General features: G+C 70.3%; 55 protein-coding genes (2 of these 55 running past the window's edge). 21 read left to right on the top strand and 34 right to left on the bottom strand.

The window, feature by feature from the left end; translation table 11 throughout:
* Positions 1-474, bottom strand: the 5' portion of a protein-coding gene (locus tag ABD401_RS03640) for a hypothetical protein (protein WP_344601695.1). It extends 372 nt beyond the left edge of the window; the window shows 474 of its 846 coding nt (coding positions 1-474); the start codon lies at positions 472-474; the stop codon falls past the left edge of the window.
* Between the two features lie 111 nt (positions 475-585).
* Here ABD401_RS03640 and ABD401_RS03635 point away from each other — a divergent pair, with 111 nt between their 5' ends.
* A complete protein-coding gene (locus ABD401_RS03635; protein WP_344601693.1) occupies positions 586-1,341 on the top strand; it encodes an SDR family NAD(P)-dependent oxidoreductase in 756 nt (251 codons plus the stop codon).
* Positions 1,342-1,351: 10 nt separating this feature from the next.
* On the top strand, positions 1,352-2,758 hold the full coding sequence (locus ABD401_RS03630) for an MmgE/PrpD family protein (protein ID WP_344601691.1): 1,407 nt from the start codon (positions 1,352-1,354) through the stop codon (positions 2,756-2,758).
* Positions 2,759-2,777: 19 nt separating this feature from the next.
* Here the strand turns inward: ABD401_RS03630 and ABD401_RS03625 are convergent, their stop codons facing one another.
* Genes ABD401_RS03625 through ABD401_RS03610 form a run of 4 tightly spaced genes read right to left on the bottom strand, consistent with a single transcriptional unit; the run spans position 2,778 to position 6,287 of the window.
* A complete protein-coding gene (locus ABD401_RS03625; protein ID WP_344601688.1) occupies positions 2,778-3,473 on the bottom strand; it encodes an ABC transporter ATP-binding protein in 696 nt (231 codons plus the stop codon).
* Between the two features lie 30 nt (positions 3,474-3,503).
* The gene (locus ABD401_RS03620) at positions 3,504-4,334 is read right to left on the bottom strand and encodes an ABC transporter ATP-binding protein (protein WP_344601686.1); all 831 of its coding nucleotides are present in this window, start codon (positions 4,332-4,334) and stop codon (positions 3,504-3,506) included.
* The gene (locus tag ABD401_RS03615) at positions 4,331-5,422 is read right to left on the bottom strand and encodes a Zn-dependent alcohol dehydrogenase (RefSeq protein ID WP_344601684.1); all 1,092 of its coding nucleotides are present in this window, start codon (positions 5,420-5,422) and stop codon (positions 4,331-4,333) included. The genes ABD401_RS03620 and ABD401_RS03615 overlap by 4 nt, the downstream gene beginning before the upstream one ends.
* A 43-nt stretch (positions 5,423-5,465) precedes the next feature.
* The gene (locus tag ABD401_RS03610) at positions 5,466-6,287 is read right to left on the bottom strand and encodes a metal-dependent hydrolase (protein WP_344602309.1); all 822 of its coding nucleotides are present in this window, start codon (positions 6,285-6,287) and stop codon (positions 5,466-5,468) included.
* A gap of 236 nt (positions 6,288-6,523) precedes the next feature.
* Here ABD401_RS03610 and ABD401_RS03605 point away from each other — a divergent pair, with 236 nt between their 5' ends.
* The 3 genes from ABD401_RS03605 to ABD401_RS03595 all read left to right on the top strand — a co-directional run bounded on the left by ABD401_RS03605 (position 6,524) and on the right by ABD401_RS03595 (position 9,059).
* On the top strand, positions 6,524-7,606 hold the full coding sequence (locus ABD401_RS03605; RefSeq protein WP_344601682.1) for a cytochrome P450: 1,083 nt from the start codon (positions 6,524-6,526) through the stop codon (positions 7,604-7,606).
* A gap of 27 nt (positions 7,607-7,633) precedes the next feature.
* Positions 7,634-8,464 carry a hypothetical protein gene (locus ABD401_RS03600; protein ID WP_344601680.1) on the top strand — a complete coding sequence of 277 codons (831 nt, stop codon included), beginning with the start codon at positions 7,634-7,636 and terminating at the stop codon, positions 8,462-8,464.
* Positions 8,465-8,567: 103 nt separating this feature from the next.
* Complete coding sequence (locus tag ABD401_RS03595; protein ID WP_344601678.1) at positions 8,568-9,059, top strand: hypothetical protein; 492 nt, start codon at positions 8,568-8,570, stop codon at positions 9,057-9,059.
* On the opposite strand, the gene ABD401_RS03590 is transcribed toward ABD401_RS03595, so the two are convergent.
* The 3 genes from ABD401_RS03590 to ABD401_RS03580 form a co-directional block, all read right to left on the bottom strand.
* Positions 9,056-11,581: a CaiB/BaiF CoA-transferase family protein gene (locus ABD401_RS03590; RefSeq protein ID WP_344602307.1), complete on the bottom strand. Its 2,526-nt coding sequence runs from the start codon at positions 11,579-11,581 to the stop codon at positions 9,056-9,058. The two genes, ABD401_RS03595 and ABD401_RS03590, sit on opposite strands and share 4 nt — an antisense overlap.
* Positions 11,582-11,686: 105 nt before the next feature.
* Positions 11,687-12,520: an SMP-30/gluconolactonase/LRE family protein gene (locus tag ABD401_RS03585; protein WP_344601676.1), complete on the bottom strand. Its 834-nt coding sequence runs from the start codon at positions 12,518-12,520 to the stop codon at positions 11,687-11,689.
* Positions 12,517-13,755, bottom strand: a complete 1,239-nt coding sequence (locus ABD401_RS03580; protein ID WP_344601674.1) for an acetyl-CoA hydrolase/transferase family protein — start codon at positions 13,753-13,755, stop codon at positions 12,517-12,519. Before ABD401_RS03580 ends, ABD401_RS03585 begins: the two co-directional genes overlap by 4 nt.
* A 68-nt stretch (positions 13,756-13,823) precedes the next feature.
* On the opposite strand from ABD401_RS03580, the gene ABD401_RS03575 reads away from it, so the two are divergent.
* On the top strand, positions 13,824-15,329 hold the full coding sequence (locus ABD401_RS03575) for a class I adenylate-forming enzyme family protein (protein ID WP_344601672.1): 1,506 nt from the start codon (positions 13,824-13,826) through the stop codon (positions 15,327-15,329).
* Here ABD401_RS03575 and ABD401_RS03570 read toward each other — a convergent pair.
* The 8 genes from ABD401_RS03570 to ABD401_RS03535 form a co-directional block, all read right to left on the bottom strand.
* On the bottom strand, positions 15,313-16,233 hold the full coding sequence (locus ABD401_RS03570) for an SDR family NAD(P)-dependent oxidoreductase (protein WP_344601670.1): 921 nt from the start codon (positions 16,231-16,233) through the stop codon (positions 15,313-15,315). The genes ABD401_RS03575 and ABD401_RS03570 overlap by 17 nt on opposite strands.
* A gap of 11 nt (positions 16,234-16,244) precedes the next feature.
* Complete coding sequence (locus ABD401_RS03565; protein ID WP_344601668.1) at positions 16,245-16,565, bottom strand: 2Fe-2S iron-sulfur cluster-binding protein; 321 nt, start codon at positions 16,563-16,565, stop codon at positions 16,245-16,247.
* Complete coding sequence (locus ABD401_RS03560; protein WP_344601666.1) at positions 16,566-17,906, bottom strand: cytochrome P450; 1,341 nt, start codon at positions 17,904-17,906, stop codon at positions 16,566-16,568. It abuts the gene before it with no gap.
* Between the two features lies 1 nt (position 17,907).
* Positions 17,908-18,219 (bottom strand): non-heme iron oxygenase ferredoxin subunit, encoded by a 312-nt coding sequence (locus tag ABD401_RS03555; protein WP_019873820.1) that lies wholly within the window; start codon positions 18,217-18,219, stop codon positions 17,908-17,910.
* Positions 18,219-19,685, bottom strand: coding sequence for an aldehyde dehydrogenase family protein (locus tag ABD401_RS03550; protein ID WP_344601662.1), 1,467 nt, complete (start codon positions 19,683-19,685; stop codon positions 18,219-18,221). Before ABD401_RS03550 ends, ABD401_RS03555 begins: the two co-directional genes overlap by 1 nt.
* Before the next feature lie 82 nt (positions 19,686-19,767).
* Positions 19,768-20,694 carry a TIGR03619 family F420-dependent LLM class oxidoreductase gene (locus tag ABD401_RS03545; protein WP_344601660.1) on the bottom strand — a complete coding sequence of 309 codons (927 nt, stop codon included), beginning with the start codon at positions 20,692-20,694 and terminating at the stop codon, positions 19,768-19,770.
* Positions 20,691-21,113, bottom strand: coding sequence for a Zn-ribbon domain-containing OB-fold protein (locus ABD401_RS03540; protein WP_344601658.1), 423 nt, complete (start codon positions 21,111-21,113; stop codon positions 20,691-20,693). The genes ABD401_RS03545 and ABD401_RS03540 overlap by 4 nt, the downstream gene beginning before the upstream one ends.
* A complete protein-coding gene (locus ABD401_RS03535; protein WP_344601656.1) occupies positions 21,110-22,255 on the bottom strand; it encodes a thiolase C-terminal domain-containing protein in 1,146 nt (381 codons plus the stop codon). Before ABD401_RS03535 ends, ABD401_RS03540 begins: the two co-directional genes overlap by 4 nt.
* Positions 22,256-22,362: 107 nt before the next feature.
* Between ABD401_RS03535 and ABD401_RS03530 the strand changes: the two genes are divergently transcribed.
* Complete coding sequence (locus ABD401_RS03530) at positions 22,363-23,745, top strand: MmgE/PrpD family protein (RefSeq protein WP_344601654.1); 1,383 nt, start codon at positions 22,363-22,365, stop codon at positions 23,743-23,745.
* A gap of 26 nt (positions 23,746-23,771) precedes the next feature.
* Here the strand turns inward: ABD401_RS03530 and ABD401_RS03525 are convergent, their stop codons facing one another.
* Positions 23,772-24,398, bottom strand: coding sequence for an enoyl-CoA hydratase/isomerase family protein (locus tag ABD401_RS03525; protein ID WP_344601652.1), 627 nt, complete (start codon positions 24,396-24,398; stop codon positions 23,772-23,774).
* Complete coding sequence (locus ABD401_RS03520) at positions 24,382-25,536, bottom strand: LLM class flavin-dependent oxidoreductase (RefSeq protein WP_344601650.1); 1,155 nt, start codon at positions 25,534-25,536, stop codon at positions 24,382-24,384. Before ABD401_RS03520 ends, ABD401_RS03525 begins: the two co-directional genes overlap by 17 nt.
* 139 nt (positions 25,537-25,675) lie before the next feature.
* Between ABD401_RS03520 and ABD401_RS03515 the strand changes: the two genes are divergently transcribed.
* Together ABD401_RS03515 and ABD401_RS03510 are read left to right on the top strand one after the other, a co-directional pair.
* Positions 25,676-26,503: an amidohydrolase family protein gene (locus tag ABD401_RS03515; protein ID WP_344601648.1), complete on the top strand. Its 828-nt coding sequence runs from the start codon at positions 25,676-25,678 to the stop codon at positions 26,501-26,503.
* Between the two features lie 30 nt (positions 26,504-26,533).
* Complete coding sequence (locus tag ABD401_RS03510) at positions 26,534-27,211, top strand: TetR/AcrR family transcriptional regulator (protein WP_033384918.1); 678 nt, start codon at positions 26,534-26,536, stop codon at positions 27,209-27,211.
* Here ABD401_RS03510 and ABD401_RS03505 read toward each other — a convergent pair whose 3' ends face one another.
* The 9 genes from ABD401_RS03505 to ABD401_RS03465 form a co-directional block, all read right to left on the bottom strand.
* Positions 27,212-28,732 carry an ABC transporter substrate-binding protein gene (locus ABD401_RS03505; protein ID WP_344601643.1) on the bottom strand — a complete coding sequence of 507 codons (1,521 nt, stop codon included), beginning with the start codon at positions 28,730-28,732 and terminating at the stop codon, positions 27,212-27,214.
* The gene (locus ABD401_RS03500; RefSeq protein WP_019873833.1) at positions 28,719-30,659 is read right to left on the bottom strand and encodes a branched-chain amino acid ABC transporter permease; all 1,941 of its coding nucleotides are present in this window, start codon (positions 30,657-30,659) and stop codon (positions 28,719-28,721) included. The genes ABD401_RS03505 and ABD401_RS03500 overlap by 14 nt, the downstream gene beginning before the upstream one ends.
* A complete protein-coding gene (locus ABD401_RS03495) occupies positions 30,656-31,099 on the bottom strand; it encodes a hypothetical protein (protein WP_344601639.1) in 444 nt (147 codons plus the stop codon). The genes ABD401_RS03500 and ABD401_RS03495 overlap by 4 nt, the downstream gene beginning before the upstream one ends.
* A complete protein-coding gene (locus tag ABD401_RS03490) occupies positions 31,096-31,524 on the bottom strand; it encodes a hypothetical protein (RefSeq protein WP_344601637.1) in 429 nt (142 codons plus the stop codon). The genes ABD401_RS03495 and ABD401_RS03490 overlap by 4 nt, the downstream gene beginning before the upstream one ends.
* Positions 31,521-32,912, bottom strand: a complete 1,392-nt coding sequence (locus ABD401_RS03485; protein WP_344601635.1) for a hypothetical protein — start codon at positions 32,910-32,912, stop codon at positions 31,521-31,523. The genes ABD401_RS03490 and ABD401_RS03485 overlap by 4 nt, the downstream gene beginning before the upstream one ends.
* A 62-nt stretch (positions 32,913-32,974) precedes the next feature.
* Positions 32,975-34,459, bottom strand: a complete 1,485-nt coding sequence (locus ABD401_RS03480) for an aldehyde dehydrogenase family protein (RefSeq protein ID WP_344601633.1) — start codon at positions 34,457-34,459, stop codon at positions 32,975-32,977.
* A gap of 165 nt (positions 34,460-34,624) precedes the next feature.
* Positions 34,625-35,437 carry an SDR family NAD(P)-dependent oxidoreductase gene (locus ABD401_RS03475; RefSeq protein ID WP_344601631.1) on the bottom strand — a complete coding sequence of 271 codons (813 nt, stop codon included), beginning with the start codon at positions 35,435-35,437 and terminating at the stop codon, positions 34,625-34,627.
* Positions 35,434-36,972 (bottom strand): AMP-binding protein, encoded by a 1,539-nt coding sequence (locus ABD401_RS03470; protein ID WP_344601628.1) that lies wholly within the window; start codon positions 36,970-36,972, stop codon positions 35,434-35,436. Before ABD401_RS03470 ends, ABD401_RS03475 begins: the two co-directional genes overlap by 4 nt.
* 32 nt (positions 36,973-37,004) lie before the next feature.
* Positions 37,005-38,333, bottom strand: coding sequence for an amidohydrolase family protein (locus ABD401_RS03465; protein WP_344601626.1), 1,329 nt, complete (start codon positions 38,331-38,333; stop codon positions 37,005-37,007).
* Between the two features lie 139 nt (positions 38,334-38,472).
* Here ABD401_RS03465 and ABD401_RS03460 point away from each other — a divergent pair, with 139 nt between their 5' ends.
* Positions 38,473-39,690, top strand: coding sequence for an amidohydrolase family protein (locus tag ABD401_RS03460; RefSeq protein WP_344601624.1), 1,218 nt, complete (start codon positions 38,473-38,475; stop codon positions 39,688-39,690).
* 76 nt (positions 39,691-39,766) lie between these two features.
* Here the strand turns inward: ABD401_RS03460 and ABD401_RS03455 are convergent, their stop codons facing one another.
* On the bottom strand, positions 39,767-40,690 hold the full coding sequence (locus ABD401_RS03455; protein ID WP_344602305.1) for an alpha/beta fold hydrolase: 924 nt from the start codon (positions 40,688-40,690) through the stop codon (positions 39,767-39,769).
* Positions 40,691-40,887: 197 nt separating this feature from the next.
* Here ABD401_RS03455 and ABD401_RS03450 point away from each other — a divergent pair, with 197 nt between their 5' ends.
* Together ABD401_RS03450 and ABD401_RS03445 are read left to right on the top strand one after the other, a co-directional pair.
* Positions 40,888-41,682 carry an SDR family oxidoreductase gene (locus ABD401_RS03450; protein ID WP_344601622.1) on the top strand — a complete coding sequence of 265 codons (795 nt, stop codon included), beginning with the start codon at positions 40,888-40,890 and terminating at the stop codon, positions 41,680-41,682.
* 33 nt (positions 41,683-41,715) lie between these two features.
* Entirely contained in the window at positions 41,716-42,282 is a 567-nt protein-coding gene (locus tag ABD401_RS03445) for a hypothetical protein (RefSeq protein ID WP_344601620.1), read from the top strand.
* Between the two features lie 20 nt (positions 42,283-42,302).
* Here the strand turns inward: ABD401_RS03445 and ABD401_RS03440 are convergent, their stop codons facing one another.
* Complete coding sequence (locus tag ABD401_RS03440; RefSeq protein ID WP_344602303.1) at positions 42,303-42,959, bottom strand: peroxiredoxin; 657 nt, start codon at positions 42,957-42,959, stop codon at positions 42,303-42,305.
* A 173-nt stretch (positions 42,960-43,132) separates the two neighbouring features.
* On the opposite strand from ABD401_RS03440, the gene ABD401_RS03435 reads away from it, so the two are divergent.
* Positions 43,133-46,825, top strand: coding sequence for a SpoIIE family protein phosphatase (locus ABD401_RS03435; RefSeq protein WP_344601618.1), 3,693 nt, complete (start codon positions 43,133-43,135; stop codon positions 46,823-46,825).
* A gap of 36 nt (positions 46,826-46,861) precedes the next feature.
* On the opposite strand, the gene ABD401_RS03430 is transcribed toward ABD401_RS03435, so the two are convergent.
* The 3 genes from ABD401_RS03430 to ABD401_RS03420 all read right to left on the bottom strand — a co-directional run bounded on the left by ABD401_RS03430 (position 46,862) and on the right by ABD401_RS03420 (position 49,327).
* On the bottom strand, positions 46,862-47,074 hold the full coding sequence (locus ABD401_RS03430; protein WP_344601616.1) for a hypervirulence associated TUDOR domain-containing protein: 213 nt from the start codon (positions 47,072-47,074) through the stop codon (positions 46,862-46,864).
* 10 nt (positions 47,075-47,084) lie between these two features.
* Entirely contained in the window at positions 47,085-48,533 is a 1,449-nt protein-coding gene (locus ABD401_RS03425; RefSeq protein ID WP_344601614.1) for a GAF domain-containing protein, read from the bottom strand.
* A 158-nt stretch (positions 48,534-48,691) separates the two neighbouring features.
* Positions 48,692-49,327 (bottom strand): TetR/AcrR family transcriptional regulator, encoded by a 636-nt coding sequence (locus ABD401_RS03420; protein ID WP_344601612.1) that lies wholly within the window; start codon positions 49,325-49,327, stop codon positions 48,692-48,694.
* Positions 49,328-49,401: 74 nt separating this feature from the next.
* Between ABD401_RS03420 and ABD401_RS03415 the strand changes: the two genes are divergently transcribed.
* Genes ABD401_RS03415 through ABD401_RS03400 form a run of 4 tightly spaced genes read left to right on the top strand, consistent with a single transcriptional unit; the run spans position 49,402 to position 52,450 of the window.
* On the top strand, positions 49,402-50,172 hold the full coding sequence (locus tag ABD401_RS03415) for a hypothetical protein (RefSeq protein ID WP_344601610.1): 771 nt from the start codon (positions 49,402-49,404) through the stop codon (positions 50,170-50,172).
* Entirely contained in the window at positions 50,169-51,332 is a 1,164-nt protein-coding gene (locus ABD401_RS03410; protein ID WP_344601608.1) for a pyridoxal phosphate-dependent aminotransferase, read from the top strand. The genes ABD401_RS03415 and ABD401_RS03410 overlap by 4 nt, the downstream gene beginning before the upstream one ends.
* Complete coding sequence (locus ABD401_RS03405; RefSeq protein WP_344601606.1) at positions 51,333-52,046, top strand: DNA alkylation repair protein; 714 nt, start codon at positions 51,333-51,335, stop codon at positions 52,044-52,046.
* 50 nt (positions 52,047-52,096) lie between these two features.
* Entirely contained in the window at positions 52,097-52,450 is a 354-nt protein-coding gene (locus ABD401_RS03400) for an MmcQ/YjbR family DNA-binding protein (protein ID WP_344602301.1), read from the top strand.
* 3 nt (positions 52,451-52,453) lie between these two features.
* Here ABD401_RS03400 and ABD401_RS03395 read toward each other — a convergent pair whose 3' ends face one another.
* Positions 52,454-53,089: a helix-turn-helix transcriptional regulator gene (locus ABD401_RS03395; RefSeq protein ID WP_344601604.1), complete on the bottom strand. Its 636-nt coding sequence runs from the start codon at positions 53,087-53,089 to the stop codon at positions 52,454-52,456.
* A gap of 99 nt (positions 53,090-53,188) precedes the next feature.
* Here ABD401_RS03395 and ABD401_RS03390 point away from each other — a divergent pair, with 99 nt between their 5' ends.
* The 4 genes from ABD401_RS03390 (at position 53,189) to ABD401_RS03375 (ending at position 55,843) form a co-directional block, all read left to right on the top strand.
* Positions 53,189-54,292, top strand: coding sequence for a globin domain-containing protein (locus ABD401_RS03390; RefSeq protein WP_344601602.1), 1,104 nt, complete (start codon positions 53,189-53,191; stop codon positions 54,290-54,292).
* Positions 54,293-54,372: 80 nt separating this feature from the next.
* Positions 54,373-54,567 (top strand): DUF2795 domain-containing protein, encoded by a 195-nt coding sequence (locus ABD401_RS03385; protein ID WP_344601599.1) that lies wholly within the window; start codon positions 54,373-54,375, stop codon positions 54,565-54,567.
* Between the two features lie 46 nt (positions 54,568-54,613).
* On the top strand, positions 54,614-54,835 hold the full coding sequence (locus ABD401_RS03380) for a hypothetical protein (protein ID WP_344601597.1): 222 nt from the start codon (positions 54,614-54,616) through the stop codon (positions 54,833-54,835).
* A 39-nt stretch (positions 54,836-54,874) separates the two neighbouring features.
* Positions 54,875-55,843 (top strand): NADPH:quinone oxidoreductase family protein, encoded by a 969-nt coding sequence (locus tag ABD401_RS03375; RefSeq protein WP_344601595.1) that lies wholly within the window; start codon positions 54,875-54,877, stop codon positions 55,841-55,843.
* A 95-nt stretch (positions 55,844-55,938) separates the two neighbouring features.
* On the opposite strand, the gene ABD401_RS03370 is transcribed toward ABD401_RS03375, so the two are convergent.
* Positions 55,939-55,973, bottom strand: the final stretch of a protein-coding gene (locus ABD401_RS03370; RefSeq protein WP_344601593.1) for an alpha/beta hydrolase. The gene runs 883 nt beyond the window's last position; the window shows 35 of its 918 coding nt (coding positions 884-918); its start codon lies beyond the right edge, outside the window; the stop codon is at positions 55,939-55,941.

Genomic DNA, 55,973 nt, shown 5'->3' with positions numbered 1-55,973 from the left:
GAACGCACCGGGGCCGTAGTAGGTGTACTGCTCCATCACGTGCATGAAGAACAGCTCGCCACCGGCGAGGTACAGGTAGAGCGGACCGGCCAGGACGATCGCGATCTTGCGCCGCGTCCAGCCCTGCTCGATCAGCCACCACAGGGTGAGGCCGATGCCGCCGTAGTAGACCGCGTAGGAGAAGAAGACCCAGATCGGCATTGAGTTCTCGTACGAGCTGTAGATCGACTTCTGCTCGGCCTCGTAGTACCAGAGGTTGGCCACGACGTCGGGCAGCGGTTCGAGGAAGGCACAGAAGGTCGCGCCGAGGGCGATGGCGAGGGGGACCCAGGTCCCGTGCCGACGCTGCAGCGCGAAGACGCCGGCGTACAGACCCACGAAACTGACGCCGATGACGACCATCATGATGGCCGCCGCGGTCGTGTTCGTGGGCGTCTCGTAGATCTCTTGCGGTGGGACCGGGAAAGCCTGCATCAGGGCGTCCTGTTCCGGGAGACGTCACGTCCTGACGAACGTACTCCCGCCCCGACGGAGCCGTCAACGCAAGCGTTGGAATTGTCAACGCGCGTGTTGTAACCTCAGGTCATGCGCAGTTTGACGGGTCTGACCGCCGTCGTCACGGGCGGCAACGGCGGCCTCGGGCTCGGCCTCGCGGTGGGCATCGCCAAGGCCGGCGGGAACGTCGCGATCTGGGCCCGCAACGCCGAGCGCAACGCCGCCGCCGTCGAGGAGATCTCCCGTCACGGCGGCAAGGCGATCGCCATCGCCGGCGACGTCAGCGACGAGGCCGACATCGAGGCCGCGATGAAGCAGACCGTCGCCGAGCTCGGTCCGCTCGGGTGCTTCGTCGCCAACGCCGGCATCCACGCTGCCACTCCCCTGATCGACACCTCGCTCGACGAGTGGCGCCGGGTCCTGGCCGTGAACCTCGACGGCGGATTTCTCTGCACGCGCGAGGCCGCGCGCCAGTTCGTGAGCCAGGGTCAGGGCGGCTCGATCATCGTCGTCTCCTCGACGATCGTGCGATACGGCGCCGCCGGCAACGCCGCCTACGCGGCGTCGAAGTGCGGGCTCGCGGGGCTGGGACGCACCCTCGCCGTCGAACTCGCGCGCCACCGCGTGCGCTGCAACATCCTCATCCCGGGCTGGACCCGCACCGGGATGAACGTCGACCTGCAGGCCAACGAGGCCTTCATGAAGGCCACGACGTCGCGGACCCCGGTACGCCGCTGGGCGGATCCCGAGGAGTTCCACGAGGTGGCCGCCTTCCTCGCCGACCCGAAGCTCACGTTCCACACCGGCAACGAGGTCTTCGTCGACGGCGGTTACACGATCTTCTGAGAGGACTGGAATGAACGCCCCAGCGACGACCGTGACCGAGCGCAACCCCACCCGCGAGGGCGGGATCACCCGGACCCTCAGCGAGCACCTGGTCGGTCTGCAGTTCTCCGACATCCCGGCCGACGCGATCGAGTCCCTGAAGATCTTCACCCTCGAGTGCGTCGGGCACATGGTGCACGCGCTCCCCCAGCCGGTGAGCCGGCTCCTGGTGAACTACGCGCGCGAGCTCGGTGCGGCGCCGCAGTCGGTGGTCGTCGGGTCGGGGTTCCGCACGTCAGCCGCGGAAGCCGCGTACGTCAACGCCTCCCTCGCGCACGCCGACGAGCTCGAGTCCTACGGCGCGCTGCCCGGGACCTGCCTGATCCCGCCGATCGCGACGGCGCTGGCGGTCGGTGAGCTGGAGGGCAGCTCAGGACGCGACTTCCTCACCGCGGTCATCGCCGGCGTCGAGATGCAGGGCCGCCTCGGCGTGGCCGGCATCGGCGCCTGCGACCGCGGGTTCATGGGCATCTCGCTCGTGGGTCCGGGTGGCGCGGGCGTCACCGCGGGTCGCCTGCTCGGCCTGACGACGGAACAGATGCAGCACTGCCTGGGCGTCGCGCTGCCGCTCGGCAACGGCAGCACCCGCGGTTGCGGGACCATGGCGCACGTGCACGAGGCGGGCGTGCCCGCGCGTACCGGCGTCTTCGCCGCGCAGGTCGCCCGCCAGGGCTTCACCGGCTGCGCGGACTTCCTCGACGGCGACTACTCGTGGGGCGAGCAGTACGCCGCGGGTGGCAACCGCCCGTACGACCCGGACGCGCTGACCGCCGACCTCGACGGCGAGCTCTTCTTCGTTCAGGCACGCATCGCGCCGAAGCGGTACGGCTCCTGCGGTCTCACGCACCAGAGCATCCACGGCACGATCGAGATCCTGCGCGAGCACGACCTCTCCCCCGACGACATCGAGTCGATCGACGTCCTCGTGCCGACGTTCGCCGACCGCATCGCGCCCTACCGCGACCCGCAGAACGGCGAGCAGGCGAAGTTCAGTATTCGCCAGGGCGTGGCCGGTCTCCTGGTCGGCGGCATCCCGGAGCTCCCGTACACGGACGCGTTCTACGACTCCTCGGCCCAGGACCCGCGGTACGTCGCGGCGCGGGAGCGCGTCACGATCACCGTCGACAACACCGCGAACGTCCGTGGCTTCGCCGACCAGACCCTGACGGTGCGGCTGCGCGACGGCCGGACGCTGACCAAGGTCGTACCGAACCTGCAGTCCACCCAGCCGGCGCTGGTGGACCGGATCACCATGGCCCGGCGCACCCTGGCCCCGCTGGGCGCCGAGGCGACCGACCGCATCGTCGACCTGGTGCTGAACCTGGAGCAGCACTCGGTGCGCGACCTCAGCGCCGCGCTGCTCGGTCCCACCCGTTAGACCGGGCGCGGGGCGCCAGTCAGTGGCCGGCGCCCACGTACCGCTCGGCGAGCTCCTCGGCGTCGATCTCGGCGGGCTGGCCGGCGAAAGCGACCGAGCCGCGGTTGAGCAGGAAGACGAAGTCCGCCGCCGCAAGAGCGCGGGTCACGTACTGTTCGACCAGCAGCAGTGACGCCCCCTCACGGGCGAGCATCTCCAGGAACGCGAAGATCTCGTCGACGACCTTCGGCGCGAGGCCCATCGAGACCTCGTCGAGCAGGATGAACCGCGGCTTCTGGATGTAGGCGCGGGCGAGCGCGAGCATCTGCTGCTCACCGCCGGACATCGTCCCGGCCGTCTGCGCCATCCGCTCACCGAGGCGCGGGAACGCCGTGACCGCGCGGTTGAGCGCCTCGGACTGGTCGCCCTTGACGGCCTGCAGCAGCAGGTTGTCCCGCACCGAGAGCGAGCGGAACACCCCGCGGCCCTCGGGGACGTGGCAGACGCCCTTCTCGACCAGCTTGTGCGGAGCCGCGCCGGTGACGTCCTCACCGTCGATGAGCAGCTGTCCGCTCGTCGGTTTGAGCAGCCCGGTCGCGACGCGGAGCAGCGTGGTCTTGCCGGCCCCGTTCGGCCCGAGCAGGGCGACGACGCTGGAGGCGGGGATCTTCAGGTTCACCCCGCGCAGCACCTGCGTGCCGGAGTACCCCGCGGAGATGTTGCGCAGCTCGAACATCGGCCAGTCCTTACTTCCGGTGCAGGGGACTCAGTGCAGGGTGACCAGGTCGTCGTCGGCGGAGGCGAGGCCCTCGGCCTCGCTGCCCAGATACGCGGCGCGGACCACGGGCGAGGCCGCGACCTCCGCGGGCGTGCCCTCGAAGATCGGCTTGCCGAAGTCGAGGACGTGGATGTAGTTGCACGTCGACATGACCAGGGCCATGTCGTGCTCGACGATGAGGATCCCGACGTTCCGCTCGGCGACCACGTCCCGCAGGATCTTGCCGAACGCCTCGGTCTCCTTGCCGTCCAGACCGGACGAGGGCTCGTCGAGCAGCATGATCGGGAACTCGCCCGCGATGCAGCGGGCAAGCTCGACCAGCCGACGCTGACCGGTACTCAGATCGGCCGGACGGCGGCCGGCGAGGTGCCCGATGCCGCACATCTCCAGCGAGCTCTCGGTCAGCTTGCGCAGGCGGTTCGTCTGGCTCGCGGTGGCGCGGATGTGCTTGAGCGGGTTCTTCCCCGCCATTGCGGCCTCACGGCCGAGCTTGACGTTCTCCCGCACCGTCAGGGTGTCGAAGAGCTCCATGCGCTGGAACGTACGGCCCAGGCCCTTACGGGCGCGCGCCTGCGGCGGCGCCTGCGTGACGTCCTCACCGAACAGGTAGACCTTGCCCTCGCTCGGCCGGACCAGACCCGTGCACGCGTTGAACGTCGTGGTCTTGCCCGCACCGTTCGGCCCGATCAGGCCGGTGATCCGGCCCCGCGGCGCCTGCAGCGTCTGCCCGTCCACCGCGACCAGCCCACCGAAGCGGACGACGACACCCTCGACGGCGAGGCCGTCGACGGGCGGGCCCTCGTTCGAGCGGGCGTTCACGACGCGCCGTCGAAGTTGATCATCGCCCGGAGCACCTCGCCCTTCGCGGTGGCGTCGAGGGCCTCGTTGACCTGGTCGAGGGAGTAGCGCCGGCTGATCATGCCCGCGAGGTCGAGCTTGCCCTCCTCGGCGAGCTTGACGTAGCGCGGGAAGTCGCGCGACGGGATCGCCGAGCCGCTGAAGCTGGCCACGATGTGCTTGGCGCCGTAGATGAAGCCCAGTCCGTGGATCGAGATGAACTCCGTCGGGCTCATCGCGCCGATGACGACCGCGGTGCCGTTCGGTCGGGTCAGTTCGACAGTCTGCGCCACCGTCTCGGGCCGGCCGACGACCTCGAAGGCGTAGTCCGCACCGCGCCCGCCCGTGAGCTCACGCACCGCCTCGATCGGGTCCACGCCGGTGGGGTCGACCGAGTCCGTCGCCCCCCGAGCGGCGGCGGCCTCACGCTTGAGCGGATTCGGGTCGACCGCGATGATCCGTTCCGCACCCGCGATCCGGGCGCCCTGGATCACCGACAGACCCACACCGCCGCAGCCGACGACCGCGACCGTGGAACCGGCCTGGACGTCGGCGGTCACCAGCGCCGCGCCCACACCGGTCGTGACGCCGCACCCGATCAGCGCCAGCTGCTCCATCGGCAGGTCGGTCTGCACCGGCACGAGCACGCTCTCGTTGACCGTCATGAACTCGGCCATCGTGCCCAGACCACCGACCGCGGTCACCGCGTCACCGTTGGGCCGCGCCCCGTGCGGCGCCATCTGACCAGCAATCAGGTTCGAGCACACGAAAGGCTGCTCGTGCTGGCAGAACCAGCACTCACCGCACGTCGTCACGAACGAGGCGATCACCCGGTCACCGACCTTGACCCGGCTCACGGCCGAGCCGACGGCCTCGACGGTGCCCGCACCCTCGTGACCGAGGATCACCGGCGGCGGGAAGCCCAGCGTGCCGTCCACGAACGACAGGTCCGAGTGGCACACCCCCGAGGCGCCCAGGCGGACCACCACGTCGTTCGGGCCCGGGTCGAGCGGGGTCACGTCCTCGATCGAGACCGGCTCGTTGACGCCGACGAAAACTGCAGCCTTCATGCGGTGAGGGTCCTTCCGGGTGTGCCCAGGAGCTCGGTGGGGGTCAGTCGGCGACGACGTAACGTTCGGAGGCCTGGCGCAGGATGAACATCGCGCCCTCCATCGGCGGGAACGTCGTCGGGTCGTAGGAGCGCCGGTGCACCTTGGCGATGCGCGGTCCGGCGTAACGCAGCAGACCGAGCAGCGACCGCACCTGGCGGTAGCGGCTGCGCAGCTTGCCCTGCACCCGCCCGGTGGCGAGGTCGTACTTGATCATGCGGTTCGAGTTCTTCAGCACGTACGCGAAGATGTGGATCAGGGCGTACCAGAGGCCGTAGAGCCGGTACCAGTGGTCGTCGTAGAGCAACTTGTAGGTCCCGTTGACCACGGCGCGGTGCTCGTACTCCTCGGCGACGTGCCAGAGCCAGAGGAAGGTCGTCGGCTCGTCCCACTGCTGCATGAGGTGGGGTGAGCGGTCGAAGAAGAACCCGGACAGCGCCGGCCCGAGGGTCTCGAAGCCCTCCGAGTAGGCCAGGCAGAACTTCGGGCCCTTCTTCTCGAGAAATCGCTGGTAATCCGCTTTCAGCTTCTTCTCGGCCTCGGCGAGGTCATATCCGGCCCGGTAGAGAACCTTGTTGAATTGCGCATGCATTCGGTAATGCCGCGCTTCCTGCGAGTTGAACAGGTCGATGTCGGCGAGCAGCGCCTGCTCGGCGGCGGGCACGCGGGTCTTGGCCTCGCGCATGACCTTGATCAGGAACGGTTCGAGCTCCGGGGCGAGCGACGAGAACGCGTTGAACACGTGACTGAACTCAGGACCCGTGGGGTTCCAATGGATCTTGGCGTCACTGAAGTCGATGGTCACCTTGCGGACCTTCAACTGCATGTCGGACACGACGCCGGGCCTCCTCGCACACCTTCGTGGGCCTCGAGCGTAGTCGACACGCACGTTGAATACAACACCCGTGTTGACTGGGTCTACGTGCGCGCACTACTTTTCCCGGACCCCGAAAACAATCGATTCCGAGGTGCGCTGTGCGTTTCGAAATGCGGGACCCCGAGGTAGCCCAAGAGCCTGGCCCCTACTACGCCACGCTACGCGAGGGCTGCCCCGTCGCGCGCGTGGACGACTTCGGCGGGTTCTACATCCTCAGCACCTACGCCGACGTCAGCGCGGCGGCCCGGAATCCCGAGGTCTTCAGCTCCGCGGACGGCATCACCATCCCCAAGCTCCCCATCCCACCCCAGATCTGCCTGGAGCAGGACGAGCCCGAGCACGGCCGCTACCGGCGCCCGATGCAGCAGTGGCTCTCCCCCGGCCGGATGGCGAAGCTGGAGGAGTCGGTCCGCAAGATCGTCGACACCCTGATCGACGGGTTCGTCGACGCCGGCGAGGGCGACCTCGCCGCCGAGCTCGCCGAACCGGTGCCGCCACTGGTCATGGCCCTGCTGATGGGCCTGCCCGACTCGGACTGGCACACCTTCCGCGACCAGATGAGCCGCCTCGTCGGCTACGCCGCGGCGGAGGACCCCGCCGCGGCCCAGGCGGCGTCGCAGGAGTTCGTCGGCTACCTCGCCGGCCAGCTCACCGACCGGGCACAGAACCCGCGCGACGACATGATGACCGACATCGCGACGCTCCAGATCGACGGTGAGCCGCTCAGCTTCGAGGACCAGGTCTCGATGGCCTTCCTGCTGCTGGGCGCCGGCCACGAGACCACCGTCGGCGCGATCGGCGGGCTCCTGTACTACCTCGCCCGTGACCCCGCCCTGCAGGAGCAGCTGCGGGCCAACCCTGCGCTGATCCCCGGCGCCGCCGAGGAGGCGGTGCGCCTGGTCGCGCCGCTGCCGGGAATGGGCCGCACGGTCCGCGAGGACATCACGGTTCGCGACACCACGCTTCCGGAGGGCTCGACGGTCATGCTGCTCTACGGCAGCGCCAACCGCGACCCGGAGGAGTTCGACGACCCGGAGGAGTTCAAACTCGGTCGCGACAGCAACCGGCACGTCGGCTTCGGCCAGGGCATCCACCGGTGCGTCGGCGCACCCCTGGCCCGGCTCGAGCTCAAGGTGGTGCTCGAGCAGGTCGTCGAGCGTCTGCCCGGCCTGGAACTGACCGCTCCCGACGCCGCGGTGGCCCGGTACGGAACCAGCCGGAGCTACCGATCGCTGAACTGTCGATGGACCACGCCGCAGTCCAGCTGAGCTGACCGAGAGCCCGGAGCCCGCCGCATGCAGATGTTCCCCCTGCCACCCGAGGAGATCCTCAACCAGCCGGTCAACGAGACCGGACAGACGGTCATGAACATCGCGATCGCGGTGGCCGTCGTTGCCGTCTACGCCTCCGCGTTCCGGCTCTCGCGGAAGTACCGGACGCCCGTCCCGCTGATCGTCGCCCTCGGCTCGACCTTCTGTGCACTCATCGAGCCGATGCCGGACACGCTCGCCAACCTCTGGTACTACGCACCGGGGCAGGACACGTTCTACACCGCGTTCGAGAACCCCTTCCCGGTCTGGACGTTCTTCAGCTACACCGCGTTCTACGGCGGGATGGGTCTGACGTTCTGGCGCCTGGTCGAGTCCGGCTGGTCACGCCGGCGCCTGGTCCCGGTGTGCGCGGGGGCGGCGGTCTACCTGCTCGCCGCCGAGCTCTTCATGATCAACGTCATGGAGGTCTACACGTACTACGGCCCGGCCGCCTTCATGGTCGGCGACTTCCCGACGTGGATCCCGCTGCTCAACACCTTCATCGTGCTCACGATCGGCGTGGGCGCGGCCCGTATCCGGCGGTCGCTGCCGACGCGGGAGCAGTTCGTGCCGGCGTTCTTCCTGCCGGCCGTCGCGATGGTCCTCGGCCTCGTCATGATCCCGCTCGTGCTGTGGACCTACATCCACAGCGCCGACCCGGACCAGGGTGTCGTCTACGCGATCACGATCCTCACCATGGGTATCGCGATCGCGATGATGCACACGACGATGCGCCTGATGCCGGCCGAGGGGTTCGCCCCGATCGGTTCGACGCCGTCGGCGACGCCACCTCGCGAGCGTGTGTCGGCTCCCTGACCCCGCGCCGGGCCCGCACTTGTCCACATGCCCGCGATCGAGACATCCCTTGCCCGGGCAATCGGGGTAGCGTCCCGCGCGAGGGGGTCACACAATGACGAACATGACCGGAGACGAGTACCACGAGCTGGAAGCGCGCGTCAGCGCGCTGGAGGCTCAGGTGGTCTCGTTGCGTGCCCGGAACGCCGATGTTCGGGGCGAGTTCGCCCGTGTCCACGACGAGATCGCCGGCGTGCAGTCACAGCTCGCGCAGTTGAGTGCGTCGGTCGACGAGATCCGCGAGGAGCTGCGTGATCACGCGGCCGTGCTGATCGCGCAGTCGGCACGGCTGGACAGCTGCTTCGAGCAACTCCAGGAGCTCCGATCCGCGCTCGCGATGCTCGCCTTCACGTCCAACGACCACACCGCGACGCTCGACCAACACACCGCCACGCTCGACCAACACACCGCGACCCTGGACCGCCACACCGCCACGCTCGACCAACACACCGCGACCCTGGACCGCCACACCGCCACGCTCGACCAACACACCGCGACCCTGGACCAGCACACCGGGATGTTGCAGGAGATCCTGCGGCGTCTGCCCGCGGCTTAGATGACGCCGTCCTCCGCGAGCCGCGCGATCTCGGACGACGACATGCCGAGCAGTTCGCCCAGCACCCACTCGTTGTCCTCGCCGTAACCCGGGGCGCCGCGGTCGATCGGCCCGCCGATGTGGGCCGGTGTCTCCGACAGGCGGACCGGGAACTCGGCGAGCGGCCAGGTGCCGATCTTCGTCCCGGTCACCTCGGTCAGCCAGTTCAGGTGCGCCAACTGCGGGTCGGTGTCGCACCGGTCCCCGGCGGTCTGGCAGACACCCGCCGGGATGCCGAGCGACTGGAGCCGCTCCATCGCCGCGTAGGGCTCGCGGGTCGAGGTCCACGCCGTGATCTGGTGGTCGAGATCGGGCGACGCGAGACGCTGAGCCAGCGTCAGATCCTTGGGCAGACCGAGCTCAGCCGCGAGAGCGCGCCACTGCTCCTCGGTCTGGCAGGCGATCGCGAGCCAGCGGTCGGTGCCGGCGCAACGGTAGATCCCGTGCGGGGCGACGTCACCGGTGACGGACGCGTTGCCGGTCCGGACCCAAGGTCGGCCGGTGACCGAGTGCTGCAGCACGGCGCCACCGGCGACGTAGAGACCGGACTCCGTCTGCGACGCGTCGATCCACTGCCCCCGGCCGGTGCGGTCGCGGTAGTGCAGCGCGGCGAGCATGGCTGTCGCGAAGCTGTAGGCGCCGATCCAGTCGAGGTAGGAGTAGCCCCAACCCGCCGGCATGGCCGGCTCGGGCAGGCCCGACATCTCCGAGACACCGGAGAGCGCGGCCGCCACCGGGCCGACCGCGCGCAGGCGGCCGTAACTGCCGTCGGTGCCCATCCCGGACTGCTGCGCGTAGATGATGTCCGGCTTGATCTCGCGGAGGATCTCGTAACCCAGGCCCCAGCGCTCGAGCACGCCCGGCGAGAAGCCCTCGGCCACGATGTCGGAGATCGCGATCAGCTTCCGCGCGATCGCCAGCCCCTCCGGGTGACGGACGTTCAGCGAGAGCCCGCGCTTGCCCGGGTTCTTGTTGTTGAACTGGCCACCCATGTCGGGATCGGTGACTCCGGGCAGCGGCGCGGTCGCGGCGTCGCGCGCCGCCCGGCCGCCGACCGGCGCCATGGCCGCGATGCGGGTGTCCGGGTTCGCCTTCCACTCGACCTTGATGCACTCGGCCCCGAGGGCGGTCAGGAACCGCGTCCCGCCGGCGGAGGCGAGGAACCAGGAGAAGTCGAAGATTCGCACACCCGCGAGCGGGAACGGCTTGCCGTGCACGGAGAGCTCGTGACGCCCGAAGACCCGGACGTCGGCGCGAGCACGGGTTCGGACGCCCGTCGTCCGGGTCGCAAGTTCGGCGACGATCGTCCGGGTGTCCTCGCCCAGCAGCGGGGCGCGGCGACCGACGGTCCAGGCCGGCTCGGTCGAGAGCCACTTGCTGACGGCGTAGGTGTGGCTGCGGCCCTGCTCGGGGTGCTCGACCTCCGCGAAGGAACCGCGGGCGCGCCAGTGCTCGTCGGTGGCGTTCTCGTGCGGCTTCCGCAGCGGCGAGCAGACGACGCCCGCGTCCTGCGCCTCGAGCCAGGGGAAGTCCTCGTAGGTGTACTTGCGCACGAAGCGCGCGACGAGATCCATCACCCGCGCCGACCGGTCGCTGACCGCGGAGCTGCCGGGGATGTTGCGTCCGGTCTCGGTGCTCGTGTCGTCGCCGAGGTCGGTCGGCATGCCCTTGGCGGCGAGGAAGTCGAGGATCTGCTTCTCGTTCTTCGCACCCATCGCCATGGTGACGATCCAGCGGCCGTCCTTGGTCTGCGCGATGGTCGGGACGTTCGACACCTTCTCCGCCGCGTGCCGGCAGGTCTGCCGGTTCAGCGGCGCACGGCGCATGACCCAGTTCATGAGGTCGAGCTCGGTGCTCTTCGCGACGGCCTCGTGCACCGCGAGCGAGAGTTCCTGCCCGGCGCCGGTGCGCTGCGCGTGGACCAGCGCCGCGAGGACACCGATGACGAGCTGCTCGCCGGCGATGACGTAGGACTGCCAAGCCGCGGGTGCGATCGGCGGAAGGTCGTAGAAGCCGTCGGGCCGCGGGTCGTAGCCGCAGTTCATGACCGGGCCGCCGAGGGCCAGGTGCACGAGGTCCGACCCGACGAAACCCGCCCATGGACCGTCGTCGCCGAACGGCGTCATGCGAGCGACGATCAGGTCGGGGAATCGCGCGCGCAGGGCGTCGACGTCAAGTTCCGCCGCGAAGGGGGCCGCGTCGCGACCCGCCAGCAGCAGGACGTCAGCCGTGCCGACCAGATCCTGAAGGATCGTCAGATCCCCGTCGGGGTCGAGCACGATTGACCGCTTGCCCCGGTTGTGCTGCCAGAAGAACAGCGAGGTGTCGGGCGACGGTTCACCGGCGAACGGGCCGATCCGGCGCGTGACGCTGCCGTCCGGCGGTTCGACCTTGACGACGTCGGCCCCGAGGCCGGCCAGCAGGAGCCCGGCGTGAGCGGCGAGCTCGTCGGCGATCTCGACGACCCGAACGCCGTCGAGAATGCCCGGAGTGGGATCGGGAATCGCCGGTCACCGCCTAACGCGCGCAGAAATACGAATTCGGCGTGTCAGTCAACACTGGTGTTGAGTGTAGCCCGGATTACCGGGTCACGCCAGGCGGACGGCCGCCGCCGGCGCCGGCAGACCCGCCGTGGGGGCCGGCATCGCGAACACCGATCCGCCCGCCGCGTCGGGATACTCCTCGTTCACCCCGGTCAGCACGAAGAGCGTCCGCAGGTCCGGGCCACCGAGGCAGACCGAGGTCACCAGCCGCGCCGGCACCTCGATCTCGGCGATCACGGCGCCGACCGGGTCGTAGGCGACGACCAGCGCGCCGCCGGCCAACGCGACGAACAGGGTGCCGTCCGCCGCGAGCGCGATCCCGTCGGGCACACCGGGGTACGCCTCGGTGGAGACGAAGTCGGTCCGCTCACCGCTCGGCAGCGCGTACCGCCAGATGACCTTCCGCGGGCTGTCGACGTGGAACAACGCCGTGCCCGTCGGGTCCGCGGCCAGGCCGTTGGTGATGCGCACGTCCTCGGCGAGCACATCGACCGCACCGTCGGTCTGGACCCGGTAGAGGCGGCCGAGCCCGTTCTCGTGGTCCTTCGGCACCGACCCGATGTAGAGGCGGCCGGCCGGGTCCGCCGTGAGGTCGTTGAAGAACTGCTCGTCCGCCGCGGTCTCCAGCAGCACGACGCCGGTCCCGTCCGCCCGCTTGTGCGTCACGTTGCGACCGCTGACGACCAGGCCGCCGTCCGCGTGCGGCACCAGACCGCCGATGCCCTTGCGGTGCTCGACCAACGGGGTCGGCGCGTCGTCCCGCAGCGCGTACACGCCACCGCCGAGCATGTCCGAGAACACGAGGCCGTGCGCCGGCAGCCACCGGGCGGCCTCGAGCAGAACGAATCCCGAGGCGAGTCGGGTCAGGGTGGTCGTCACAGTCCGGCCTCCGCAGCGGCTTTGGTCAACATTTCCCGGTGCTCCGGGGCGGCGACGGCGACGATCCGTCGCGCCCGTTCGCTCGCGCTCACTCCGCGCAGGTCGGCGACGCCGTACTCCGTCACCACCACGTCGACGTCGGCGCCGGCCGCCGTCACACGTGCCACCTTCGGCACCAGCCGCGACCGGCCCCGCGACGCGGTGGCCGGCAGCGCGACGATCGCGCGCCCACCCGGCGAACCCACGGCGGCACGGAGGAAGTCCACCGCTCCCCCGACCGCGCCGACGTACCGATTGCCGGCCACCTCGGAGTTGACCTGTCCGAACAGGTCGACCTCGAGAGCGGAGTTCACGCAGACGAAGTTGCTGATCGAACCGACGACGCCGGGGTCGTGCGTGTACGAGACCGAGCGCAGGTCCAGCCGCGACTCGCCGGCCGCGAGGGCGACACCCCGCGCCGAACCCAGGATCGACCCCGCAACGGTGCGGCCCTCGTCGATCTCCTTGAAGCGGTTCGTGACGACCCCGTCCCGCATCAACGCCAGGCCGGTGTCACCGATCATCCCGGAGTGAATCGACAGGTCGCGGCGGTCGGCGACCGCCAGCAGCACCGCCTCCGCGAGTTTGCCGATGCCGACCTGGACGCAGCTGCGGTCCCGGACGAACCCGGCGACGTGGCGGGCGATCTCTTGCTCCAGGGCTGACGGAGCCTCAGCTCGGTACTCCGGCAACGGGCGCGAGACCTTCATCGTCGCCGCGAAGGTGTCGATGTGCAGGCGTGTGTCGCCCGCGACGACCGGGATCGAGTCGTTGATCTCGGCGATCACGACGCGCGCCGAGTGCACGGCCGGCCAGAGGTAGTCCGAGACCACTCCGAGGCTGCAGAACCCCTCGGCGTCGGGCGGGCTGACGGCGACGAGCACGACGTCGGCCTTCAGCGGGCCGGCGGCGAACAACCGCGGCAGCGCCGACATGTGCGTCGGGATGAGGTCCAACCGTCCGTCCGCGATCAGTCCCGAGAACGGGGGCATGCCGACGAACGAGCACAGTCCGAATCCCGGCGGAGCCTCGGGAAAGACGTTGGTCAGGCTCATCCCGGCGAACATCCGTACGCCCGGCACGTCTCCGACGGCGGTGAAGACCTCGGCGATCAGCGCGGTCGGCTCGCCCAGCGTCTGACCCGCGACGACGAGATCGCCGGGCCGAATGAGGTCCCGAAGGATGGCGGAATCCATTTCCCGCGAGAGTCCCAGTTTTCGCCGCAGGCTGTCAACACATGTGCTGATTCGGCTACCCTGGGGCAGTGTTCCCCGTCCCCGGCGTCACGACTCCGGAGGTGCTGGCCGCCGTCGCCGCGGCGCACCCCGACCGCGAGTTCGTCGTGGCCGAGGACGGCCGGGCGACCTACGGCGAGGTCGCGGTCCGCGCCGCGGCGTTGGCCGCCCGGCTTCGTGCCGCCGGCGTGCAACCGAGCGATCGGGTCGGCCTCTGCCTGCCGAACGGCCTGCGCTGGGTCGTCGGCCTGCTGGGCGCGCACGCCGCCGGAGCCTGCGCCCTGCCCCTGAACACCTGGTACAAGCCCGCCGAGCTCGACGCGGTGCTGGCGCGCGCGACGCCGCGCGTGGTTCTGACCCCGGAGAACTACGACTCCTTCGGCGGCCCCGATGGAGATGTCATCTCCACCGCATGCACTGGAGATGACATCTCCAGTGCATGCGAGACGTTGCGGTCGGCGCCGGCCGGCGAGACCGACCTCGCCCTGCTGCTGTTCACCAGCGGATCGTCGGCCGAGCCGAAGGCCGTGCCGCTCACGCAGGGTGGCATGGTCCGCACCGCCCGGGCCGTCGGGGAGCGCCAGGGCGTCCGCGACGGCGACCGGTTCTGGTTCGCCCTTCCGCTGTTCTTCGTCTTCGGCTGCTCGAACGCCCTGCCCAACGCGCTGGTCCACGGCGCGACGCTGTGCGTGCAGGAGCGGTTCGAACCGGCCGCGGCGCTGGAGTTCATCGAGCGCGAGCGGTGCACGGTCTACTACGGCGTCGCCCCGGTGACCCGTGCCCTGGCGGCCCACCCCGACCTCGCGCACCGGGACGTCTCGACGCTGCGCACCGGCACGGCCAACGCGACCCCCGAGGACCTGCGTATCGCGATCGAAAAGCTGGGCGTCACCGACGTCTGTAACGCGTACGGCCTGACGGAGGGTCACGGTCACTCGACGATCACGTCGTACTCCGACCCGCCCGAGATCCGGATGACCACGCAGGGGACGCCGCTGCCGACGCAGGAGGTGCGGATCGTCGGCGACGACGGCACGCCCGCGCCGGCCGGGACGACTGGGCACATCCAGATCCGCGGCACGATCACTCCCGGGTACCTCGACGCCCCCGAGCAGAACACGGCCGCCTTCGGCCCGGACGGCTGGTTCCGCACCGGCGACCTCGGCTGGTTCGACGACGCGGGCCGACTGCACTACGTCGGCCGCAGCTACGAGATGATCAAGTCCAAGGGCATCAACATCTCCCCGGCCGAGGTCGAGGCATTGCTGGTCCAGCACGCCGAGGTCGACCAGGCCTTCGTCTTCGGCGTCGAGACCGAGACGGGCGACCAGGACGTCGGCGCCGTTCTCGTCAGCACCACCGACGAGCACGACCGCCTCGCCAAGGAGGTCGTCGACTGGGCCCGCGAGCGGATCTCCACCTACAAGGTCCCCCGCCGCACCTGGGTCCTGACGGCGGATCAGCTCCCGCTGACCCCGACCGGCAAGGTGTCCAAGCGCCTCCTGCGGGACCAGGTGCTCACAGCGGGTACGTGACGCCCGTCAGTTCCTCGGAGACGGTCCAGAGTCGCTCCTGAAGAGTCTCGTCCTTCGACTGCGCGCTCGATCCGACGACCTTGGGGAGACCGCGCATCTCGCCGAAGCCGCCGGGGCCGTAGTACTCCCCGCCCTGGGCGGCCGGGTCGGTGGCGGCCCGCAGCGACGGAAGAGCGCCGCGCAGGGCGGACTGCGCCGCGACGGGGCCGAGGGCCTTCACCAAGAACTGGGCAGGCTTCGGCATGTGGCGGGCGAGGTCGGTCTGCGCGCCGCCGGGGTGGGAGGCCAGGGCGCGGGTGGGGACGCCGGCCGCGACCAGCCGCCGGTCGAGTGCGAAGGTGAACATCAGGTTGGCGAGCTTCGACTGCCCGTAGGCGCCGACCTTGTGGTACTTGCGCTCCCACTGCAGGTCGTCGAAGTTGATCTTCGCCCGGAGCCGGTGCCCGATGCTGCTGACCGTCACCACGCGCGAGCCCGGCGTCGCGGTCAGCGGCGGCAGCAGCAGGCCGGTCAACGCGAAGTGCCCCAGGTGGTTGGTGCCGAACTGCATCTCGAAGCCGTCGGCGGTCCTGGCGTACGGCGTGTACATGACGCCGGCGTTGTTGATCAGCAGGTCGATCCGCGGGTACGCGGCGGCGAGCTCCGCCGCCGCCGCACGGACCGACGCGAGCGACGCGAGGTCCAGTTCCTGCACCGTCACGTCGGCGCCGGGCACCGCCGCGGCTATCCGGTCCGCCGCCTGCTTCCCCTTGTCGAGACTGCGGACCGCGAGCACGACGCTCGCACCCCGCTGCGCGAGCACCCGCGCGGTCTCGAAGCCCAGGCCCGTGTTGGCGCCGGTGACGACTGCGACCCGTCCGGTCTGGTCCGGCACGTCGGCCTCGGACCACCTGTTCGTTCCCACGAACACGGACGCTACTGCGTCGGGGCCACCCGCACCACGAGACCGTCGACGGCGTCGGACATCGGCAACTGGCAGGACAGCCGGCTCCCGGGCTCCCGGGGGGCCTTGACGAAGCCGAGGGCCTCGTCCTCCTCGTCGCTGACCGGCGGGAGCGCGTCCACCGGACCGTCGACGACGTAGACGTGACAGGTGGAGCAGATCATGTCGCCGCCGCAGATCGCCTCGATCTCGGAGACCCCGGCCGCGGTGGCCGCCTCCATGACCGAGTCCCCCGCGGGGACGTCGAGAACCTCCTCGACGCCGCTCGGGCGCTGAACGGTGAGCTTGGGCATTCAGGCCTCGGGGGTCAGCAGGACGGGGTACGCCGTGTACCGCGGGATGTCCTCGACGGAGAACTTGTTCATGTCCTTCTTCAACGACGTCGGCGGGTTCTCCGGGTCGGGTCGGATACCGGCGGCCATCAGCTTGCGCAGCAGTTCGACGTGCGCGCCGCCCTTGCCGTCGTTGCCGACGACGACACGCAGGCCGTAGCACTGGTGCGTGCCCATGCCGAAGCCGAGGCCGTAGCGGTTGACGCCGTTCTTCGGCTCCGGACGCCGCGGGTTGAAGCGGTTCGCGTCCTCACCGAACACCTCGGTGTCGCGGTTGGCCCGCACCCACTCGATGTGGAGCTCCTGGCCGGCGTGGATCTTCGTGCCGTCGGACAGTTCGTTGTCGGTCAGCGCGAGCCGCGTCGTGTAGGGCGAGAACGGCGCGCGCATGCGGATGACCTCGCACAGCGCGTTGAGCAGGAACGTGGAGTCGGTGGCGTCCGCGAGGTCCTCGGGGTGCTCGGCGAACCAGCCCTGCAGCAGGTCGAGGGTGTGCACGATCGACTGCGTGCTGGTGCCGACCGACGCGGCGAAGAGCAGGCCGGACTCGACGACGACGTCCTCGTCCTTCTCCCAGTCGGGGTGCAGCCCGGCCGCGACCATCTTCAGCAGGCTGTTCGGGATGTCGTCCTCGGAGATCTCGCCCGCGTCGATGCGCTTGCGCTGTTCGCGGTGCCACTCCAGCGACGGGTGGACGAACTCGGCGGCGTAGCGGCTCTTGGCCTCCAGCGCCATCTTGTTCACGGCCGTCCGGTCCGCAAGGTACGCCGAGCTCATGCCCGCGGCGATCGGCCCGGCGAAGCTGCGCATGAGCTCGATCCGCTCGTTGCGCTCCATGTCCGTCAGGCCGATCAGACGTGCGGTGAAGTGGAGGAAGACCCGCTCGAGGAAGTCGACGAGGTCCATGCGGACGAGCCCGTCGGCGTCGGCCGTGCGGCGCCGCTCCTCCAGCAGCCGGTCGGCCTCGGGAAGGATGATCTCCTCCCGGATGCCCGACAGAGCGTCCACCCGGACGAGCGGGTTGAGCAGCTTGCGCCGGCTGCGGTGCGAGTCGCCCTCGTTGAACATGAACGAGGCGCCGAGGAACTCCCGGACGTTGATCTCGCCGTTGACCGGGTCCGCCTTCACACCGGCGAACAACTCGGGCTTGTGCGCGACCGCGCCCTTGGTCCGCATCAGCTTCGAGACGTCGGGCAGCTGGTTGACGGTGGCGAACGGGCACCCACAGGAGCCGCCGGCCCCGTCGATCAACTCGTGCTCGACCGGAGCGGCGGGTCGGGTCTCTGACGCTGTCTCAGTCATCTCAGTCACCGATCTCGACGAAGACCTCGTCCCCGTCGATGTGCACGGGGTAGGTCGGGACGGGGGCTGTGGCGGGAAGACCGCTGGGCTTGCCAGTGCGGACGTCGAAGCACGAGCCGTGGGCGGGGCACATCACCTCGTCACCGTCGAGGTCGCCGTCGGAGAGTTCGATGTCCTCGTGGCTGCACTCGTCGCCGATGGCGAACACGCCACCGTCGTTCAGGCGCACGAGACAGATGGCCGTGCCCTCCGGTTCGACCCGGCGGAGCGATCCGGGCTCGAGCTCACCGAGGCTGGCGACGCGGCACCGCATCAGGCGCTCACCGCCTCGGTCGGCTCGTAGCCGGCCGGCAGCGCGACCGACTTGGTGGCGAGGAAGAACTCCAGGCCCTCGACGCTGCGCTCACGCCCGAGGCCCGACTCCTTGCGGCCACCGAAGGGGCCCCCGCCACCGGAGGGCGGGCCGCCGTTGACGGCGCAGGTGCCGGTGACGATCCGGCTCGCGAGTGCGATGGCGTGCTCGGTGGTCGGGGCGAAGACCGTGCCGCCGAGACCGAAGCGGCTGTCGTTGGCGATCGCGATCGCCTCGTCGTCGTCCGTGTAGGAGATGACGGACAGGACCGGCCCGAAGATCTCCTCCTGCGCGATGCGCATGTCGTTGCGTACGTCGACGAAGATCGTCGGCTCGACGAACCAACCGCGGTCGAGGCCCTCCGGCCGGCCACCGCCGTGGACGAGCTTCGCCCCGTCCTCGACGCCTGCCGAGATGAAGCTCTCGACGATGTCGCGCTGCCGCTGCGAGCACAGCGGGCCGAAGTAGGTGTCGGCGTCGTCGGGGTGCCCGACCTTGAGCGTCGAGACGTACTCGATCAGCTGCGCGACGAGTTCGTCCCGCTGCGAGGTGTGGACCAGCACCCGGTTGGTGGAGATGCACATCTGCCCGCTGTTGCGCAGCGAGGAGTCGACGAGCGACTGCAGGTACGGGCGCATGTCGACGCCCTCGGCGACGAGCGCCGCGGACTTGCCACCGAGCTCGAGGGTGACCGGCCGGAGCAGCCGCGCGCAGGTCTCGGCGATCGCCTTGCCACCGCCGACGCTGCCGGTGAAGGTGACGAGGTCGACGTCCGGGTGGCCGACGAGGTAGGCGCCCACCTCGACCCCGCCGTTGACGATGCTGAGGACGCCCGGCGGAAGGCCGGCCTCGATGGCCGCCTCGGCGAGGACGTAGCAGGAGAGCGGCGACTCGGGCGCCGGCTTGACGACGATCGGGCAGCCCATGAGCAGCGAGGGGAGCACCTTCGACAGGACGACCATCACCGGGGCGTTCCACGGGGTGACCGCAGCGGTGACGCCGACGGGCTCGCGCAGGACAAGGACCTTGCCGACCGCGCCGTCACGCACGTCGCGGACGTTGATGCGCCCGGCGTCGGCGATCGCGGCCTCCAGGAAGGGCCGGACCGACGCCATCGTGACGGTGTTGAACGTCCGGGTCGCGCCCATCTCCAGGATCTGCAGGTCGATCGCGCGGGCGCGCTTCGCGTCCAGACACTCGACGAACCTGCGGAGCACCTGCGCCCGCTCGTCGAGGCTCAGGCGCGGCCAGGGTCCGGAGTCGAAGGCGGCCCGGGCGGCCGCGACCGCCTCGTCGACCTCACCCTGGGTGGCCACGGGGACCCGCCCGACGACCTCCTCGGTCGTGGGCGACACGACGTCGAGGACCCCGTCGCCTGCCGCCGGTACCCACCGGCCCCCGAGAAACTGGTTGCTCCGGACGAACATGCAAACTCCTCACGCGCGTACGGACGACTGTGGCAGCCGTCACCCGTGCTGTCAACTCCACTGTTGACTACACGCCGGGGAATCAGGCCGCTTCTCTGAGCGCTTTCAGCAATTGGCCGAGCTGATCCAGATCGAGGCCGTAGTAATTCAAAGGAACATTGAAATTGGTGATTCCGAGCGGGACGAGCCGCCGGACGCGAGCCACGGAGGCTTCGACGAGTTCGTCGAAGCTCTGCGCCTTGTTCCAGTCCTCGGTGGCGGTCAGCGACACCCGCATGCCGACGGTCGCCGGGTCGCGGCCGTACTGCTCGCAGGCGGCGCGGATGCCGGCGGCCGAGGCCTCGATCTCGGACTCGGGCGCGGCCTCGCGCGCGAGCCAGCCGTGGCCGAGCGTGACGACCCGCCGCGCGGTCACCCGGTGGGAGGCGTCGCCCGCCCACCAGACCGGGGGCCCACCCGGCGTGAACGGCGCCGGCTCGGTGATCACCCCGGAGAAGGAGATGTGCTCGCTCTCGAATCGCGACAGGCCCGGCGACCAGAGCTCCCGGCATGCGCGGAGGATCTCCTCCAACCGCCGGCCGCGCTCCGCGGGCGGGATGCCCATCGCCGCGAACTCGTCGGCGTACCAGCCCGCACCCACCCCGAGGGTGAAGCGGCCGGCCGAGAGCTGGTCGAGCGTCGCCGCCTGGCGGGCGAGGATCGCAAAGTTGTGCGCAGCCGCGAGCAGGATGCCGGAGACGAACCGGATCCGCGTCGTGCGCGCCGCGCAGGTCGCGAACATCAGCATCGAGTCGCAGCGGTCGGAGTGCTGCGTGTCCCGGCCGTGGACCATGTTCCCCGAGCCGCCGGGGTGGTGCATGACCGGCGCGAACATGATGTGCTCGCCGTCCATCACGTCGTCGAAGCCGAGCCGTTCGAACTCGACGACGAGGTCCGGGACGTCGCGCAGGGTCGGCGCGTAGGCGGGAACGAGGCCCGGCAGCTTGACGCCGAACTGAGGCACCGTCACTGGTACTCGCCCCGGGCGCCCGCGGAGAGCACCGAGGAGGTACGGCGCCACCGGACCTGGCCGTTCACGAAGGCGGCCTCGACCCGGTCCCCGACCGTGAGAGGCTCCTCCGTCTCGAGCCGGCCGACCATGTACGGGCCGTCGTCGAGCTTCACCATCGCGACCGTGTAGGGGACGTCCTCGGCGAGCTCCTTCGAGAACGCCCGCAGGTAGACGACGAAGCTCCAGACCTCACCGTGGGGACGGATCTCGGTCCACTCGGCCTCGGGATGCAGGCACTCCGGGCAGCCGTCGAGCGGCGGCCACCGCAGCACCTGGCACTCGCGGCACCGCTGGACCACCAAACGACCGTCCCGCGCGGCCGCCCAGAACGGCGCGGTCAGGGGATCTTCGTTCGTCGCAACTGAGTTCGGCGTCACGCCGCCACCTCCGGGTCGGTGGAGAGCACGGACGCGGCGGCCTTCACGAAGCCGTGGCTGGAGCAGTAGAGGGCCAGGCGCGGATCGTCGAGCTGACGCTCGCCCGCCTGTCCGCGCAGTTGGCGGACCGCCTCGACCAGGTGCATCCAACCCCAGCTGTAGCTCTCGGACAGCTGGCCGCCGTGGGTGTTCAGGGGAAGTCGGCCGCCGGGCAGGGTGTGCCCCTCGGCGAGGAACGGCCCGCCCTCGCCGACGCCGCAGAAGCCGTAGTACTCCAACATCTGCAGGGACCACAGCGCGGTGGGGTCCTGGATGTAGAGCGCATCGATGTCGTCGGGCCCGAGCCCGGTGTTCGCCCAGATGGCCCCGGCCGCGTCGCGCAGCCAGGGACGGAGCAGGTTCTCCGGGTTGTGCTCGCCACGCACGCCCGCGTGCTCGGCGATGCCGGCGACGTAGACGGGTCGATTCGGCAGGTCCCGCGCCCGCTCGGCCGTCGTGACGACGAAGGCGACGCCGCCGTCGCTGATCATCGTGACGTCGGCCCGGCGCAGCGGCGCGACCATGTACGGCTGGGCGAGGTAGTCGTCCATCGTCATCGGCGTACGGAAGATGGCGTTCGGGTTGCGCTGCGCCCACTGCCGCTGACCGACGGCGAGCATGCCGAACTGCTCGTCGGTCGTGCCGTAGATCGCCTTGTGCCGTTGCAGGGCCAGGCCGGCGCGGCCGGCGATGTGCACGAGGCCGTTGGCCTCGGCCATGTCGACACCGTAGACGGGCGCCCCGAAGTCGAACTTCCCGCTCCGGGCGTTCGCGCCGTAGGTGAGCAGGACGGTCTCGGCCATCCCCGACAGGATCGCCATCACCGCGAGATGCAGGGAGAAGTTGCAGGTCCCGTAGTCGAGGGTCTGGACGTACGGGAGGTTGACGCCCAGCAACTTGCCCGTCGCCACGTCACCGCCGCCGCCCTGGACGGACTTGCACGCGATGAGGCCGTCGAGGTCCTTGCGGTCGATCCCGGCGTCGGCGAGCGCGGCCGCCGCGGCCTCGACGGCGATCGACGAGACCGACCGGCCGGGAAGCTCACCCTGGAGCGTGTGCCCCAGGCCGACGATGGCGACCTGGCCACCGAGCCGACGCGGCATGCTGACGCTCCTTCACGACCCGACGGACCTTTCGAGGCTAAATGCGATCGGGGCGCCAGTCAACTCTCGTGTTGACCAGCTTCCGAATTCCGCCGTACGCTTCCGAGGTGACCGATAACGCCGACGGCGCGACCCGCATCCTGGCCGAGTTCGTCGCCGGCGCCCCCGCGGGCGTGGCCTCCGCACGCGCGGTGGACGTCCTCAAGCACGCCGTGCTCGACCTGACCGGCTGCGTCGTCGCCGGTGCCGACGAGACCGCGGGCCGCCTGGCCGCCGACTACGCCGTCGCCTCCGGCGCGGCCGGTGCCGCGGCCCTGATCGGGGCGGGCCGCGGACGCGTCTCCCCCGCCCTCGCCGGCCTGGCGAACGGGACCGCCGGGCACGCTCTCGACTTCGACGACATCGGGATCGGCGTCGGGCACGTCAGCGTCGCGATCCTGCCGGGGGTGCTCGCGCTCGCCGAGCACGTCGGCGCGGACGGCAGCACCTTCCTCGACGCGCTCGTCCTCGGGTACGAACTGGCCTCGCGCCTGACGTCGATGTACCCCGACACCCGCCTCGGCCCGTACGCCGCCGGCTACCACAAACCCGGCGTGTACGCGGCCCTCGGCGGCGCTGCCGCGTGCGGCCGTCTGCTCGGCCTGAATGCGCACAGCATCGCCTCCGCGGTGGGCATCGCGGCCTCCCAGGCCGGTGGCCTGCGCGCCAATTTCGGCACGATGACCAAGCCGCTGCACGCCGGTGTCGCCAACCGGACCGCGGTCGAGTCGGCACTGCTCGCCGCGTCCGGATTCACCGCGAGCACCGAGATCCTGGAGCAGCGCTTCGGCTGGCACGACGTGCTCTGCCGCGGCGAGGGCGACCTGAGCCGGATCGTCACCGACCTCGGCGACGGCTTCGCCGTCGAGGAGGGCCTGGTCTTCAAGGCCTACCCCTGCTGCGGCGCGAACCACCACGCGATCGGCGCACTGCTCGGCCTGCTCGCCGACGAAGGCGTGGATCCGGCTGACGTCGACTCGGTCGACGTCGAGATCGAGGCCCGCAACCTCTCCGAGGTGTTGGTCTACGACTGGCCGCGTTCGCCCCTGGAGGGCAAGTTCTGCCTCGCGTACAACGTGGCCGCCGCCCTGATCGACCGCGCCGTCACCGTCGACACCTTCACCGACGCCGCACTCGAGCGGCTGACCGCGCACCGCGACCGCATCCGCGTCCACGCGGTGACGAACCTGCCGCAGCACGGCGCCCGCGTCTCCGTGCGCCTGCGCGACGGGCGCACGCTCGACCGCGAGCAGCTGACGCTGCGCGGGAGCCTCGCCGACCCGATGTCGACCGACGAGCTGGTCACCAAGTTCCGCGGTTGCGTCGCCGGCCATCTCGCCGACGGCCGCCTCGACGCGGACGGGGTCGAGGACTTCCTCACCCGTGTCACGACGCTGGAGAAGCAGCCCGACCTGCGGCCGCTGACCGAGCCGCTGCTCGCCACCCGCTGAGGACCGGGTCCGGAGGGCCCGGAGCGTCAGGCCCGGATCAGCCGCCGGCTCGCGGCAATCGCGGCCCGGTCGCCGAGCAGGAGGTCCGCGACCACCGACTCCACCGCCCCGTCGAGCAGCTCGGGCGCCGCGGTGTGGGCGACGAGCCCGAGTTCCGCCGCCTCGGACGCGTCGAACTGACGGCCCGTGAGGAACAGGTCCAGCAGCGCACCCTCGGACACCCGCCGCCGGCACGCTGCGATCGCGGGCTCGGCGACCATGCCGAACCGGACCTCGGGGAAGCCGAAGCGGGCACCGTCGACGGCGACCGCGATGTCCGCGGCCGCCACGAGGGCGAGACCGGCGCCGAACGCCGCGCCGTTGACGCGGGCGACGACCGGGACCTCGAGCGAGTCGAGGCGGGCAAGCAGGTCGAGGACCAGCTTGCCCGCCCGCTCGACGTTGGCGGGGTCGGCGACCTCGCCGCGATCCGCGCCGGAGCTGAACGTCGTGCCGGCTCCGGTGAGCACGACGACCCGGCAGTCCCGCCCGACCAGGTACAGCCGGTCGAGGAGATTGCTCAGGACGTCCAGGCTCAGCGCGTTGCGCGTGCGGGGATCGTCGAAGGTGAGGGTCAGGACGCCACGGGCGTCCTGATCAGACCCAAGTCCCATCCGCGTCCTTGGTCGAGAACCGCGGCGCAACCTTGTCGATGAACATCTGCAGCTCTTCCTCGTTCTCCTCGGGGTCGAGGTGACCCTGGCCGAACTGGAGCCACATCTCGTTGAAGCCCAGGCGCTTGTGGGCGTCCTCGATCGCGTAGGAGATCTGGTCGGCGTTGCCGATCAGGCAGTTGGCGTAGCCCTGGCCGAAGGGGAGGAAGAACTCGTTCCAGTACCAGTCGTGCTCGGCCTTGATCTCCTGCAGCCGGTCGGGGTTGTTGCCCAGCATCAGGACACCGCCCCACGCCGCCGCGTCCTCGCGCTTGACCTCACGGCCGGCCTCGGCCGCGGTGGCGATGTAGCGGTCCCAGAGCTTCTCGCAGAAGTCCATCTGGTTCGCCATGACGATCGGCTTGCCGCCCTCGCGGGCCCACATGTCGATCGTGCGCATCGAGTGCGCGAACGCGCCGTACAGCGGCGGGTGCGGGTCCTGGTAGCAACGCGGCGCGATGCCGATCTCCTGGACCATCCCGTCCGGGCCCATGCCCGCGCCGTACTTCTCGTACGCGGGGTGGCCGGTCAGGCCGGTCTCCGGCGGGAACTGCCAGTACTTGCCCTTGTGCGAGAAGGTCGAGTTCAGCCAGGCCTTCTTCACGATGCCGACGCACTCTTCGAAGATCTCGCGGTTCATCGTGTCGACCTCGCCGCGCGCCTTGGCGTCCTGCGGCGTCGTCGCGTTCGCACCCGGCACGGCGGCGTACGAGCCGACCCAGCGCGACTGGTAGCCGCGGGTGAACCCGACGTTGAGGCGGCCCTGCAGCATGTGGTCGAGCGTCGCGATCTCCTCGGCGGCGCGGACCGGGTTGTGCGTGGTGAGCACGTAACCGAGGGTCGAGACGCGCATCCGCTTCGAGTGCAGACCCACGAACAGGCTGAACATGCCCGGGTGGTTCGTGATCTCGAAGCCCTCGATCTGCAGGTGGTGCTCGTTGTGCCCGTAGGAGGCGTACCCGAGCTCGTCCGCGAGCCGGATGTAGCCGCGGATCTCCTCCAGATAACGCTGGTAGAGCTCCTTGTTCTGGCCCGCCATGCCCTGCTTGATCTCGTGCTGACGCCCGATCATGCCCGGCTGGATCAGGTGGAACTTCATGCGGCCCTCCGTGGGAGCACGATCGAGATGAGTTGTCTTCCCAGAGATTGCCTCGAAAGCAATTCCCTGTCAACTCACGTGTTGAAAATGCCTACGTCGGCGTTGATCGCGGCGAGCCGCGGGGCTAGGCTGAGAGGCGATGACAGCGACGCGCGCTCCCCACTTCCCCCCGCCGACCGGTGTCGTGGACGCCTGGATCAACCCCAATCTCGGTGCCACCGCCGGCGACGTCTCGTACCTGTTCCCCGACCTCGCCGAGCGCCTCGAACGCGGCACCACGCTCGAGCAGCTGATCGACGAGATGGACGCCGCCGGCGTCGCGAAGGGCGTGCTCTGCTCCGGGTTCTTCGGTGACGACCGGGAGTGGTGCGTGAAGGCCCGCGACACCCATCCGGACCGGTTCGCGCTCTCCCACGTCGTCGATCCACGGGACGGCATGGCCGCGGTCCGCCTCGTCGAAGACCTTGTGGCACAGGACAATTACCGCCTGATCCGCATGATGGGACTGCAGACGCAACTGGCCTACAACGAGGCCGCGTACTACCCCGTGTACGCCAAATGTGTGGAGTTGGGGATCCCCGTCAGCCTCAACGTCGGCTTTCCCGGGCCGCAGGTTCCGAGCAAGTACCAGGACCCGCTGCCGGTCGACGACGTCTGCGCGTTCTTCCCCGACCTGAAGATCGTCCTCGCCCACGGCGGGGAGCCGTGGGTCGACGTCTGCGTGAAGCTGATGGTCAAGTGGCCCAACGTGTCCTACATGACCTCGGCCATTGCCCCGAAGCACATTCCGCCCGCGATCCTGCAGTACGCCAACACCCGGGGCGCAGATCGCGTCATGTTCGCGAGCGACTACCCACTCCTTACACACGAGCGTTGCCTGGGGGAAGTGGTGAATCTGGAGTTCCGGGACGCGGAGAAGCTCCAGAAGTACGTCGCCGGGAACGCCGAGGCCCTCTTCTTCTCCTAATTCACCGTCCATGATGCGATAATTCGCGCCATGGCGAGCAGTGGAATTGAGGCGCGGCGCCAGGCCGCGATGGAAGAGGGCAGTGCGGCCTACATCGCACGTCGCAAGGAGATCGTCCGCGCCGCGGCGCACGTGTTCCGGGACAAGGGGTACGAGGCCACGCTGAAGGACGTCGCGCAAGCCCTCGGCACCGAGCGCGCCTCCATCTACTACTACTTCGGCAGCAAGGAAGAACTGCTGCAGGAGATCGTGCGCGAGGCCCTCGCCCGCGACATGGAGGCCGCGCACGCCATCCGCAAGAGCAAGGACACGACGCCGGCGAAGATCCGCGCGCTGATCGAGTCGATGGTGATCTCCTACGCGGAGAACTACCCCCACATGAACGTCTACATCGAGGACCTCGGGCGCATCGCCCGCCAGGACAGCGAATGGGCGATCGACGTCATCGAGGAGACACGCCAGTACGAGGCGCTGGTCCGCTCGATCCTCCGCCAGGGCCAGGAGGAAGGGACGCTGCGCGACGACATCCCGATCAACGTGGCCTCGATGGCGCTCTTCGGCACGGTCAACTGGATGTACCGCTGGTACCGCCCGACCTACCCCGTCCCGCCGGAGGAGATCGCCGACGGGTTCGCGCGCATCTTCCTCTCCGGCTTCGCGGTCCCCGGGGCCGAGGAGGCCGCGGGGACCGCGAAGGGGAAGCAGTAGCTACAGGCAGGTCGGTTTCAGACCCTTCGGCGCGTTGAACGTGCCGTCGGAGTTGAACCGGATCCCGAAGTAGCAGAGGTTCTCCGGCTGGGGTCCGGTGGCCTTGTACGTCGTGGCCGGGATGATCCCGTCGAGCGTCTCGTTCTTGATCTTGCCCGCGCCGACGAAGATGTCCTCCTTCGTCAGCGGCCGCGTCTGCGCCTCGGGCCCGAGCTTCTCGACGATCTTCGCGAGCATCTGACCGGCGGCCCAGGTGCCCGAACCGGAGGTGTCGACCGCCGCGCCGGGGGCGTACTTCTGCATCGCCTCGTGGTACGCCTTCGTCGCCGGCGTGTTGTTGATCAGGTACGGGAACGACAGGCTGGACAGGAACGCCCCGGACTTACGGAGGTTCGGGTCCTTCGGGTCGAAGCTCCCCTGCAGCGCGATCAACGGCAGCTTCGGGAAGTACCCGATGGCTGCGCAGGACTTCGCGGCTCGCTGCAGACCCGCACGGTCGAGGCCCCAGGCCACGACGTCGGCACCCGCGTTCTTCGCGTTCTGGCACTGCGCGGTGTAGTCGGGCTGCGTGATCGAGACCGACCCGGAGTACACGACCTCCATGCCGAACTTCTTCGCGTAGCCGTCCTTGATGATCGTGTCGTTGAAGTTCGACCCGCACGGCGATGCCTCGACGCAGTACAGGACGGCGATCTTCTTGCCGCCGGCCTCGGCGGCCTGCTGGACCGAGCCCGCGATGCCGGCGCGCGGCGTCCCACCGACCGGGTACATGTACTGGTTGGAGTTCCACTCCGGCGCGGCCTGGTCACCGCCGATCGCCGCGACCTTCATCTTGTTCAGTCCGGCCTGGAAGCCCGCGACGTCCAGCGGCACGAAGGCCGCGAAGATCGCGATCGCGCCTTCCTTGGAGACCAGGCGTTCGACCGCGGCCTGGCTCAGCGCCGGGTTCGACTGGTCGTCGATCTGGATGAACCGGATCGGGTGGCAGCCGAGGCCGCCCTTGGCGTTCATGTAGTTGACCCACACGTACGAGGTCTTGATGGCGCCGGCGAAGTTCGCCCCGACGAGGCCGCTGAACGTGCCGACCTGACCGATCACGACCGGCGGGCCCTGCTGCTTGCAGCCGGCCGCGACGGGGGTCTGCGCGGTGTTGCCACCCGACGACTTGGTCCCGGCCGTGTTGCCCTTGGTCCCGGACGAGTTGTTCGTCGTCGCGGTGTTCCCACCGGCGGCGGCGTTCGGCGCGGTGTTCGTCGTCGTGGTGCCCGGGGCGACCGCACCCGGCACGGCGCCGGCGCCGGCACCAGGCACGACTCCGCCGGCCGGGTCGGTGCCGGGAGTCACGGCGCCGGTGCCGACGTCGGAGGTGACCCCGGCCGGCGCGGCCTCCGCGACCTCTTCGTCGACCCGCGAACCGCACCCGGCGAGGACGAGACCGACGGCCACGGCGACCGCTGCGATGCGTCCGGCGGACGGGCCCGTGCGAGCCCGTGTCGATCGGAACGGACTAGGCGTTCGCATGGGAACGGACCTCCTGGAGACGGGAACCGGTCAGGTTCGGGGTGGCGTCGCCGAAGCGACGCAGGGAGCGTGCGGGGGCGGCACCCTCGGGGCCGCGGTTGCGGGTGAGTTGGCCGAGCAGGGCCGACCCACCGCCCTCCGCGAGCATCGCCGTGGCGATCGCCGCGACGCCGTACCCGAGTTGCAGGTACAGCGCGGCGTCCGGGTTGTCGATGTACACCGGGGCCACGACCGAGAGCAGGGGGGCGACGATCGCCGCGACGATCGTCGACGTGCCGGAGATGACCAGCACGGAGAGGAAGATCAGCGAGTACACGTAGGAGTACGAGTCCTGCGTGATTCCGCCGAAGACCGAGGCGTTGAGCGCACCGGACATCGCCGCCATGGACGCCGACAGGCAGAACACCAGGACCAGCGTGACGTTGGCCGACAGGCCGAGCGTCGTCAGGCCGACCGGGGAGTCCGCCATGCCGCGCAGCAGGCGGCCGAGGCGCGCCCGCTCGATGAGCGCGACGAGCACGATGCCCGCGATCGCGATCCCCAGCAGCAGGAAGTAGTAGGCCTTGTCGCTCTCGAACCAGCCCGGTCGCCCGGTCTGCAGACCGACGCGGCTGCCGAAGAAGTAGCTGCGCGGGTAGAAGTAGTTCGCGAGCAGGACGCCGAAGCCGAGCGTCGCGAGCGCGAGGTACAGACCGGAGAGCCGGATGGCCGGGATCGCGATCAGCGCACCGACGGGGATCGCGACCGCGCCGGCCCACAGGACCGCCATCAGCCACGGGGTGCCGCTGCCGAGCGCGTGCCCGAATGCCGCGGCGCCGATGGCGAAGAAGCCCATCTGGCACAGCGAGATCTGACCCGACGTCCGAACCAGCAGACCGAGGGAGAGGAACAGCAGCACCTGCGAGAGCGCGACGTTCCAGGTGACCAGCTTCTCCTCGACGACGAACGGGACGACGCACGCGCCGGCCAGCACGACGACGGCCGCGGAGGAGCGGAACTGAACCGGCAGCGGCTCGCGCACCGAGCTGCGCGCCTTCACGGTCTGGCCGAGCTCGACGAGCCGCTTCTTCGGGATGAGGAGGAGCAGGAGGAACAGGATGATGAACGGCGCGTTGGTGTCGAGACCCTGCAGCGAGACGTTGCTGCTGGCCTCCTTGGAGATCAGCGCCTGCACGACGCCGACGATGATGCCGCCGGCGAAGCTCATCGGGAGGTTGGTGAACGCGCCGATCGCGGCAGCACCGAGCGCCTGGACCACGAGCAGCGAGAGCAGGGTGACGTCGAGCTGCTGCTGCTGCGAGGCGAGCAGGACGCCGGAGACGGCGGCGAACCCGCAGCCGATCATCCACGCGGTGCGCCGGACCTTCGTCGGCGAGACACCGGTCATGTCGAGCAGCTCGGGGTTGTCGACGACCGCGCGCATCGCACGTCCCGTTCGCGTCGCGCGGAAGAACGCGTACAGGGCGATCGCCGACACGACACCGAAGACCGTGACCAGGACCTGCTCGTAGGTGACCTGAACACCGGAGAGCGTGAAGGCCCGCTTCTGCGACAGGGCCGGGCTCACCGACATCGGAACGACGCCGTAGATGAGCTGCACGAGCGCCTGCACCGCGACGATCAGCCCGACCGTCGCCACGACCTTGTACGTCGTGGACACCTGCGCGAGGCGCCGGGCGATCGGTTCGAACGCGGCGCCGACGACGATGCCGAAGATGACGATCGCGAGGAAGGCCGCGATCCACGGCGGCAGCCCGCCGTCGTCGCGCAGCTTGTAGAAGATGACGGCCGCGCCGGCGCCGATCGCGCCGTGGCCGAAGTTGAAGACACCGGTCGTCTTGTAGGTCAGCACCAGGCCCATCGCCGACAGGCCGTAGACGGTGCCGACGGTGACGCCGATGACCAGGAAGGTCACGTACTCGCTCACGGCTCACACATCCCGCACTGGTCGAGGCCGGCCTGCGAGGGCGCGGCCGCCACGGCCTTGCCGGCCACCAACAGGCAGTCGGCGCGATGGACGAGGGTGGTACCCGGGACGGTGACGAGGGCGCTCGACCGGCTCTCCGCCGCGACGTCGGCGCGGATCGCACCCGCCGCCCCGGCGAACTGCGCGCGGGCGGTGCCGAGCATGAGGCGCTCGAGGTGACGCAGGTTCCGCAGCCCGACCCGGATCCAGCCCGCCACACCCGAGAGCGACACGATCAGCGCGATGCTGCCGACCGCCATCCAGACGGTCTGGTCGGTCCACTCCAGCGTGCCGCTGCACCCGAAGTAGGCGACCCAGATCCCGAGCAGGCCGGCGCCGATGCGCACGCTCGGCCAGACGACCTCGCGGCGTTGCCACGGGCCGTCGAGCACCCAGCTCATGCCTCGTTCACCGCCGTGCTGCGGCGACGGTGGGAAGAGGACGAGCCGTTCGACGCGGAGACCGGGTGCAGCTGACCACCCGCCAGCACCGCGGCCGCCTCCTCGTGCTCCTCCGGCGTCAGGGCGAAGGCCGAGTTCTCGACGTTGCCGCCCTGCCCCGCCGCGATCTTCACGAGCGCGTCGCGGATGCTCCACAGTTCGCGCCACTCGTCACGCAGGTCGGCCGAGACCCAGAGCAGGCCGCCGAGGCCGAGCAGAAAGACGCCGAACAGACCACCGGAGATGATGTAGGGCAGCTGTCGCCCGACGCTGGTGGTGCCACTGATCCCCCACCAGCCCAGGAGCAGCACGATCGCTCCACCGGCGATGCAGACCCAGGCGCCCACCCGGTCCCACTGTGCGCGCACGAATGTCATCGGGTTCATCGAGATCGCGCTCCCAAGAGTCGGAGAGTCGGAATGGAGAATGTGGCGATCACACCGGCCGCCACCAGGACCCAGTAGAGGTTCGACAGGGCGTCGATGCTCAACGTGGTGGTCGCGGCCTGAACCCGGTCCGCGGCGGGCACGAGGTTCGCGGTCGGCACGCCGCCTGACATCGCGTCAGTTCCGGCGAGAGCGCCCGCACCGTCGAGGCCGCCGGGCAGCAGTCCGGCACCGTCGACCGCGCCGGGCAGGACACCGCCGGTCCCGGCGCCGTCGACGCCCGGAGCCGCCGAGCCGCCGAGCGCCCCGTCCGTGGAACCCGGTACCGGCGAGAACGCGGTGCTGCCCTCGCTGCTGATCGAGGCGTTCGCGCGGCCGAAGACCAGCGTGAAGTCGGTGGGGCCCGTGTACAGCGGGTTGTCCGGCGGGGCCGGCGCCTTCCAGTGCAGCGTGAAGGTCGCGCCGGTGATGCCGGTCGGGGTCTCGACGGCCTTGATGTAACTGATGCGCATGCCCTGCGCCTCGAACGCCTTCTCGACGGCGGCGTTGTCGACCGCGTACTGCTGCGGGCCCGCGCCCGGCAGTTGCACGGTGAACTGGCCGTCGTAGAAGCCGAAGGTCGGGGCGTGGAAGGTCATGCCCGCGAACGGCAATGGGATCTGCGGGAACGGCGGGGTGTTCGGCACCGGCGCCGGCGCCGGGCTGTTCGCCGGGACCGTGAACTCCAGGCCCGGGAAGCGGATGCCGCTGATCGACAGGCTCGACGTCTTCGTCACCTTGCCGTCGTAGCCGCGGAGCACCGAGGCCTTCGAGATGACCTGGCCGATCTCGCCCTGGTCGCCGATCGAGAGCGCCGCGTGCCGCGCGACGGCGTCAGCACTGACCCGCTCGCCGCTGACGCGCACGACCGCGTCGGACACCGACCCACTGCCCTCGGTCCCGAAGACCGCGTGCGAACTCGCGTCGGTCTCCTCGGTCTGGGCGCGCATCGAGATGCCGGGCTGGTTGATCTCCTGCTTGCCCTGTCCCAGGCCCGAGGTGACCATGAACGGGTAGGCCGGCGTCTGCGGCAGGCCCTGCACGATACTCGGGATCAGGCCGGGCACACCCGCGGCGACCTCACCCGGGTAGGGCAGCGACGCGAACGAGGTGCCCGACGGCAGCGAGGTCAGTGCCGCCTGCGCGACCGGACCCGCGAACTGCGGCGAGACTCCGGCCGCGATGGAGGCGTTCTCCATGAGGTAGTCGAAGCCGTACGCGGCCGCGGTGGCGTCGAACGTGCCGGCCGCCGTGGCGTGCCCGGACCACACGAGCGGTGCGCCGGCCAGGATCGCGAACGCGCCGGTGGCGCACAGCGCCCGCCGTCGACGCACGGAACGGTTGCTCATCGGGGGTCGACCTCTCGGATGTGGGGGCAGACGGACTGGCCGGGCTCGCCGGAACGGGTGGCTCAGGCGAGGTAGTTGGCCGTCGTGTCGATCTTCATGACCTTGGTCTGGGTCCATTCGAGGTAGCCCTCAAGACCCATCTCGCGGCCGAGGCCGGAGCGCTTGTACCCGCCGAACGGTTGGCCGAGCACGCCGCCGGTGGAGTTGCGGGTGAACGAGCCGGCGCGCACGCGGCGGCCGACGTTGCGGGCGAGTTCGGCGTCGTGCGTGAAGATCGCACCGGTCAGGCCGTACGGGGAGTCGTTCGCGATCTTCACCGCGTCGTCCATGTCGTCGTACGTGAGCACGGTGAAGACCGGACCGAAGACCTCCTCCTGCGCGATCTGCATGCCGTTGTCGACGTCGACCAGCAGCGTCGGCTCGTAGTACCAGCCGCGGTCGAGGTGCGCGGGACGCTTGCCGCCGGCCACGACCGTCGCGCCCTCGGCGACGGCGTCGGCGACGAACTTCTCGCAGCGGTCACGGGTGCGGGCGACCGCGACCGGGCCGAACTCGGTGCCCGGGTCCATCGCGTCGCCGATCTTCAGCGAGCCGAACACCTGCGCGAGCGCACCGGCGATCTCGTCGCGGCGCGCGGGCGGCACGAGGAGGCGGGTGAGCGCGACGCAGACCTGGCCCTGGAACGGCAGCAGCCCGGGCAGCACCATCGGGAGCAGGTCCTCGGTGGAGACGTCCGGGGCGACGATCCCCGCGGACTTGCCGCCGAGCTCGAGCATGGTCTTGACGATCCGGTCGGCGGTGCCGTGCAGCACCTTCGAACCGACCTCAGTGCCGCCGGTGAAGCTGACGACGTCGACGCCCGGGTGCGAGACGAGGTAGGAGCTGGCCTCGCGGTCGGCGGCGAGCAGGCTCAGCACGCCCGGCGGGAGGTCGGCCTCCTCGGCGGCCTCGGCGAAGAGCTGGCCGGTCAGCCGGGTCTCGACGGGCAGCTTGACGATGACGACGTTGCCGGTGAGCAGCGCGGGCAGCACCTTCATGCCGACGTAGGACATCGGGCCGTTGTAGGTCAGGATCGAGACCGCGACGCCGTACGGCTCGCGGTGGATCTCGACCGGGCCGGCGAACCCGTCGCGGCGCTCGAACTCGGGCAGCGACTCGGCGAGCGCGAAGGCGTCGGAGTAGACGGTCGGCGCGACCAGGTTGTTGATCGCGTCGCGGAACGGGGCGGTCGGGCCGCACTCCAGGCCCCAGGCGTCGCCGATCTCGGCGGACCGCTTCATCAGGGCCTCGGTGAACCGGCGGACGTGCGCGATGCGGGCCGCGACCGTCATCGTCGGCCAGGGGCCGTCGTCGAAGGCCCGGCGCGCGGCCTCGACGGCGAGGTCGACGTCGCGGGTCGAGGGCTCGGCGACGTAGGCGAGAACATCCTCGTTGCTGGGGTTGACCACCGCGGCGCGCTCGTCCGTCGCAGCCGGAATCCAGCTGCCACCGACGAAGAACTCGTTCAGATGGCGAAGTGCAGCCGGATCAAAAGTGGTCTCAGACATTTATGTCCCCAAATCGGAATTGGTGTGAGCGTAGCCACAGCCGGAGCCCTCGTCAACACCCGCGTAGACAACACGCGTGTAGATCACCGAGGCGCAGAAACGAGCCGCCACGAGCGATCTCCATGAGACCGTCCGGTGGCACCCGAACCGCTGCTGAGCTGGGCTTCAGCCGGCGGCGTGCGGTGGGGCGGACGGGACGCGGAGCGGGAAGCGACTGGTCACGCCGCCGTCCAACCGGAGCGTCTGGCCGGTGATGTAACTCGATGCGGGTGAGGCCAGGAACGCCACGGCGTTCGCGGCTTCCTCGGGCGTTCCGAGACGCCCGAGCGGGATCGAATCCGCCATTCCGAGAGCCGCGCTGTTGACCGCCTTGGCGGCGTCGGAAATGACCACACCGATCGCCACGATGTTCATGCGGATGTCGTCGCGGGCGTATTCGAGCGCGACGGAAGTCGCGAGATTCGCGAGCCCGGCCTTCGCGGCGCCGTACGACGCGGCGTAGGGGCTGGAGACGGCCCCGGCGATCGAGCCGATCGACACGATCGAGCCGCCGGTCCCCTGACTCAGCATCTGACGCAGGGCGGCCTGGACGACCTTGCGGACGTACCCCAGGTTCATCCACTGGATGAGGTCCCAGTTCTCGTCGGTCATCTCGTCGAGCCGGACCCAGGGCGCGAACAGCGTCTGGCCGCCGACGACCGTCACGAGGACGTCGATGCCGCCCAGCGCCGCGACCGTGTCGGCGACGACGCGCTCCAGGGCCGCGGCGTCGCGGACGTCGACCGACAGACCGACGCACTTGGCGCCGGTGCCGCTGAGCTCGGCCGCGAGAGCCTCGGCCTTGTCGCCGGCGAAGTCCGCGATCGCGACCGCCGCCCCGTGCGCGGCGAGCGCCCGCGAGGTCGCGCCACCGTTGCCGGGTCCGGCGCCGCCGATGACGAGGGCGCGCCTGCCTTCGAGGCCCAGCGTCGCGGTCACGACTGCGACTGCTTCAGCAGAGCGCGGTTGACCTTGCCGGTCGGCGTCATCGGCAGCTCCGCGACGAACTCGACGATCCGGGGTTTCTTGTACGAGGCCAGTTCGGCGCCCACGTAGTCGCGGACGTCGTCGGCGCTGAGGTTCGCACCGGCCCGCTGGACGACGACGGCCTTGACGACCTCGCCCCAGTCCGGGTGCGGGACGCCGACGACGACGACCTCCGCGATGCCGGGGTGGTTGCCGAGGGTCCGCTCGATCTCCGAGGGGAAGATGTTCTCCCCGCCGGAGATGATCATGCTCTTGATGCGGTCGAGGATGAACACGTGGCCGTCGGGGGTCCACGCCGCGCCGTCACCGGTGTGGATCCAGCCGTCCCGGATCGTCTCGGCGGTCTCCTCGGGCTGGTTCCAGTACCCGACCATGTTGTTCGGGCCGCGGTGGCACAACTCGCCCATCGTGACGCCGTCCTTCGGCACGAGGTTGCCGTCCTCGTCGAGGATCGCGAGCTCGCTGAACAGCGCCGGGGTGCCGCACGCCTTGAGCAGCTCCGGGTTCTCGCCGGACAGGGCCCGCCGGTGCGAACTGGGGCTCAGGTAGGTGCCGGGACCGAACTCGGTCATGCCCCAGGCCTGCATCATGTCGCAGCCGAAGACCTCGACGGCGTCGCGGATGACCTCTTCCGCCGTCGGGGCGCCGCCGTACTCGACCTGGCGGACCGAAGTGGCCTTGAACTTCCGCTCGCGGGCTGCGTTCACGAGCCGGGGCAGCATCGTCGCGATCGCGAAGAAGCCGGTGACCTGCTCGGCCTCGATGATGTCGAGGCAGGCGTCGGCGTCGAACTCGGCGATGACGACCGGCCGACCCATCGCCAGGTAGGCCAGGCTCATGTAGCCGACGACGTGGAAGAGCTGACCCAGCATCAGGTACTTGTCGTCGGCGTTGATCCGGGCGGCGGACAGGTAGTCCAGGGTGCAGGCCCCGTAGGAGTACTGCGTGTGGACCGCGCTCTTCGGGATGCCCGTGGTGCCACCGGTGGAGATCGCCAGGTACGGCTCGTGGAGCAGCGAGTCCGGGTCGGGCAGCGCCACGTCGGAGTTCGCCTTCGCGAGCACGTCCTCGTACTCCGACGACGAGCCGGGGTTCCACTCGATCCACTGCGCCACATCCACCGTGCCGCGCACCTGCTCGACCACGTCGGCGAACTCGCTCGCGTAGAACACGACCGACGGGGTCGAGTCCGCAAGCGCCTGGGTCACCTGCGCCGGCGAGAAGCGCCAGTTCAACGGGAACAGCAGCGCACCGGCCTTCGCCGTCGCCAGGTAGAGCTCCATGAGCTCGACGCAGTTCCGCGACAGCGCGGCGACGCGCTGCCCTTGCCCGGCGTCCAGCGTCCCGACCATCGCCTTGGCGAGGAGATCCGTGCGGGTCGCGAGTTCACCGAAGGTGCGGCGGACGCCGACCTCCGGCGCGATCAGTGCCTCGCGGTCGGGGGCGCTGATCGCGGTCGTCGTCGCGAGCCGGCCGATGTTGATCATGCGTCAGGTCTCCTCGCCTCGGATGAGCGAAATCAGAACGCCGTGGCCAGCGGCTTGTGCACGTCACCCCGGGGGAAGAAGTCGTAGTCGTTCGGGGTGAGCAGCGCGTCCATCTTGAGGCCGATCTCGTCGGCGACCGGCCGGAGCTTGTCCAGGTCGAAGCCCCAGAGCTTGGCGGCGTTCTCACTCAGCATCTTGCGCGCGTCCTCGGGCGAGGCGCCGGCGGCACCGAGGGTGGACCGCAGCCAGTCGAGCGTGCCCGGCCCCGCGCCCCACGTGCCCTCGTGGTGCGGGTAGTCCATGCCGATCTGGATCTTGTCGATGCCGATCTCGTGACGTGCGATCGCCTCGGCGCGGGAGAACAGCGAGCTGCCCATGTGGCACTGGCGCTGGAAGTAGAACGACGGCTTCTCCTTCACGACCTCGCGGACGTCGCGGCGCAGGTAGGACTTCTCCCACGTGTAGTCCATCGACTGCAGGGCGCTGATCACCCAGCCCGAGCCCTGCTCGGTCATCACCAGGTTCAGCCCCGGGAAACGCTCGAACACCCCGCCCCAGATCATGTGCGTGAGGATCTGCTGCGTCGAGAAGAACGCCTGCGCGGTCATCATCGGTACTGCGCACGCCGGGTGCGGAACCGCCATCAGCGTCCCGGTGGCCATGTGGGTGCTGATCGAGGAGATCGCCGTGTGGCTGTTGATCGGCATCTCCAGCTCCTGCAGCACCTCCCAGATCGGGTCGTGCCGGGAGTGGAAGAACGGCGTCGACTCGTCCAGGCTCGGCAGCGCGATGCCGATCAGGCCGTTCTCCTTGGCCCAGCGGATCTCCGCGATCGTGTCGTCGACGTCGGCGAAGCTGACGACGGCGAGCCCGCCGAAGCGGTCGGGGTACGCGGAGCAGAAGTCCGCGAGCCAGCGGTTGTGCGCCTTGTTCGCGATCTCGACCTTCTCCGGGCTGCGCTTGTAGCCGATCAGCGCCGCCTTGAGCGGCGGGTGCAGCTCCCACGGCAGGCCGAAGTCGGGGAAGAGGATCTCCCCGGCGATGCCCTCGTGGTTGAGCTCCTTGACGCGCTTGTGCGGGTCACCCTGGCCCTCGAGGCGGCCGGGCTCGATGACGGTCTCGATCCACTCCTCGACGAGGTACTCGTCCATGCGGTTCCGGAGGCTGGCCGGGTCCGTGGTGCGGGCACCGACCTTCTCGAACTCGACGCAGAACTCTGCGAAGTCCTCCTGGTACGCCGCCGGGATGTAGGCCGCGTAGTCCTTCATCGGCGCGGTCGCGTGACCGTCCGAGGAAATGATGATCGCCCGCTCGCCGGGGCCGGAATTCAGTTCTGCGTTGGTCGGGAAGGTGGAGGACACGGAAGAACTCCCGGGATCGACGGGGGCGCAATGACAGCGAAATAACCGTAGACGCTGGAAATGGAGCCAGTCAACACCGAGGTTGATTGAGAGCGGATCCGCTGCTACGTTCTCGAGCAATCAGGGAGGAGACCCACGCATGCTGCTGGACCGTTTCCCCGGCTTCCCGGAAGAGCTTGCCGGGCTCAAGGTCATCGACGCGGACACCCACTACTCGGAGCCCCACGACCTGTGGACGTCCCGCGTGCCGGCGAAGTTCCGGACGCAGGTTCCCCACATCGCCGACAACGGCATGGGCGGCCAGTGCTGGAAGTTCAACGGCGACGACCTGCTGTTCTCGTCCGCGGGTTCGGCGAGCGTCATCCGTAAGGACGGCACCAAGTCCGCGCTGCTGGACTGGGACATCCAGAACGGCACGATGCCGATCCACGAGATCCACCCCGCGTCGTACGACCCGGTCGCGCGGATGGAGGAGATGGACCGCCAGGGCGTCTGGGCGCACATCATCTACCCGAACGTCGTCGGGTTCGGCGCCCACAAGCTGATCAAGCACGCGAACCAGGAACTGGCGCTGGAGATCCTCAAGATCTACAACGACGCGTGCGGCGAGATGCAGGCGACGTCCGGTGGCCGGCTCTACCCGCAGGCCCTGGTGCCGTTCTGGGACCTCGACGCCGCGCTCAAGGAGATCCAGCGCTGCAAGGAAGAGCTCAAGCTCACCGGCATCACGATGAGCAGCGCCCCGCACGCCGCGGGCCTGCCGCCGATCATCGACAAGCACTGGGACCCGATGTGGGAGCTCTGCACCGCGCTGAGCATCCCGATCAACTTCCACGTCGGCAGCTCGGAGTTCGACCGCGAGGCCTTCACCTCCGGGGTGTGGCCGGGTCAGGACCCGATCCGCACGCACGTGATCGGCTGCGTGCTGCTCGAGATGAACAACGCGAAGATGCTCGCGAACCTGCTGACCTCGGACCTGCTCGTCCGGTGGCCGGAACTGAAGTTCGTCTCGGTGGAGTCGGGCATCGGCTGGATCCCCTACGTCCTCGAGCGTCTGGACTACCAGCTGCTGGAGACCTCGCTCGACGGCCGCGTCTGGGAGCAGCCCACGGCGAAGGAGCTGTTCCGCCGCTCCGTGTACGGCTGCTTCTGGTTCGAGGAGGCCGCCCCGTCGCGCGTCCTCGACTTCATCGGGTTCGACAACGTCCTGTTCGAGTCGGACTTCCCGCACCCGACCTGCCTCTACCCCTCACCGGTCGAGCACGCCCTCAAGGTGCTCGAGCCCTGGGGTCCCGACGTGATCCGCAAGGTCATGTCGACCAACGCCGCCAACCTGTACGGCATCCCGGTCGACTGATCGCACGTCGCACCGACCACGAGAACGGCCCCCGGAGTTCGCTCCGGGGGCCGTTCTCGTTGGCGATTTGCCTGTGTCACAGGGTGATCGGCGGTTCCTTGTCGTGCCGGCCGGGCATCTCCGCGCCCTTGAGGGTGAGGAACCGGCGCAGCGCGGCGTAGGTCTCCACCGGCGCCTCCTCGGGGAGGAAGTGCGCGCTCGGCAGTGCCTCGCCGCGGACGTCCACGGCCTTCTTCTGCCACTCGGCGACGACGTCGTGCTTGCGCCCGACGTAGCCGTGCTCGCCCCAGAGCGCGAGCAGCGGGGCGGTGATCTTCGTGTCGAGGTCGGCCTCGTCGTGCTCCAGGTCGATCCCCGCGCCGGCGCGGTAGTCCTCGCACGCGGCGTGGATCGTCGCCGGGTCGGAGAACGCCGCGACGTACTCGTCGAGCGCCGGCTGGCTGAACGCCTGCATGTCGGTGCTCCACGAACGCAGGCACCACCGCAGGTAGAACTCCGGGTCGGCACCGATCATCCGCTCGGGCAGGTCGTACGGCTGGCTCAGGAAGAACCAGTGGTAGTACGACCGCGCCAGGTCCTCGTTCGTGTTCCGGAAGACCGTGTGCGTCGGGAGAATGTCGAGCACCGCGATCTGCTCGATCCGCTCCGCGTGGTCGAGCGCCATCCGGTGCGCCACCCGTCCCCCGCGGTCGTGGCCGACGACGGTGAAGGTCCCGAACCCGAGCGCCTCCATCACCTCGACCATGTCCTGCGCCATCGCACGCTTGGAGTACAGCTCGCCCCCGGGTTTACCGTCGGGCTTCCCGCTCCCCCCGTAACCTCGCAGGTCCGCGACCACGACCGTGTAGTCCGTCGAGAGCGCCGGCGCGATCCGGTGCCACATCGCCCCGGTCTGCGGGAACCCGTGGAGCAGCAGCAACCCCGGCCCCGACCCCGCCACCCGGACCGAGATCGGCACCTCGGCCGTCGACACCGTCGCCTTGCGGAAGAAAGAAAGAATGGGAAGCACGCAGTAATTCTTCCCTACTCGTTTCACATTCCACCAGGTGGGTCTACACCCGTGTTGACGGAGCGGCGGCAGCCCCGCCCCCAGTGAGCGACAACGTTGCAACACCTGAGGCGCTGTTCGGGCGCCAAGGCACTGCACCCGTTTCAACCCTGTCGCTCACTGGGGCCGCCGGGCGGGAGAATCGGGCCATGGAGACGCGAGGGACAGCGCTGGTCACCGGTGGGGCGTCGGGGATCGGGAGGGCGACGGCGGAGCGGTTGGCGGCCGAAGGGTACGAGGTCGTGATCGGGGACGTCGACCCGAAGGCGGAGGTGGTCGCGGCGGAGATCGGGGGGACGGCGCAGGTCCTCGACGTCACCGACCTCGCGGCGTGGGAGCAGGTCGCGGCGAACCTGGAGCACAACGGTCGCCGGCTCAGCGCGCTCGTGCTCAACGCCGGGATCGCGGGCGGGGGGACGGATCTCGCGACCCTCGACCTCGACCGGTACGCCCGGCTGATGCGGGTGAACGTCGACGGGGTGGTCTACGGGCTGCGGACGATGCTCCCCCACCTCGCCCGGCCCGGGGTGGTGACGGTGACCGCCTCGCTGGCGGGGCTGATGGGCGTCCCGGCCGACCCGGTCTACGCGATGACCAAGCACGCGGTGATCGGGCTGGTCCGCAGCACCGCGGCGGGGCTCGCGGCCGACGGGGTACGGATCCACGCCGTCTGCCCCGGGTTCGTGGAGACGCCGTTGCTCGGGACCGCCCAGCAGCAGTTCGAGGCGGCCGCGTTCCCGCTGCTGACGGCCGACCAGATCGCGGCTGCGCTCGCGGACCTCGTCACCGGCCGGTCCCAGGCGCTGGTGACGGTGCTGCAACCGGGCCGCGACCCGGTCGACTACGCGTTCGCCGGCATCCCCGGTCCCCGTCTGCTCGACGGGTCGAAGGCACCGGACCTCCCCCGCGACCTGCGCCTGGACCCGGTCGAGCCGCCGGCCTAGTTTCCGGACGCCACCGTTGGGCAGTCGGCAGGCGTGCAGCTCCTCGAGACGCCGGCTCGCGCCCTCCGCATCGCGGTGGGGCTGCCCGGTCGCGTCGTCCGTCTGGTCGAGGACGCGGAGGACCTGCTCGCGCAGACGCGGATCGTCGTGGCGGCCGCGGCGGCCACGACCGCCGACGCGGCAGCGACCGTCGGTTCCGCGCACGCCGTGACACAGGACGCCGCCGGGATGGTCGCCCAGGTGCAGCCGGAACTGCAGCGGATCCTGCCCCTGCTGGAGAAGTTCGCGAAGGGGCTCTCGGCCGCGGAGGTCGAGGCCGCGATTCGGCTCGTGGACGAGCTGCCGACCCTCACCCGGTCACTGCGGGAGGACGTCCTCCCGATCCTCGGCACGCTCGACCGGGTCGGGCCGGACATCAACGAACTGCTGCACGTCATGGACGACGTGCGCCGCGCGGTGCTCGGGATCCCGGGCTTCGCGTTCTTCAAGCGGCGCGGCGAGGAGATCCTCGAGGAACAACCGGCCGAGCCGGATGACACCCCGTCAGAACCGAACGTGCGCCGCGACAGCTTGGCCCTCGCGGCGACGTTCCGTCCCTGACGGTCCGTTGCGTGGATCGCCTACTGCGGCTGCGGCACGATGCGGATGTAGGGCTTCGGCTCCTTCCAGGTGCCGAAGATCTCCTTCGCCTGCTCGTTGTTCACCGAACCGGCGATGATGACGTCGTCACCGGGCTGCCACTGCGCCGGGGTCGCGACCTTGTGGTTCGCGGTCAACTGCAGGGAGTCGATGACCCGCAGGACCTCGTCGAAGTTGCGGCCGGTGGTCATCGGGTACACGAGGATCAGCTTGATCTTCTTGTCCGGGCCGATGACGAAGACGTTGCGCACGGTGAAGTTGTCGGCCGCGGTGCGGCCCTTGGCCTCACCCTCGGTCTCGGCCGGGAGCATCCCGTAGGCCTTGGCGACGACGTAGTCCTTGTCGCCGATCAACGGGTAGTTCGGCGCGGTGCCCTGGGTCTCCTCGATGTCCCGGGCCCAACCCTCGTGGTCCTCGGTGGAGTCGACGGAGATGCCGATGATCTTGGTGTTCCGCTTGTCGAACTCCGGCTTGATGCGCGCCATGTAGCCGAGTTCGGTGGTGCAGACCGGAGTGAAGTCCTTCGGGTGGGAGAACAGCACCGCCCAGGAGTCGCCGATCCACTCGTGGAACTTGATGGTGCCGTGGGTGCTCTCGACCTCGAAGTCGGGGGCGGTGTCACCGATACGCAGGCCCATGTCCATCTCCATCCGGTCGGGGACCTTGACTTCCACTATCCAATGTCAAGCAACCGTATAGCGATTCCCGACTTCGTGCCGGGCGGGGGGCGCACTTGCGAGCGAGGTCACGCCTCGGCGACACTCCAGAGCCGGTCGACCCGACCGGCCTCAGGCCCGGAGATCGCTTGCCGATGAACGACGTGCCCCGGCTGCAGCGCGATCTTGCGGCCGTGCCGTGGGTGCAGACCCCGCTCGGCCCCCCGGAGACGTGGCCGCAGAGCCTGCAGACCGCGGTCCGAACAATGCTCGGATCCCGCTTCTCGATGTGGATGGCGTGGGGGCCGGAGCTCACCTTCTTCTGCAACGACGCGTACCGGCGCGACACGCTCGGCGCGAAGTACCCGTGGGCTCTCGGGCGGCCGGCCCGGGAGGTCTGGGCGGAGATCTGGCCCGAGATCGGGCCCCGGATCGAGAGCGTCATCGCCACCGGCGAGGCCACCTGGGACGAGGGGCTGCTGCTCTACCTGGAGCGCTCGGGCTATCCCGAGGAGACCTACCACACCTTCTCCTACAGCCCGCTCGCCGACGACCAGGGCGCCGTCGCCGGGATGCTGTGCGTCGTCAGCGAGGACACCGCCCGCGTCATCGCCACCCGGCGCATGGCCACCCTGCGCGACCTCGGGGCCGCGACCGCCGGCCTGCTCGACGTCGCCGAGATCCGGACGGCGGTGGCGGGCGCACTCGACCGCAACCGCTTCGACTTCCCCTTCGCGGCGCTCTACACGGCGGTCGGCGAGAAAGCGCCCGAGGCGCGCCTCGACGCCCTGGTCGGTCTCACCGAGGAACCCGCGGTGGAGATCCCGCTGCCCGAGCGGGACCCGGTCGTCCTGGACCTGCCCGAGAAGTTCGGGACGCTGGCCCCGGGCGGTCCCCCCGACCCTCCGACGCGGATGAAGGTGCTGCCACTGACGACCGCCGGGTCCGCGCCCCACGGCTGGCTCGTCGTCGGGCTGACGCCGCACCGCCCGTTCGACGACCACTACCGCGGTTTCCTGCACGTGGTGGCCCGGCAGATCAGTGGCGCCCTGAACGTCGGCACGATCTACGCGCAGCAGCGCCGCCGCGCGGAGGAGCTGGCCGAGCTCGACCGCGCGAAGACCCAGTTCTTCACGAACATCAGCCACGAGCTCCGGACCCCGTTGACGCTCATGCTCGGCCCGCTCGGGGACGCGCTCGGCGACACGGTGCACCCCCTGGCCTCGGCTCATCGCGACCGCGTCGAGGTCGCCCTGCGGAACGCCGAGCGCCTGCTCGGCCTGGTGAACACACTCCTCGACTTCTCCCGGCTCGAGGCCGGGCGCGTGACCCCGACCCTCGAACCACTCGACATCGCCGCCTACACGGCCGACCTGGTGCGGATGTTCGACTCGGTCGCGCTCGCGGCGGGCCTGGCCCTCGACATCGACCTGGCCCCGCTGGAGCGGCCGGTCCCGATGGACCGGGACATGTGGGCGAAGATCGTCCTGAACCTGCTGTCGAACGCCGTGAAGTTCACCTTCACCGGCGGCATCGCGGTCACCCTGCACATGCCGGCCTCCGACGGCGGGCAGGCTCTCGAACTCTCCGTCCGCGACACCGGGATCGGGATCGAGCCCGCCGACCAGGCTCGCCTCTTCGACCGGTTCACGCGGGTCGAGGGCGCGCGCTCGCGTTCCCACGAGGGCTCCGGGATCGGTCTCGCCCTGGTGACCGAACTGGTGGAGCTGCTGGGCGGCACCGTCGATCTGGAGAGCGCCCCCGGCGTGGGGTCCGTGTTCACGGTGCGTATCCCGGTCGCACCGGCCGAGGCGCCACCGGCGGAGGACGAGCTCACCGACCCGCAGATCCGCACCGACGTGCGCCGCTTCCTCGACGAGGCCGCGCGCTGGGTCGGCCCCACGACGACGACCCCGGTACCGGCCGAGGGCGAGGACTTGCACGGCCGGATCCTGGTGGTCGACGACAACGCCGACATGCGCGCCTATCTCGCGTCGCTGCTCGGCGGGACCTACACGGTCGACCTCGCCGTCGACGGCGCGGACGCCTTGGAGCACGTGGCGACCGCACTGCCCGACCTGGTGCTCACCGACGTGATGATGCCGGAGCTGGACGGCTTCGGTCTGGTCACGCAGTTGCGCGCGAACCCGGCGACCGCCGATCTGCCGGTCATCATGATCTCCGCGCGAGCCGGCGAGGACGGCGTCACCGACGGGATCGAGGCCGGTGCGGACGACTACCTGACCAAGCCGTTCACCGCGCGCGAGTTGCTCGCTCGCGTCCGTGCGAACCTCGAGCTCAAGCGCGCGACGCGCGAACGGGCCGCCCTCGAGGACAGCCGCGCGCTGCTCGACCAGGCTCAGCGACTGGCCCGGGTCGGCTCCTGGGCGGTCGATCTGAAGACCTATCAGATCACCACGTCGCCCCAGTTCGCTCGCATGCTCGGCGTACGGAACGAGGACGTCGACGGTCTCGACGTCCGGACCGCGGCGGAGACCTACCTGCTGCCGGAGTCCCGGCAGCAGGTCGTGGATGCCCTCACCGCGGGCCGGTTCGGGGCGCCGATCTCGATCGAGGCGACGTTCCGCCGCGCCGACGGTTCCGCCGTGCGGATGAAGGTCGACGGCGAGATGGAGCGCGATGCCGACGGCATCCCCGTGCGGCTGCTGGGCTCGATCCAGGACGTCGAGGAACACGCGCAGGCCGTCGAGCAGGCCGCGGCGGACGCCGCGGAGCGCGAGGCCGCGGTCCGCGAGCACCGGATCGCCGAGGAGCTGCAGGCCAGCTTGCTGCCGGGTCTGGACTTCGACCCCGACTACCTCCAGGTCGCCGCGTTCTACCGCGCCGGCGTGGAGGGCACCCAGGTCGGCGGTGACTGGTACGACGTCATCGAGCTCGGGGCGGGACGGACGGCGCTGGTCATCGGCGACGTGATGGGCCGCGGGGTGCGCGCCGCGGCGGTCATGGGCCAGCTCCGCTCGGCGATCCGCGCCTACGCGCGCCTCGACCTCCCACCGGCGGACATTCTCGAGCTCGTCGACGGCGCGGTGCGCGAGCTCGGCGAGGACCAGATCGTCACCTGCGTCTACGCCGTGTTCGACCCGGTCGAGCGGACGCTGTCGTTCGCGAACGCGGGGCACCTGCCGCCGCTGCTCGCCTCGCCGGGCCGTCGGGTCCGCGTGCTGTCGGAGGGCGCCGGTCCGCCGATGGGCAGCGGTCCGATCGCGCTGACGGGCGAGTCCGTCGAGCTGCAGGCCGGCGACACCCTGGTCCTCTACACGGACGGCCTGGTGGAGCGCCGGACCCGCGACATCGACCTCGGCGTCGATTCCCTCGCCGCCGGGCTGCGTGACCTGCCGGAGGACCTCAGCCACGGCCCGCCGGCCCTGGTCGAGCGGATGCTGCCGGACGGCCCGGACGACGACATCGCGATCCTGATCGCCCGCGTACCGCACACCGACTCCGCATTGCGGTCCGCGATCCTGCCGGTGCCCGCGGATCTCGGCCGGATCGGCGCCGTGCGCGAGTTCGTCATCGGCACCCTCACCGAGTGGGGCATCGGCGGCTCGACGATCGACGACATCACGCTGTTGACCAACGAGCTGACCGCCAACGCTCTGACGCACGGTCAGGGAGAGGTCGACCTGCGGCTGCGGCTGGCTCGCGACGCGGTGATGATCGAGGTCAGCGACGAGGCGACCGTGCTGCCGCGGCGTCTGCGCTCGGGCCTGGAGCACGAGCACGGTCGCGGACTGCTGCTCGTCACGCACCTCGCCGAGCGGTGGGGCGTTCGGCCGACCCCGAACGGCAAGTGCGTGTGGTGCGTCGTGTCGCTGCGGCGGAGCTGACCGGCTCACCCGTCCGACCATTGATCTGACGGGATGTCAGGCACGCTTCAACGCCGACGGCTTGTGGACCGCCTCGCCGCTGCCGGACTCGCTCCGCACGAGGTACTGCGGGTTGCCCCGGGACGCGCGGACGGTACGGCCCGCGGCCTCGGTGTCGGAGGTGATCTTCCGGAGCACGACCCCGGTGGCGCTGCCGCCGTGGGACTGCCAGGTCACCTTGTCGCCCTTGCGGAACGTCTTCTTCGCCATGGAGCGGGAGCTACCCGCTCTCGGCCGTCCGGATGCGTACCAGGCTCTGGGCGAGGACGTCGGCGAGCGCGCGGACGTACCGGGTCTGCGCGGGGGCGTCGTAACGGCTGCTGGGCGGGAAGGCCATGCCGAGGACCCCGAGGCGACGGTCGCCGACCTGGAGGGGGACGACGTGCAGCGCACGCTCGGTCGGGAACAGCCCGCGCAGCGGCGGGTACCGCTCGGCCAGCTCGGCCAGGGAGTGCACGACGATCGGCCGACCGGTGCGGTAGACGATCGCCGACGGGATGCCGGCGTTGACCGGGACCTCGTCATAGGCCGGCGACCCGGCCTCGGGCGCCACGTCCTGACCGAGGGCACGCAGCCGGTCACCCTCGCCCACGTAGACCCGGGCGACGAGGGCTCCGAGCTCGCGCACCGCGGCAGCGATGACGGACCGCGCCATGTCCTCGGCGTCAGACACCTCGGCGAGGGCGGCGTTGACGCGCTGCAGCAGGTCGAGCCGCGCGGCCGCCTCGCGCAGCACGGAGAGGTCCTCGACCTCCTGGACGAGCACCTCCGCGAACGGCACCGGCTCCTCGGGCTGCTCCCCGCGCGCGTAGGCGCGGAGCTGGGAGATCAGTCCACCCACGTACCAGCGCCGGAAGAGCTGGTGCACCGCCGGCGTCTCGAGGTTGAGGATCCGCGCGCTGCGGGCGTACTGATCGACCTGCTCGAGCGCGGCGAGGTACCGCTCGCCCGCCTCGATCGCCGTCAGCGGCAGGGCGACGACCAGGTCGGTGTGCCGGGTCCCGCACGCGGCCGCCGCGGCGGCCTGCTCCTTGAGCGCGGTCCGCGCGTGGGCGAAGTCGGAGGTGACGACGTCGACGAGTGCGTCGAGGTCCGGCGGCAGCGGCGCGGCCGCCTCACCGCGGGCCAGCGTGAGCTCGCGGACGACGTTGTCGATGTGCTGCTTGGCCTCCAGCAGCAGGCGGGTCGGCACGGCCCCGAGGGAGACGGTGAAGGTCTCCTCGGCCTCGTCCTCCCAGGCGTCGAGGAACGCGTCGAGGTCGACCTCGGGCGGCTCGGGCCGGTTCGCGGAGCCAGGACGCAACACCGCCCAGACGATCTTGCCGCCGTCCTCGTCCGGGTCCACCCCCCACGACTCGGCCAGCGCGGCGACGACGGTCAGTCCGCGACCGGTCATCGCGTCGTCGCTCTGAGCCGGCAGGACGAGTCGACGTCGGCCCGCGTCCGAGACCTGGACGCGCGCGGCGCCGCCCCCGAGGACGGTGATGCCGACCAGGATCGGCGGTTCGCCGTGCAGCTGGGCGTTGGTGACGAGCTCGGTGAGAACGAGCTGGGCGTCGGCGACGAGGTCCTCCGGGAGCCCGACGAGCTCCTCGGCGACCAGGGCTCGACACCGCGCGGCGGCGTCGGGGCCCTCGATCGGTCGCAGCACCGGCTGCGCCGTATCCATCCCGAAGCCTCCTGTGGTGCTGTCGCGACCCGGGGCGTCAGGGCCGGTCACACCGCGGAGGACGTTACCGGAGTAAGCGTCGGGTTTTGTGTCCGCCGAATGGCTGTCTTTGTGCGACGAAATTTGCACGCAGCGTGAGCGAAGTGAGGAGCGCCACGTCAGCGCGCACGCCGCGGGGCCCGCCACGTCACGGTGCGCCACAGAATCTCGGTGAGAGCGAGCGAAACCGTCTCCGCACCGGCGTCGTCGACCGCCAATTGGTGCGCGCAGCGCTCGAACATCCAGGTGAGCGCCGTCGCCACTCCGTCGATATCTGACGGGGCATCAGCACTGTCCGTCCAGCGAACTCTCAGGTGGCTTGCAGTTTGGGATGCGATCTCCTCGACGGCGGACCGCCAGGCCGCGCGCATCGCCGGATCGTGCTCGGCGAGCTCGACGATCGCGGCCAGCACGGGACGGTTGGCCCGCCAGTGCCCGACGACCGCGCGCATCAGGGTCTCGAGCTGCTCGCGCGTCACCGTGGGGTCGGCGAGGCCCTCGCTCGACACCTCCTCGCGCCACGCGAGGGACTCCTGGGCGAGGCGGCCGACCACGGCGTGCTTGTCGGGGAAGCAGGCGTAGAACGTCGCCCGGGAGACGCCGGCCTCGGCGAGGATCCGCTCGACCGTCAGGGACGCCATCGGGTCGCCGGCCGACAGCAGCCGCCGGGTCGCGGCGAGGATCTCGGCCGTCGACGCCTCGCGTCGCCGGCGCCCGGCGGCCGCCTGGACGCTCTCGGTCGGTGCCCGCTTCATCTGGACATCGTAGTCGTTCCGAACATAGCGTATGAGTCATACAGTCTGTTCAGATCTCACCCCGGAGGCCGGCCATGGCGCTCGACACCGCAACCCCGCCCGCAGCCCCGCCGACGGCGGCCGACCTCAACCGCGGGGCGCGCCTCGCGCTCGCCTGGAGCGGGATCGCGTGCACGGTGCTGTTCGCGATCGGGTTCCTCGGGTGCGCGCGCTGGCTCCCCTTCCCCAGCCCCGACGACTCGGCCGAGCAGATCGCGGCCGACATCGCGGGCAACCAGACGGCGATCCGCGTCGGCGTGATCTTCATGATTCTCGGCTTCGGTCTGTTCGCGACGTTCGTCGTCGGCGTGGCACTCGAGCTGCGGGACACCGACGGCGCGCATCCCGCGCTGACGTGGGTTCAGCTGGTGTGCGGCGGCGGGTGCGCGGCGATCCTCGCGCTGTCGCCGATGTTCTTCGGAATCATGGCGTTCCGCGCGGGCGACATCCCGCCGTACGTCACGCAGTCCCTCTACGACATCGCGTGGTTCTGCTTCGTGATGCCGTACCCGATCTTCGACCTGTTGCTGATCGCGCAGGGGTGGGCGATCCTGCGCGACCGTCGCAGCACTCCGGTCTTCCCGCGGTGGGCGGGCTACCTCTGCTTCGCCACGTCGGCGGCGCTGGTCCCGACCGGGTTCATCATCTTCTTCAAGACCGGCCCGTTCGCGTGGAACGGCATCATCGGCCTCGGGATCCCGATGATCTACTTCTTCGCCTGGATCATGACGCTGTCGTTCTACCTGATCCGGTACGTCAACCGGGAGACTCGACCGACCGCCCCGCGGGCTACCGTGGCCGGGTGACGAGCCGGTTCCAGATCGCGACGCGGGCGAACGTCCCGCCGTTCCACGTCATGGACCTGTGGGCGGCAGCCGGCCGTCGCCAGGCCGAGCACGGGGACGTCGTCAATCTCGTCGCCGGGCAACCGATGACGCCGGCACCGGTTCCGGTGCGCCGCGCGGCCGCGGCGGCGCTGGAGAACGACCTGCTGACCTACACCGTGTCGCCGGGCATCCCGGAGCTGCGGACGGCGATCGCGGAGCACCACGGCCGGTGGCACGGGATCGACGTCACCGCCGAGGACGTGCTCATCACGACCGGGTCCAGCGGTGGCTTCCTGCTCGCGTTCCTCGCCGCGTTCGAGGTGGGTGACCGCGTCGCGATCGCACGACCCGGCTACCCCTGCTACCGCAACGTGCTCACGGCGCTCGGGTGCGAGGTGGTCGAGCTGCCGACCGGCCCCGCGGACCGCTTCCAGCCGACGGTCGCGATGCTCGAGGCGCTCGACGAACCGGTGAAGGGGCTCGTCGTCGCCTCACCCGCGAATCCGACGGGGACGATGCTGCTGCCCGCCGAACTCGCCGCCCTGGCGAGTTGGTGCGAGGCGAACGGTGTCCAGCTGATCAGCGACGAGATCTACCACGGCATCTCGTTCGGGGACGCGCCCGAGTACAGCAGCGCGTGGGCGACGAGCCGCGAGGCCATCGTCTTCAACTCGTTCTCGAAGTACTTCTCGATGACCGGCTGGCGCATCGGCTGGATGCTCGTGCCGGAGCGGCTGCGCCGAACCGTCGACGCGCTGAACGGCAACTTCACGATCTGCGCGCCGGCGCTCTCGCAGCTCGCCGCGGTCGCCGCGCTGACCGAGGAGTCCTACGCCGAGTGCGAGGCGAACGTCGCGCGCTACGCGGAGAACCGCGCACTGCTGCTGGACGGGCTGCCGAAGCTGGGCCTGGAGCGACTCGCCCCGGCGGACGGTGCGTTCTACGTCTACGCCGACGTCGGGCACCTCACCGGCGACTCGATGGCGTTCTGCCACCGGATGCTCGCCGAGACCGGCGTCGCCACCGCGCCGGGGATCGACTTCGACGTCGTGGAGGGGCACCACTTCCTGCGGTTGTCGTTCGCGGGGACACCCGACGACGTCCGCACCGCCCTCGACCGGTTGGCGGGCTGGTTGTAGGTGGGCCCGTTGGCGAGTGTTGCCGAGATCGAGGCGGCGCTGGCGGCCGTCGGTGACCCGGTCCGCGCGGACCACGAGCGCCGGTACCTCAAGAGCACGCGGAAGCACTACGGCACGGGGATGCCGGCCGTGCATCGCATCGCGAAGGGCGTGGGCCGTCTCGACCACGCGACGCTCGTCGATCTCGTCGAGGCGCTGTGGCAGAGGCCGGCGTTCGAGTGCTGCGCGGTCGCGGTCGATCTGCTCGTTCATCGCGTCAAGACGCTGGGCCCGGCCGACCTGCCGCTGATCGAGCGCCTGATCCGCACCTCGGGCACGTGGGCGCTGGTGGACAACCTCGCGGGCAACGCCGTCGGCCCGATCGCGGACGCGCACCCGGAGACCGGGGTCGTGCTGGACCGGTGGGCGGGCGACGAGGACTTCTGGGTGCGGCGCTCGGCGCTGCTCGCGCACCTGGTTCCGTTGCGCCGGGGCGGTGGGGACTTCGCGCGGTTCGCGCGCTACGCCGACGCGATGCTCGACGAGCGCGAGTTCTTCATCCGCAAGGCGATCGGGTGGGTGCTGCGCGACGCAGCCCGGACCCGGCCGGAGCTCGTGTTCGACTGGCTGCTCCCCCGCGCGGCCCGCGCCTCCGGCGTGACGATGCGTGAGGCGGTCAAATACCTGACGGAGGATCAGCGCGCGGCGGTGCTCGCGGCCCATCGGGGGTCGTGAACTTCGCGCCCGGGCGGCAGACTGGGCCCGTGGCGAAGAAGCTGAACAACATGGCCCGGCTGGAGGCGGTGGCGCTCGCGCTGCCCGAGGCGGAGCGCGTCGACATCGAGTCCTGGGGTGACCACCCGACGTTCCGCGTCCGCGGCAAGAACTTCGTCTTCTGCGACCAGGCCGCCACGCATCTGACGGTGAAGCTGCCGTCGGAGGAGGCGGCCGGCCTCGTCGCGTCCCGCGAGAACGCGGAGCCGGCCGGCTACGGGCTCGGCCGGAGCGGGTGGGTGGCCCTCACCCTCGCGGAGTCGCTCCCGGCGGCGGAGTGGGCCGAGGTCGCCGAGATGGTCGAGACGTCCTACCGGCTCGTCGCGCCGAAGACGCTGGTGCGCCGCCTGGACGACCCGGAGTAGGTCTCAGCGCGCGATGCTCGCGGTGCACCGTCCGGGCTCGACGAACGCGCGGAGCTCGGTCACCTGCAGGCCGGAGTCGAGGCCGTTGAGCACGCCCTGAATCAGCGCGCGGTGCATGCCGCAGACGAGGCCGGGCTGCTCGCGGGCGACCTCGAGGAACGGGCAGTGCCGCAGGTCGACGTGCAGCCCGTCCTCGGCGACCGCGACCTCGGGGGCGAAGCCGATCGAGTCGAGGATCTCGGTGAGGTGACCGGCCACCCGAGTGGCGTCGTCGCCCCGGGCGCGCCGGCTCGGGCGGGCGCCGGTCTCGCCCAGCAGAGCCTGACCCCAGGCGTCACCGGTGCGCTCGGCGAGCGCGACGTCGCCGGACTCGGCGGTCGCCTGCGCGAGCATGCGGGACAGCAGCAGGTAGTTGCGGCTGTCCCGGTGCGTCACCGGGCGGAACAGCAGGCGGGGGCGGCCGCGGCCGCCGCGGGGATCGGGCGCCTGCTCGGCGAGCCCGTCGGCGACGAGGCGGCGCAGATGGAAGCGCACCGTGTTCGGGTGCAGGTCCAACTGGGCGGCGATCTCCTCGACGGCGACGGCCCGGCCGAAGGCACGCAAAGCGGACAGAACTGCCCCGCGTCGGTCAGAGACCACCGTGCTCCCTTGATCGCAAATGTTCCACCAGACCCCCGAGCCTCAATTTTTCCAATTATCCTCGTAGAAAATCACGCCCGCTCCAGTCGCAGGTGAGGGATGACCGAAGACCTGATCAAGAACAGTTTCGCGGTTGTGGAGCCCCAGGCCGACCGCGTGGCGTCGTACTTCTACGCGCGGCTGTTCATGGAGGCCCCCGAGCTGCGTGAGTTGTTCCCGGTCGCCATGGACCTCCAGCGCGACCGGTTGTTCGGCGCCCTCGTGCGGATCGTGCAGGGATCGGACCAGCCCGAGTTCCTCGACGGCTTCCTCACCGGCCTCGGTCGCGACCACCGCAAGTTCGGCGTGAAGGCGGCGCACTACGAGGCGCTCGGCCGGTCGCTGCTCGCCGCGATCGCGCGCTACGCCGGTGACGCCTGGACGCCCGAGGTGCAGAACGCGTGGGTGGAGGCGTACGCGCGGGTCGCGCGCACGATGATCGAGGCCGCCCGTCGCGCGGCGCTCGACACGCCCGACTGGTGGCTGGCCGAGATCGTCGAGCACGAGGAGCGCGCGGCGGACATCGCGGTCGTGCGGCTCCGTCCGGACCAGCCGTTCCCCTACGAGGCCGGGCAGTACTGCTCGGTCGAGACGCCGTGGTGGCCGCGGGTGTGGCGCAACTACTCGATGGCGACGGCACCGAACAAGGACAACCTGCTCGAGTTCCACGTCCGCAAGGTCGACGCGGGCTGGGTCAGCACGGCGCTCGTGCGCAAGGCACGACCGGGCGACGTGGTGCGGATCGGCCACGCGACGGGGACGATGACCGCGGACCGCACGTCGGACCGCGACCTGGTCTGCATCGCCGGCGGCACCGGGCTCGCCCCGATGAAGGCGATCATCGAGGACATGGGTCGCTGGAACTGGTACCGCCGCGTGCACCTGTTCGTCGGCGCGCGGACGGTGGAGGACCTCTACGACCTGGCGGCGATCAACAGCCTCGCTCGGGCGTACGAGTGGCTGAACGTCGTGCCCGCGATCTCCGACCAGCCCGACTTCCCCGGCGAGCAGGGCGTCGCCGTGGACGTCGCGCTGCGGCACGGCGACTGGCGCAATCACGACGTCTTCATCTCCGGCTCGGCGCCGATGGTGCGTAACTCGATCGACCGCCTGCTGATCAGCGGCGTCTCGCTCTCGCGAATCCGCTTCGACTCCTTCGGGTGACTGACGCCCCTCCATGAGGGCACGCCGATCGGGGTAGAGGAGCGGAGAGCCGTAAGCGACGACGAGGAGGCTCCGCCCCCATGCAGTCCCGGCCGACGTCCGCGGCGGTCCGTGAGGCACTGAACGCCGCCGACTTCCCCGCGAGCAAGGACCGCCTGGTCGAGTGCGCCCAGACCGCCGGCGCCGAGATCGAGGTCGTCCGCACCCTGCGCGCCCTGCCCGCGGAGCGCTTCGCGAGCGCCGACGACGTGCTCCACGCCGTCGAGCGTCTGTGACGGGCGTCACAACAATCGCGCGAATCGCCCGGGGTAGATCCCCGGCATGCACGCGCGCCCCCACCCCCGAGCGGTCGCCATCACGCAGGGTGTCCATCACCTGGTGATCGTGCTCGGCGCGTTCTTCTTCGCGCTGGCGATGGCGGCCGTCGCGGTCCAGGGCACCGGGCCGCGCACCGTGGAGGTGAACTTCCCGCACCGCGTCGAGCTGCAGACGGGCCCGACCGCCCCGCTGGACGCAGCCCCCTCGAGCACCCAGACGCACTGAGCCGGAAGAATCCGTCCGAGCCGAGAGGACGGGGTGCCCATGCGTGCCGTGCAGGTGACGAAGCTGGACGGGCCGGAGTCGGTCGAGATCGTCGACATCGCCGAGCCCACGCCGGAGCCCGGTGAGGTCGTCATCGAGGTGCACGCCGCCGGGTTCGCGTTCCCGGACGTGCTCCAGACCCGCGGGATGTACCAGTACCAGCCGGATCTGCCGTTCACGCTCGGCAGCGAGGTCGCCGGCGTCGTGCGCACCGCACCGGCGGACAGCGGGCTCGCGGCGGGCGATCGCGTCGTCGCGCTCGGCATCAACCGCGGCATGGCGGAGGTCGCCTGCATCCCGGCCTCGCAGGTCTTCCGGCTCCCGGACTCGGTGCCGATGGAGCAGGCGGCCGGGTTGCTCTTCAACGATCTGACGGTCCATTTCGTCCTGACGAAGCGGGCCGGCCTGGTCCGCGGCGAGACCGTGCTCGTCCACGGCGCGGCCGGCGGCATCGGCGTCTCGGCGCTCCGGCTCGCCCCGGCGCTCGGCGCGGGTCGCGTCATCGCGGTCGTCAGCGACGAGACGAAGGCCGCCGTCGCCCGCGAGGCCGGCGCGGACGACGTCGTGCTCGTCGACGGCTGGCTGAACCGGGTCCGCGAGCTCACCGGCTCCGGCGTCGACGTCGTCGTCGACCCCGTCGGCGGCGACCGTTTCACCGACAGCCTGCGCTCCCTGCGCCCCGGTGGGCGCCTGATCGTCGTCGGCTTCACCGCCGGCGAGATCCCCACCGTCAAGGTCAACCGTCTGCTGCTGAACAACATCGACGTCCGCGGCGCCGGCTGGGGCGCATGGTGGATGACCCACCCTGGCTACCTCCACGAGCAGTGGGCCGAGCTCGAACCCCTCTACGCCAACGGCACGATCAAGCCGTTGCCCCTCACCGTGCTCCCGTTCGACCAGGCCCTCGACGGCCTCCTCGCCATCGACCGGCGCCAGGTCACGGGCAAGATCGTGCTCCAGGTGCGCTGACCCGGCGCCCGGGTCGAGGTGGTGCGGCCCCGTGCGGTCGTAACGTCAGCGGGATCGAGCGCTATGACGCGCGATCTCGCTGACGTAACGGGGGGTCAGAGGGCCGAGCGGAGAAAGGTTCCGACGGCGG

The organism is Sporichthya brevicatena, from assembly GCF_039525035.1.
Lineage (GTDB): Bacteria > Actinomycetota > Actinomycetes > Sporichthyales > Sporichthyaceae > Sporichthya > Sporichthya brevicatena.
Note: the sequence above shows the minus strand (reverse complement) of the source record. Positions and strands in the feature narration are given on the sequence as shown.

Coding starts and splice junctions, on each gene's coding strand:
- ABD401_RS03635 (WP_344601693.1), top strand. CDS start 586: ATGCGCAGTTTGACGGGTCTGACCGCCGTCGTCACGGGCGGCAACGGC.
- ABD401_RS03630 (WP_344601691.1), top strand. CDS start 1,352: ATGAACGCCCCAGCGACGACCGTGACCGAGCGCAACCCCACCCGCGAG.
- ABD401_RS03625 (WP_344601688.1), bottom strand. CDS start 3,473: ATGTTCGAGCTGCGCAACATCTCCGCGGGGTACTCCGGCACGCAGGTG.
- ABD401_RS03615 (WP_344601684.1), bottom strand. CDS start 5,422: ATGAAGGCTGCAGTTTTCGTCGGCGTCAACGAGCCGGTCTCGATCGAG.
- ABD401_RS03610 (WP_344602309.1), bottom strand. CDS start 6,287: ATGCAGTTGAAGGTCCGCAAGGTGACCATCGACTTCAGTGACGCCAAG.
- ABD401_RS03600 (WP_344601680.1), top strand. CDS start 7,634: ATGCAGATGTTCCCCCTGCCACCCGAGGAGATCCTCAACCAGCCGGTC.
- ABD401_RS03595 (WP_344601678.1), top strand. CDS start 8,568: ATGACCGGAGACGAGTACCACGAGCTGGAAGCGCGCGTCAGCGCGCTG.
- ABD401_RS03580 (WP_344601674.1), bottom strand. CDS start 13,755: ATGGATTCCGCCATCCTTCGGGACCTCATTCGGCCCGGCGATCTCGTC.
- ABD401_RS03565 (WP_344601668.1), bottom strand. CDS start 16,565: ATGCCCAAGCTCACCGTTCAGCGCCCGAGCGGCGTCGAGGAGGTTCTC.
- ABD401_RS03560 (WP_344601666.1), bottom strand. CDS start 17,906: ATGACTGAGACAGCGTCAGAGACCCGACCCGCCGCTCCGGTCGAGCAC.
- ABD401_RS03555 (WP_019873820.1), bottom strand. CDS start 18,219: ATGCGGTGCCGCGTCGCCAGCCTCGGTGAGCTCGAGCCCGGATCGCTC.
- ABD401_RS03550 (WP_344601662.1), bottom strand. CDS start 19,685: ATGTTCGTCCGGAGCAACCAGTTTCTCGGGGGCCGGTGGGTACCGGCG.
- ABD401_RS03535 (WP_344601656.1), bottom strand. CDS start 22,255: ATGCCGCGTCGGCTCGGTGGCCAGGTCGCCATCGTCGGCCTGGGGCAC.
- ABD401_RS03525 (WP_344601652.1), bottom strand. CDS start 24,398: ATGGGACTTGGGTCTGATCAGGACGCCCGTGGCGTCCTGACCCTCACC.
- ABD401_RS03520 (WP_344601650.1), bottom strand. CDS start 25,536: ATGAAGTTCCACCTGATCCAGCCGGGCATGATCGGGCGTCAGCACGAG.
- ABD401_RS03515 (WP_344601648.1), top strand. CDS start 25,676: ATGACAGCGACGCGCGCTCCCCACTTCCCCCCGCCGACCGGTGTCGTG.
- ABD401_RS03510 (WP_033384918.1), top strand. CDS start 26,534: ATGGCGAGCAGTGGAATTGAGGCGCGGCGCCAGGCCGCGATGGAAGAG.
- ABD401_RS03505 (WP_344601643.1), bottom strand. CDS start 28,732: ATGCGAACGCCTAGTCCGTTCCGATCGACACGGGCTCGCACGGGCCCG.
- ABD401_RS03495 (WP_344601639.1), bottom strand. CDS start 31,099: ATGAGCTGGGTGCTCGACGGCCCGTGGCAACGCCGCGAGGTCGTCTGG.
- ABD401_RS03490 (WP_344601637.1), bottom strand. CDS start 31,524: ATGAACCCGATGACATTCGTGCGCGCACAGTGGGACCGGGTGGGCGCC.
- ABD401_RS03485 (WP_344601635.1), bottom strand. CDS start 32,912: ATGAGCAACCGTTCCGTGCGTCGACGGCGGGCGCTGTGCGCCACCGGC.
- ABD401_RS03480 (WP_344601633.1), bottom strand. CDS start 34,459: ATGTCTGAGACCACTTTTGATCCGGCTGCACTTCGCCATCTGAACGAG.
- ABD401_RS03470 (WP_344601628.1), bottom strand. CDS start 36,972: ATGATCAACATCGGCCGGCTCGCGACGACGACCGCGATCAGCGCCCCC.
- ABD401_RS03460 (WP_344601624.1), top strand. CDS start 38,473: ATGCTGCTGGACCGTTTCCCCGGCTTCCCGGAAGAGCTTGCCGGGCTC.
- ABD401_RS03450 (WP_344601622.1), top strand. CDS start 40,888: ATGGAGACGCGAGGGACAGCGCTGGTCACCGGTGGGGCGTCGGGGATC.
- ABD401_RS03440 (WP_344602303.1), bottom strand. CDS start 42,959: ATGGGCCTGCGTATCGGTGACACCGCCCCCGACTTCGAGGTCGAGAGC.
- ABD401_RS03435 (WP_344601618.1), top strand. CDS start 43,133: ATGAACGACGTGCCCCGGCTGCAGCGCGATCTTGCGGCCGTGCCGTGG.
- ABD401_RS03430 (WP_344601616.1), bottom strand. CDS start 47,074: ATGGCGAAGAAGACGTTCCGCAAGGGCGACAAGGTGACCTGGCAGTCC.
- ABD401_RS03425 (WP_344601614.1), bottom strand. CDS start 48,533: ATGGATACGGCGCAGCCGGTGCTGCGACCGATCGAGGGCCCCGACGCC.
- ABD401_RS03420 (WP_344601612.1), bottom strand. CDS start 49,327: ATGAAGCGGGCACCGACCGAGAGCGTCCAGGCGGCCGCCGGGCGCCGG.
- ABD401_RS03415 (WP_344601610.1), top strand. CDS start 49,402: ATGGCGCTCGACACCGCAACCCCGCCCGCAGCCCCGCCGACGGCGGCC.
- ABD401_RS03400 (WP_344602301.1), top strand. CDS start 52,097: ATGGCCCGGCTGGAGGCGGTGGCGCTCGCGCTGCCCGAGGCGGAGCGC.
- ABD401_RS03390 (WP_344601602.1), top strand. CDS start 53,189: ATGACCGAAGACCTGATCAAGAACAGTTTCGCGGTTGTGGAGCCCCAG.
- ABD401_RS03385 (WP_344601599.1), top strand. CDS start 54,373: ATGCAGTCCCGGCCGACGTCCGCGGCGGTCCGTGAGGCACTGAACGCC.
- ABD401_RS03380 (WP_344601597.1), top strand. CDS start 54,614: ATGCACGCGCGCCCCCACCCCCGAGCGGTCGCCATCACGCAGGGTGTC.
- ABD401_RS03375 (WP_344601595.1), top strand. CDS start 54,875: ATGCGTGCCGTGCAGGTGACGAAGCTGGACGGGCCGGAGTCGGTCGAG.